Origin of the sequence: Pseudoduganella umbonata, assembly GCF_014192225.1 — a bacterium.
Lineage (GTDB): Bacteria > Pseudomonadota > Gammaproteobacteria > Burkholderiales > Burkholderiaceae_D > Rugamonas > Rugamonas umbonata.
In genome coordinates, this window is record NZ_JACHXS010000005.1 from 288,358 (window position 1) to 346,028 (window position 57,671).

General features: G+C 63.6%; 50 protein-coding genes (2 of these 50 only partly in view). 29 read left to right on the forward strand and 21 right to left on the reverse strand.

Going from position 1 to position 57,671, the window contains the following annotated elements:
- The 15 genes from yiaA to FHS02_RS15495 form a co-directional block, all read left to right on the forward strand.
- Positions 1 to 87 carry the 3' portion of an inner membrane protein YiaA gene (gene yiaA, locus FHS02_RS15425; protein WP_137315354.1) on the forward strand. Its footprint begins 339 nt before the window's first position, so the window shows 87 of its 426 coding nt (coding positions 340-426); its start codon lies off the left edge, out of view; it ends in the stop codon at positions 85 to 87.
- A gap of 125 nt (positions 88 to 212) precedes the next feature.
- On the forward strand, positions 213 to 689 hold the full coding sequence (locus tag FHS02_RS15430) for an SRPBCC domain-containing protein (protein WP_137315355.1): 477 nt from the start codon (positions 213 to 215) through the stop codon (positions 687 to 689).
- A gap of 39 nt (positions 690 to 728) precedes the next feature.
- A complete protein-coding gene (locus FHS02_RS15435; protein WP_229422287.1) occupies positions 729 to 1,091 on the forward strand; it encodes an ArsR/SmtB family transcription factor in 363 nt (120 codons plus the stop codon).
- Positions 1,092 to 1,180: 89 nt separating this feature from the next.
- A complete protein-coding gene (locus tag FHS02_RS15440) occupies positions 1,181 to 2,140 on the forward strand; it encodes an IS1595 family transposase (protein WP_137315356.1) in 960 nt (319 codons plus the stop codon).
- A 263-nt stretch (positions 2,141 to 2,403) separates the two neighbouring features.
- Positions 2,404 to 4,053, forward strand: coding sequence for a methyl-accepting chemotaxis protein (locus FHS02_RS15445; protein ID WP_137315357.1), 1,650 nt, complete (start codon positions 2,404 to 2,406; stop codon positions 4,051 to 4,053).
- Positions 4,054 to 4,069: 16 nt separating this feature from the next.
- Positions 4,070 to 5,506 (forward strand): oxygen-independent coproporphyrinogen III oxidase, encoded by a 1,437-nt coding sequence (hemN, locus tag FHS02_RS15450; RefSeq protein WP_137315358.1) that lies wholly within the window; start codon positions 4,070 to 4,072, stop codon positions 5,504 to 5,506.
- 17 nt (positions 5,507 to 5,523) lie between these two features.
- Positions 5,524 to 6,315, forward strand: coding sequence for a sulfite exporter TauE/SafE family protein (locus FHS02_RS15455; RefSeq protein WP_137315359.1), 792 nt, complete (start codon positions 5,524 to 5,526; stop codon positions 6,313 to 6,315).
- The gene (locus FHS02_RS15460) at positions 6,312 to 8,744 is read left to right on the forward strand and encodes a heavy metal translocating P-type ATPase (protein ID WP_137315360.1); all 2,433 of its coding nucleotides are present in this window, start codon (positions 6,312 to 6,314) and stop codon (positions 8,742 to 8,744) included. Before FHS02_RS15455 ends, FHS02_RS15460 begins: the two co-directional genes overlap by 4 nt.
- 10 nt (positions 8,745 to 8,754) lie before the next feature.
- On the forward strand, positions 8,755 to 8,901 hold the full coding sequence (gene ccoS, locus FHS02_RS15465; protein ID WP_137315361.1) for a cbb3-type cytochrome oxidase assembly protein CcoS: 147 nt from the start codon (positions 8,755 to 8,757) through the stop codon (positions 8,899 to 8,901).
- A 307-nt stretch (positions 8,902 to 9,208) separates the two neighbouring features.
- Positions 9,209 to 10,624, forward strand: coding sequence for a cytochrome-c oxidase, cbb3-type subunit I (gene ccoN, locus FHS02_RS15470; RefSeq protein WP_137315362.1), 1,416 nt, complete (start codon positions 9,209 to 9,211; stop codon positions 10,622 to 10,624).
- 10 nt (positions 10,625 to 10,634) lie between these two features.
- A complete protein-coding gene (gene ccoO, locus FHS02_RS15475) occupies positions 10,635 to 11,261 on the forward strand; it encodes a cytochrome-c oxidase, cbb3-type subunit II (protein ID WP_137315363.1) in 627 nt (208 codons plus the stop codon).
- Between the two features lie 4 nt (positions 11,262 to 11,265).
- A complete protein-coding gene (locus FHS02_RS15480; RefSeq protein WP_137315364.1) occupies positions 11,266 to 11,430 on the forward strand; it encodes a cbb3-type cytochrome oxidase subunit 3 in 165 nt (54 codons plus the stop codon).
- A complete protein-coding gene (gene ccoP, locus FHS02_RS15485; protein ID WP_137315365.1) occupies positions 11,423 to 12,346 on the forward strand; it encodes a cytochrome-c oxidase, cbb3-type subunit III in 924 nt (307 codons plus the stop codon). The genes FHS02_RS15480 and ccoP overlap by 8 nt, the downstream gene beginning before the upstream one ends.
- 3 nt (positions 12,347 to 12,349) lie before the next feature.
- On the forward strand, positions 12,350 to 13,723 hold the full coding sequence (gene ccoG / locus FHS02_RS15490) for a cytochrome c oxidase accessory protein CcoG (protein WP_137317581.1): 1,374 nt from the start codon (positions 12,350 to 12,352) through the stop codon (positions 13,721 to 13,723).
- A gap of 9 nt (positions 13,724 to 13,732) precedes the next feature.
- Positions 13,733 to 14,254, forward strand: coding sequence for a FixH family protein (locus FHS02_RS15495; protein WP_371861421.1), 522 nt, complete (start codon positions 13,733 to 13,735; stop codon positions 14,252 to 14,254).
- 145 nt (positions 14,255 to 14,399) lie between these two features.
- Here the strand turns inward: FHS02_RS15495 and fnr are convergent, their stop codons facing one another.
- Complete coding sequence (fnr, locus tag FHS02_RS15500) at positions 14,400 to 15,155, reverse strand: fumarate/nitrate reduction transcriptional regulator Fnr (RefSeq protein ID WP_137317583.1); 756 nt, start codon at positions 15,153 to 15,155, stop codon at positions 14,400 to 14,402.
- Positions 15,156 to 15,309: 154 nt separating this feature from the next.
- On the opposite strand from fnr, the gene FHS02_RS15505 reads away from it, so the two are divergent.
- Complete coding sequence (locus tag FHS02_RS15505) at positions 15,310 to 18,507, forward strand: response regulator (protein ID WP_137315366.1); 3,198 nt, start codon at positions 15,310 to 15,312, stop codon at positions 18,505 to 18,507.
- Here the strand turns inward: FHS02_RS15505 and FHS02_RS15510 are convergent, their stop codons facing one another.
- Positions 18,508 to 18,981: a hypothetical protein gene (locus FHS02_RS15510; RefSeq protein WP_137315367.1), complete on the reverse strand. Its 474-nt coding sequence runs from the start codon at positions 18,979 to 18,981 to the stop codon at positions 18,508 to 18,510.
- 76 nt (positions 18,982 to 19,057) lie between these two features.
- Between FHS02_RS15510 and FHS02_RS15515 the strand changes: the two genes are divergently transcribed.
- The 3 genes from FHS02_RS15515 (at position 19,058) to FHS02_RS15525 (ending at position 21,710) form a co-directional block, all read left to right on the forward strand.
- On the forward strand, positions 19,058 to 20,398 hold the full coding sequence (locus FHS02_RS15515) for an SDR family oxidoreductase (protein ID WP_137315368.1): 1,341 nt from the start codon (positions 19,058 to 19,060) through the stop codon (positions 20,396 to 20,398).
- A complete protein-coding gene (locus FHS02_RS15520) occupies positions 20,398 to 20,862 on the forward strand; it encodes a DUF2269 family protein (protein ID WP_137315369.1) in 465 nt (154 codons plus the stop codon). The genes FHS02_RS15515 and FHS02_RS15520 overlap by 1 nt, the downstream gene beginning before the upstream one ends.
- 194 nt (positions 20,863 to 21,056) lie before the next feature.
- Entirely contained in the window at positions 21,057 to 21,710 is a 654-nt protein-coding gene (locus tag FHS02_RS15525; RefSeq protein WP_137315370.1) for a hydrolase, read from the forward strand.
- A gap of 60 nt (positions 21,711 to 21,770) precedes the next feature.
- Here FHS02_RS15525 and FHS02_RS15530 read toward each other — a convergent pair whose 3' ends face one another.
- Entirely contained in the window at positions 21,771 to 22,229 is a 459-nt protein-coding gene (locus FHS02_RS15530; RefSeq protein ID WP_217496843.1) for an SRPBCC family protein, read from the reverse strand.
- Between the two features lie 78 nt (positions 22,230 to 22,307).
- On the opposite strand from FHS02_RS15530, the gene FHS02_RS15535 reads away from it, so the two are divergent.
- The 3 genes from FHS02_RS15535 (at position 22,308) to FHS02_RS31860 (ending at position 24,685) form a co-directional block, all read left to right on the forward strand.
- On the forward strand, positions 22,308 to 23,258 hold the full coding sequence (locus FHS02_RS15535) for a LysR substrate-binding domain-containing protein (protein ID WP_137315371.1): 951 nt from the start codon (positions 22,308 to 22,310) through the stop codon (positions 23,256 to 23,258).
- 96 nt (positions 23,259 to 23,354) lie between these two features.
- Entirely contained in the window at positions 23,355 to 24,554 is a 1,200-nt protein-coding gene (locus FHS02_RS15540; RefSeq protein ID WP_137315372.1) for an MFS transporter, read from the forward strand.
- The gene (locus FHS02_RS31860; RefSeq protein ID WP_259772475.1) at positions 24,554 to 24,685 is read left to right on the forward strand and encodes a hypothetical protein; all 132 of its coding nucleotides are present in this window, start codon (positions 24,554 to 24,556) and stop codon (positions 24,683 to 24,685) included. The genes FHS02_RS15540 and FHS02_RS31860 overlap by 1 nt, the downstream gene beginning before the upstream one ends.
- A gap of 6 nt (positions 24,686 to 24,691) precedes the next feature.
- On the opposite strand, the gene FHS02_RS15545 is transcribed toward FHS02_RS31860, so the two are convergent.
- The gene (locus tag FHS02_RS15545; protein WP_137315373.1) at positions 24,692 to 25,579 is read right to left on the reverse strand and encodes a LysR family transcriptional regulator; all 888 of its coding nucleotides are present in this window, start codon (positions 25,577 to 25,579) and stop codon (positions 24,692 to 24,694) included.
- A gap of 164 nt (positions 25,580 to 25,743) precedes the next feature.
- Between FHS02_RS15545 and FHS02_RS15550 the strand changes: the two genes are divergently transcribed.
- Together FHS02_RS15550 and FHS02_RS15555 are read left to right on the forward strand one after the other, a co-directional pair.
- Complete coding sequence (locus FHS02_RS15550) at positions 25,744 to 26,643, forward strand: DMT family transporter (protein WP_217496844.1); 900 nt, start codon at positions 25,744 to 25,746, stop codon at positions 26,641 to 26,643.
- 103 nt (positions 26,644 to 26,746) lie between these two features.
- Entirely contained in the window at positions 26,747 to 27,754 is a 1,008-nt protein-coding gene (locus FHS02_RS15555; RefSeq protein WP_137315375.1) for an SDR family NAD(P)-dependent oxidoreductase, read from the forward strand.
- Positions 27,755 to 27,757: 3 nt separating this feature from the next.
- On the opposite strand, the gene FHS02_RS15560 is transcribed toward FHS02_RS15555, so the two are convergent.
- The 8 genes from FHS02_RS15560 to FHS02_RS15595 form a co-directional block, all read right to left on the reverse strand.
- Positions 27,758 to 28,282 carry an SRPBCC family protein gene (locus FHS02_RS15560; protein WP_137315376.1) on the reverse strand — a complete coding sequence of 175 codons (525 nt, stop codon included), beginning with the start codon at positions 28,280 to 28,282 and terminating at the stop codon, positions 27,758 to 27,760.
- Positions 28,283 to 28,327: 45 nt separating this feature from the next.
- Positions 28,328 to 28,789 carry an energy transducer TonB gene (locus FHS02_RS15565; RefSeq protein WP_137315377.1) on the reverse strand — a complete coding sequence of 154 codons (462 nt, stop codon included), beginning with the start codon at positions 28,787 to 28,789 and terminating at the stop codon, positions 28,328 to 28,330.
- 185 nt (positions 28,790 to 28,974) lie between these two features.
- The gene (locus FHS02_RS15570; RefSeq protein WP_137315378.1) at positions 28,975 to 30,477 is read right to left on the reverse strand and encodes a tryptophan halogenase family protein; all 1,503 of its coding nucleotides are present in this window, start codon (positions 30,475 to 30,477) and stop codon (positions 28,975 to 28,977) included.
- 43 nt (positions 30,478 to 30,520) lie between these two features.
- A complete protein-coding gene (locus FHS02_RS15575) occupies positions 30,521 to 31,525 on the reverse strand; it encodes a cupin-like domain-containing protein (protein WP_137315379.1) in 1,005 nt (334 codons plus the stop codon).
- Positions 31,509 to 32,219 carry a SapC family protein gene (locus FHS02_RS15580; protein ID WP_137315380.1) on the reverse strand — a complete coding sequence of 237 codons (711 nt, stop codon included), beginning with the start codon at positions 32,217 to 32,219 and terminating at the stop codon, positions 31,509 to 31,511. The genes FHS02_RS15575 and FHS02_RS15580 overlap by 17 nt, the downstream gene beginning before the upstream one ends.
- Before the next feature lie 16 nt (positions 32,220 to 32,235).
- The gene (locus FHS02_RS15585; protein WP_229422288.1) at positions 32,236 to 33,759 is read right to left on the reverse strand and encodes a tryptophan halogenase family protein; all 1,524 of its coding nucleotides are present in this window, start codon (positions 33,757 to 33,759) and stop codon (positions 32,236 to 32,238) included.
- Between the two features lie 141 nt (positions 33,760 to 33,900).
- Positions 33,901 to 36,876, reverse strand: a complete 2,976-nt coding sequence (locus FHS02_RS15590; RefSeq protein ID WP_137315381.1) for a TonB-dependent receptor — start codon at positions 36,874 to 36,876, stop codon at positions 33,901 to 33,903.
- A 191-nt stretch (positions 36,877 to 37,067) separates the two neighbouring features.
- A complete protein-coding gene (locus FHS02_RS15595; RefSeq protein ID WP_137315382.1) occupies positions 37,068 to 37,901 on the reverse strand; it encodes a glycoside hydrolase family 16 protein in 834 nt (277 codons plus the stop codon).
- A gap of 142 nt (positions 37,902 to 38,043) precedes the next feature.
- On the opposite strand from FHS02_RS15595, the gene FHS02_RS15600 reads away from it, so the two are divergent.
- The 4 genes from FHS02_RS15600 to FHS02_RS15615 all read left to right on the forward strand — a co-directional run bounded on the left by FHS02_RS15600 (position 38,044) and on the right by FHS02_RS15615 (position 43,226).
- Positions 38,044 to 38,835: a polysaccharide deacetylase family protein gene (locus tag FHS02_RS15600; RefSeq protein ID WP_137315383.1), complete on the forward strand. Its 792-nt coding sequence runs from the start codon at positions 38,044 to 38,046 to the stop codon at positions 38,833 to 38,835.
- A 256-nt stretch (positions 38,836 to 39,091) separates the two neighbouring features.
- Complete coding sequence (locus FHS02_RS15605) at positions 39,092 to 40,108, forward strand: LacI family DNA-binding transcriptional regulator (protein WP_137315384.1); 1,017 nt, start codon at positions 39,092 to 39,094, stop codon at positions 40,106 to 40,108.
- Between the two features lie 409 nt (positions 40,109 to 40,517).
- On the forward strand, positions 40,518 to 42,551 hold the full coding sequence (locus FHS02_RS15610) for an acyltransferase family protein (RefSeq protein WP_137315385.1): 2,034 nt from the start codon (positions 40,518 to 40,520) through the stop codon (positions 42,549 to 42,551).
- 108 nt (positions 42,552 to 42,659) lie between these two features.
- A complete protein-coding gene (locus FHS02_RS15615) occupies positions 42,660 to 43,226 on the forward strand; it encodes a serine O-acetyltransferase (protein WP_137315386.1) in 567 nt (188 codons plus the stop codon).
- Between the two features lie 361 nt (positions 43,227 to 43,587).
- Here FHS02_RS15615 and FHS02_RS15620 read toward each other — a convergent pair whose 3' ends face one another.
- From FHS02_RS15620 to epsF, 8 genes are all read right to left on the reverse strand, one after another.
- Positions 43,588 to 44,853: an acyltransferase family protein gene (locus FHS02_RS15620; protein WP_137315387.1), complete on the reverse strand. Its 1,266-nt coding sequence runs from the start codon at positions 44,851 to 44,853 to the stop codon at positions 43,588 to 43,590.
- A gap of 153 nt (positions 44,854 to 45,006) precedes the next feature.
- Positions 45,007 to 47,160 (reverse strand): acyltransferase family protein, encoded by a 2,154-nt coding sequence (locus FHS02_RS15625; RefSeq protein ID WP_137315388.1) that lies wholly within the window; start codon positions 47,158 to 47,160, stop codon positions 45,007 to 45,009.
- 110 nt (positions 47,161 to 47,270) lie between these two features.
- On the reverse strand, positions 47,271 to 48,581 hold the full coding sequence (locus FHS02_RS31960) for an O-antigen ligase family protein (RefSeq protein WP_137315389.1): 1,311 nt from the start codon (positions 48,579 to 48,581) through the stop codon (positions 47,271 to 47,273).
- Complete coding sequence (locus FHS02_RS15635) at positions 48,578 to 49,525, reverse strand: glycosyltransferase family 2 protein (RefSeq protein ID WP_137315390.1); 948 nt, start codon at positions 49,523 to 49,525, stop codon at positions 48,578 to 48,580. The genes FHS02_RS31960 and FHS02_RS15635 overlap by 4 nt, the downstream gene beginning before the upstream one ends.
- 35 nt (positions 49,526 to 49,560) lie before the next feature.
- Positions 49,561 to 50,505 (reverse strand): glycosyltransferase family 2 protein, encoded by a 945-nt coding sequence (locus tag FHS02_RS15640; RefSeq protein ID WP_137315391.1) that lies wholly within the window; start codon positions 50,503 to 50,505, stop codon positions 49,561 to 49,563.
- Entirely contained in the window at positions 50,498 to 51,739 is a 1,242-nt protein-coding gene (locus FHS02_RS15645) for a hypothetical protein (RefSeq protein ID WP_137315392.1), read from the reverse strand. Before FHS02_RS15645 ends, FHS02_RS15640 begins: the two co-directional genes overlap by 8 nt.
- A gap of 107 nt (positions 51,740 to 51,846) precedes the next feature.
- Positions 51,847 to 52,722, reverse strand: coding sequence for a polysaccharide biosynthesis tyrosine autokinase (locus tag FHS02_RS15650; RefSeq protein WP_137315393.1), 876 nt, complete (start codon positions 52,720 to 52,722; stop codon positions 51,847 to 51,849).
- A gap of 11 nt (positions 52,723 to 52,733) precedes the next feature.
- Positions 52,734 to 54,170 carry a chain length determinant protein EpsF gene (gene epsF / locus FHS02_RS15655; protein ID WP_371870571.1) on the reverse strand — a complete coding sequence of 479 codons (1,437 nt, stop codon included), beginning with the start codon at positions 54,168 to 54,170 and terminating at the stop codon, positions 52,734 to 52,736.
- 1,200 nt (positions 54,171 to 55,370) lie between these two features.
- Here epsF and FHS02_RS15660 point away from each other — a divergent pair.
- A complete protein-coding gene (locus FHS02_RS15660; RefSeq protein ID WP_137315395.1) occupies positions 55,371 to 56,537 on the forward strand; it encodes a hypothetical protein in 1,167 nt (388 codons plus the stop codon).
- Between the two features lie 130 nt (positions 56,538 to 56,667).
- Here FHS02_RS15660 and FHS02_RS15665 read toward each other — a convergent pair whose 3' ends face one another.
- A protein-coding gene (locus tag FHS02_RS15665; protein ID WP_217496845.1) for a glycosyltransferase family 4 protein crosses the window boundary here: on the reverse strand, positions 56,668 to 57,671 show its 3' portion. Its footprint extends 169 nt past the window's final position; 1,004 of the gene's 1,173 nt are visible here — the last part of the coding sequence; its start codon lies beyond the right edge, outside the window; its stop codon occupies positions 56,668 to 56,670.

Here is a 57,671-nt window from a genome sequence, read left to right on the forward strand (position 1 = left end):
CTGTTTGCGGCGGTGGCCGTGCAGAAGAACGTGCGCGACAGCGCGGAGCCTGTCGACGCTCTCGACGACAAGTCCGCGAACGGCTGACAAGACCTTTTACACAGGGGTCCACCCCGCCCGCGCACTATTCCTGAACGCCTTATTAGTGAAGTCTTGACTTCAGTGTTTCGCCCTCCTACACTGAAGTCTCAACTTCACTATCGGAGGCAGCCATGGCTCACGCAGCGCAGTTCGATACCTTCACCCTGGAACGTATCTTCGCCGCCCCGCTGGCGCGCGTGTTCCGGGCGTTCAGCGATCCGCACGAGAAGAAGCGCTGGTTTGCCGAAGGCGCCCAGCACGAGATCGAACAGTACGACATGCGATTCGAAGTGGGCGGGCGCGAACTGGCGCGCTACCGCTTCAAGCCCGGTACGCCCTTCGCGGGCGTGGCGCTGGCATCGGACGGATACATCCTCGATATCGTGCCGGAACAACGCATCGTCGCCGCCGCGACGATGGCGATGGGCGAACGGCGTTTTTCCGCGTCGTTGCATACCTTTGAATTCTTCGGCGACGGATCCGGCGCCACGCGCCTGGTCTTCACCCACCAGGCGATGTTCGGCGACGGTGCGGACGGCCCGGAACTGCGGCGGGCCGGCTGGCAGCAGCTGCTGGACCAATTGCATGCCGCCCTGGCGGTCCACTAAAGGGGCCGCATGAAACAGGTAACGATAAATCAGCTACCGATGAATCACATAACGATGAACCACGCGACATCCATGCAGGCGGACGCGGCGGACCAGGTGTTCGCCGCGCTGGGAGACGCCACCCGCCGCGCGATCGTCAAGCTGGTCGCCCAGGGGCCGCAATCGGTCAGCGCCCTGGCCACTGCGCTGGGTGTGACGCTGACCGCCATCTCCCAGCATCTGCGCGTGCTGCAAACCTGCGGGCTGCTGCGGACACGCAAGGTCGGCCGCGTCCGGATGTGCGAGCTCGACGGCCAGGGCCTCGACGTCCTGGCACAGTGGGTGACGATCAACCGCCGGATGTGGGAACAGCGTTTCGATGCACTGGACGCAATGTTGCAGGAGAATCCTGAAGGGAAGTAAAGGCGCTGTTCGCTTTAACTGAGGGAACTTCTCCCCGGAACCGCTGTCTGATCTCCTGTTGAGATACTTCATGTATATCAGGAGGCCGTATGGGTGCAGCAGAGCTCGGCGCCGTCATCGCGGCGCTCGCGAAACTCCAGCTTTCCGAGAATGAGATCGCCTTGCTGCAAGGCGCGCTCGCCACGTTCGTACAACCGGGCCAGTGCCTGCGCCTGATCGAGGAAGCCGCCGGCAGACCTGCATGTCCGGTGTGCGGCAATCCACGGTGCCACCGCTGCGGCCATGCCAATGGTTTGCAACGTTATCGCTGCGTGGTGTGCCGGCGCAGCTTCAACGCCCTGACCGGCACGCCGCTGGCCCGCCTGCGGCTGCGCAACAAATGGCTGCCCTACCTGCAATGCCTGATCGACTCGACCACCGTGCGCGCCGCGGCGGAACGGGTCGCGGTCGCCAGGTCCACCAGCTTCCGGTGGCGCCACCGGTTCATTGCCGGCGTGCGCCGGGAACCGCGGCCGCAGTTATCCGGCGTCGTCGAAGCAGATGAGACTTATCATCTCGAATCGCAAAAGGGCTCGCGCCACATGGACCGCCCGCCCCGCAAGCGCGGCGGCAAAGCCAGCCGGCCCGGCATCAGCAAGCAGTTCGACTGCATCCTTGTCGCCCGCGACCGCAATCGGCAAACCTGCGACTTCGTCACCGGCCGCGGCCCGGTCAGTGCCAGCCAGCTGGCGCAGCACCTGCGACCGGTGCTGGCGCCGGACGTGTTACTCGTCACCGATGCCGCCAGGTCGTACCGGGCCTTCGCGCAGCGCGCCGGGATCACGCACGAAACCGTGAATGTGAAGGCGGGCATCCGGGCGCGCGGCGCGATCCATATCCAGAACGTGAACGGATGGCACAGTCGCTTCAAGACCTGGCTGCGGCGCTTCAATGGTGTCGCGAGCCGCTACCTGGCCAACTACGCAGGCTGGCAACGCGTGCTCGATGCGGCTGTATTAACAACGCCGAGGCAGTGGCTCGGCGTTGCTATAGAAAAATTTAGCGGATGAGTCCCGGCACTTTGAGACAACAGAACGGATAAAAGTTCCGTACCTACAGGAAATGTCGAGCCAACGCGTACAGCGCCGAAGTAAAACTAAAAAATTAAAACAATGGAACAGGCACCTGTTGCCGGGGCAATACCCGGAAACAGGTGCCTGTTCCATTTTTGATCTACATCAAGGTTTTCAAGTGTTGCCCTACCTAAACTGGAACCCATGGCGCAATTGCCATTGAGAAACATAAAAATATATCCAGGCCCAGGAGTAACCAGATGCGCAAGAACTTGCCCGTCACCGCCCGCGAAGTGGAGCTCGACGACGATCACGCGATCGTGTCGAAGACCGACCTCGACGGCAACATCGTTTACGTCAACCCGTATTTCATCCACATCAGCGGCTTCAGCGAGGAAGAACTGATCGGCGCGCCGCAGAACATCGTGCGCCACCCGGACATGCCGGCCGAAGCCTTCGCCGACCTGTGGGCATCGATCCGCGCCGGCATGCCATGGACCGGCATCGTCAAGAACCGCTGCAGGAACGGCGATCATTACTGGGTCAAGGCCAACGTCACGCCGATCCGCGATGGCGGCCGCGTGACCGGCTACATGTCCGTGCGCACCCGGGCCTCGCGCGAGCAGGTCGCCGAAGCGGCAGCGGCCTACGCCGCGCTGCGCGCCGGCAGCCGCGCACTCGCCATCCGCCATGGCCAGATCGTCCACCGCGGCTTGCCGCACCTGCTGGGGCGCCTGTCCCATGTCTCCCTCGCGATGCGCATCTGGCTGTCCACCAGCGTGGTCAACGTGCTGCTGCTGGCTGTCTGCCTGGCCAGCCTGTTCGCCGATGGAACGGGAGCCGGCGTTCGCTACGGCATCTTCGCGGCCACCTTCGCCGGGCTGCTGATCAACGTCTTCCTGTGGTACACGCTGCGTGCCGGCATGCTGCAGCCGCTGGCCCGCGCGCTCGACGGCGCCCGCGCCATCGCCGCCGGCGATCTTTCCGGCTCGTTCGACACGCGCAGCACCGACGAAGTGGGCCAGCTGATGCGCGCCCTGCAGCAAATGAACAGCAACCTGATCGCCACCATCCGCGACGTGCGCGTCAACGTGGAAACGATGGCGGTGGCCACGCGCCAGATCGCCGCCGGCAATGGCGACCTGGCCGGCCGCACCGAGGCGCAGGCGGCCAGCCTGGAACAAACGGCGGCGTCGGTCGACCAGTTCTCGTCCACGGTGAAAGCCAATGCCGACAATTCGCAGGAGGCCAGCAAACTGGCGGTGGCCGCCTCGCAGGTGGCCGAAGAAGGCGGTGCCATCGTCGCCGACGTGATCGCCACGATGGACGACATCAATGCGTCGTCGAAGCGCGTGGTCGACATCATCGGCCTGATCGAAGGCATCGCCTTCCAGACCAACATCCTGGCGCTGAACGCCGCCGTCGAAGCGGCCCGCGCCGGCGAGCAGGGCCGTGGCTTCGCGGTGGTGGCGGGCGAGGTGCGCAACCTGGCGCAGCGCTCGTCCATGGCGGCAAAGGATATCAAGGGGCTGATCCACGCCTCGGTCGGCAAGGTCGGCGCGGGCATGGAACGCGCACACCGCGCCGGCGCCACGATGGAACACGTGGTCGCCTCCGTCCGGCAGGTCACGTCGATCATGCAGGAAATCTCCACCGCGTCGCACGAGCAGAGCCTCGGCGTAGGCCAGGTCAACAAGGCCATCGGCCACATGGATGAGGTGACGCAGCAGAATGCCGCGCTGGTCGAGGAAGCCGCCGCCGCCGCCAGCAGCCTGGCCGACGAAGCACACGGCCTCGCGCAGGCGGTCAGCGTGTTCAATTTCGGCAAACGAACCAGCACACGCCTGGAGCGCCCCGGCCGCGCTCCCGCGCGCACTATCGAGCACACCCCACAACGCCTGGCCGCCTGACCTCACTGGAATCATCATGACCACCATGCCGTCCGTGCAGTTCGATGCAGACATCGTCAGCAAGCTGTCGATGTCCGGACCGCGCTACACCTCCTATCCGACCGCCGACCGTTTCACCACGGATTTCGGCTACGGCGACTACCTCGAAGCGCTGGCGGGACTGACGTACCGCGGCGGGCGCAGGCCGCTGTCGCTGTACCTGCACGTGCCGTTCTGCGACCGCCTGTGCTACTACTGCGCCTGCAACAAGATCATCACGAAGGACCGGTCGAAGGCCGCCACGTATCTCGGCTACCTGAAGCAGGAGACGGCCATGCAGGGCAAGCTGTTCGCCGGCATGAACCGCGTGGAGCAGTTGCATTTCGGCGGCGGCACGCCTACCTATTTCTCCGATGCGCAGATGGCCGGACTGATGGCGCACCTGCGCCGCCACTTCGACTTCGCGCCCGATGACGAGGGCGAATACTCGATCGAGATCGATCCGCGCACCGTCGACCCGCAACGCATCCATTCGCTGCGTGCGCAGGGTTTCAACCGCGTCAGCCTGGGCGTGCAGGATTTCGACGCGGACGTGCAGAAGGCCGTCAACCGCATCCAGCCCTACGAGGAGACGATGGCGGTGATGAACGCGGCGCGCGACGCGGCTTTCCGCTCGATCAGCGTGGACCTGATCTACGGCCTGCCGAAACAGACGATGCAGACGATGGAAGAGACGCTGTCGAAGATCATCGTCGCCAACCCCGACCGCATCGCACTGTACAACTACGCGCACATGCCGCACCTGTTCAAGCCGCAGCGCAGGATCAGCGAAAGCGATCTGCCGGCCGCCACGGCCAAGCTGGGCATGCTGGCGCTGTGCATCAGCCGCCTGACCGTTGCCGGCTACGTCTACATCGGCATGGACCATTTCGCCAGGCCGGAAGACGACCTCGCCGTGGCCCAGCGCCAGGGACGGCTGCACCGCAACTTCCAGGGATACTCCACGCATGCCGAGACGGACCTGGTGGCCTGCGGCGTCTCGGCCATCAGCGCCGTCAACGGCACCTACAGCCAGAACGAGAAAACCCTCGACGCGTATTACGCGAAACTGGATGCCGGCAAGCTGCCGATCGTGCGCGGCCATCGCCTCGACAACGACGACCTGCTGCGCCGCTTCGTGATCCAGCGGCTGATGTGCAATTTCGAGCTGTCCCTGGCATCGGTGGCGCAGGGCATGGCGGTGCCCTTCAAAGAGTATTTCGCGCCCGAACTGAAGGAGCTGGGCGCATTCGTGGCCGATGGCCTGGTCACGCTGGAGGATGACTGGCTGACCGTCACGCCGAAGGGGCGCCTGCTGATCCGCAACGTCTGCATGGTGTTCGACCGCCACCTGCGCCAGGCGCGCCTGCAGGCTGCGGCAATGCCGGCCGCCGCGGCGGCAACGCAGCCGCTGCGCTATTCGCGCACCATCTGAGCGGTGGGGAGGCCAGCATGGATGGGCTGAACCTGCTGCCCGCGTTTGCCGTCGGCATGGCCGGCAGCGTGCACTGCATCGGCATGTGCGGCGGCATCGTGGGCGCACTGAGCGGCGCGCTGGGTGGAACCGGCGCGCGCCGCACGATCCCGATCGCGCCGGCCAGTTCGGCCGGTTCGGCCACCTCAGCCACTTCGGCCACGGCTGCCCTCGACGGCGCCGTGCGCGTGCTGGCTTACAACGCCGGCCGCATCGCCAGCTACATGGTGGCCGGCGCCCTGGCTGGCGGGCTCGCCAACGGCGCCGGCACGCTGGTGCTGGCGGCGCGCTGGCAGGGCGTGGCCTACCTGCTGGCCAATACGATGCTGGTCGCCCTTGGCCTGTACCTGATGAATGCCTGGCATGGGCTGGCGCGCGTGGAAGCGGCCGGCAACGTGCTGTGGCGCCGGCTGCTGCCGGCGTTGCGCTACCTGCTGCCGGCCGATACGCTGCCGAAGTCCTTCGCACTGGGTGCGCTATGGGGCTGGGTACCCTGCGGCATGGTGTACAGCATGCTGCTGACGGCGCTGCTGGCCGGTTCCGCTGCCGGCGGTGCCGCGGTGATGCTGGCGTTCGGGGCCGGCACGCTGCCGATGCTGCTGGCACTCGGCGTGGCCGGTGCGCGGCTGCGGCAGGCGATGCAGCACCCTGCCGTGCGTGCCGCCTGCGGCATGCTGGTGCTGGGCTTCGGCGTGCTGGGCCTGGTCCGCTACGGCACCGGCGTGCCGCACGGCTGGCTCGACGCGCTGTGCCTGGGAGTGCCGGCATGAACGCGATGCTGAAGCCGCAATGCTTTCACTGCGGCCTGCCGGTACCCGCGGGTTCGGCATGGCGCGTGACGGTCGGCGGGGCGCCGCGCGACATGTGCTGCCCCGGTTGTGCCGCGGTGGCGCAGACGATCGTCGACATCGGCCACGAAAGCTATTACCGCGAACGCACCGGTTTTGCCGCCACCGCGGAAGATGCCGGGCCGGTGCCGCCGGAACTGCGGCTGTACGATGCCGATCCGCGCTTTGTTTCCCCCAACAGTACGGACGCTGCGGAAAACGAGGCGGTACTGCTGGTCGAGGGCATCCGCTGCGCCGCCTGCGTATGGCTGGTGGAAGGGCGCCTGCTGGCGCTGCCCGGCGTGACCGCCGCGGAACTGAACGTGGCCACCGAAAGGCTGTCCGTACGCTGGCACGGCGATCGCGTGGAACTGTCCGCCATCCTGCAGGCACTGCGCACGATCGGCTACGGCGCCTGGCCATACGATGCCGACCGCCACGAGGAACAGCTCGACAAGGCCGGCCGCACGCTGGGCCGGCAGCTGTTCGTGGCCGGCCTGTCGATGATGCAGGTGATGATGTACGTCGCTCCGTCCTACCTGGCCGGCGACGGCACGCTCGATGCCGACATGGCCGCGCTGATGCGCTGGGCCAGCCTGCTGCTGACGATTCCCGCCGTCGTCTATTCGGCGCAGCCTTTCTTCAGGGGCGCCTGGACCAGCCTGCGCGCGCGGGCACCCGGCATGGACGTGCCGGTGGCGCTGGGCATCGCCGCGGCCTTCGCCGGCAGCTGCGTGGCCACGGTGCGCGGCAGCGGCGACGTGTACTTCGACTCCGTCACGATGTTCGTGTTCCTGCTGCTGGCCAGCCGCTGGCTGGAGCTGCACGCGCGGCGCAAGGCGGCCAGTACGCTGCAGCGCATGCGGCATGGCCTGCCGTCGGCCGCCACGCGTTTCGCCGACTGGCCGGCATCGGGCACCACCGCCGTCGTCGCTGCCGCCGCACTGGTACCGGGCGACCACGTATTCGTCCGTACCGGCGAGGCATTCGCCGCGGACGGCCTGGTCGCCGAAGGACGCACCTGCGTCGACCTGTCGCTGCTGACCGGGGAATCGGCGCCGCAGCCGCGCGGGCCGGGCGAGGGCGTGCCGGGCGGCGCCGTCAATGCCGGCCCCGCCGTCGTGCTGCGCGTCACGCAGGCGGCCGGGCACAGCACCTTGTCCGGCCTGCTGAAACTGGTGGAGCAGGCCGGCAGTGCCAAGCCGCGCATTGCGCAGTGGGCCGATCGCGTCGCCTCGCGCTTCACGGTTGCGCTGCTGCTGCTGGCAGTGCTGGCGTTTGTCGCGTGGCAGTTCGTCGACCCGGCGCAGGCATGGCCGGTGGCGATCGCGGTGCTGGTGGTGTCGTGCCCTTGCGCGCTGTCGCTGGCCACGCCGTCGGCACTGGCCGCCGCCACCGGTGCGCTGCTGGGCAAGGGCGTGCTGGTGGTGCGCCCGCACGTGCTGGAGACACTGCACCGCGCCACGCACGTGGTGTTCGACAAGACCGGTACGCTGACCGCCGGCCGCCCCGCCGTGCAGTCCGTGCAGCTGCATGGCGACATGGACCGCAGCGCGTGCATCGCCATCGCCGCCGCGCTGGAGGAGGGCAGCCTGCATCCGATCGGACGGGCCATCGCGGCGCTCGACAGCGAACTGCCGCGCCTGCACGGCTGGCATGCCGGCGGCCTGTCGGAAACGCCGGGGCAGGGCCTGGAAGGCACGGTGCAGGGTCGGCGCTACCGGCTCGGCAACGGCGGCTTCGTCGCCGCGCTGGCGAACGGTACCCCGCCGCCCGCGCTGCCGGACAGCACGGCCGTCTATCTCGGTACCGACGGCCAATGGCTGGCCTGCTTCGCGATCACCGATCCGCTGCGGCCCGATGCGAAGGCCACGGTCGACCATTTCCGCGCGCAGCGCAAGCAGGTGATCCTGCTGTCCGGCGACCGGCAGGTGCTGGCCGACGCGGTGGCCGCGCAGCTGGGCATCGTCAAGGCGATCGGCGACTGCCTGCCGGCGCGCAAGCTCGATTACGTGCAGCGGCTGCAGCGGCTGGGCGCCGTCGTCGCGATGGTCGGCGACGGCATCAACGATGCGGCCGTGCTGTCCGCCGCCGACGTGTCGTTCGCGATGGGCACCGGCGCCGCGCTCGCGCAGGCCAGCGCGGACACCGTACTGCTGCATGGCCAGCTCGGCCTCGTGGCCGAGACCGCCGCCACCGCCAGCGCGACGATGCGCGTGATCCGGCAAAACCTGGCCTGGGCCACCGTCTACAACGCGGTCGCGATTCCCGCCGCCGCGATCGGGCTGCTGGGGCCGTGGCTGTCCGGCGCCGGCATGGCCGCCAGCTCCGCGCTGGTGATCCTCAACGCGCTGCGGCTGCGCAAGCGCTGACGAGGCCGCGATGGAATCCCTGTACCTGCTGGTCCCCCTGTCCATCGCGCTGGTCTTCGGCGCGCTGTGGATCTTCTTCCGCGCCTCCGACGACGGCCAGTTCGACGACCTCGAAGGCCCCGCCCTGCGCATCCTGCAAGACGACGACAACGGCTGAACTGGTCGCAAAACAACACCAGCAACACCAGGGACAGTCCCCGATTTTTAGCAACAATCTTGTGGTGTTTACATCGCACGCTGATAGCTGGCGAATACAAACAATGTGCGCGACTTATGGCGCGTCGGATTCCCCACAAATTCTTAGCCCGCCAGCAATCTGTTGCTAAAAATCGGGGACAGTCCCCGAATTTTGGCAACAGTTTTGGAGTCGAGGCGTGCACTTGGTCAGTTTTGATTTAGGTCAAAGTTTTTGAACAACCCGCTGCGTACTCTGTGACGCATATCAAGAACTCAGGGGTGTTCACGTGGAACAGAACTATAACTACAAGGTCGTGAAGCAGTTCGCGATCGCGACGGTGCTGTGGGGCGTCGTCGGCATGCTGGTCGGCGTCGTCATCGCCGCTCAGCTGGCGTGGCCCGCGCTCAATTTCGATGTGCCGTGGCTCACGTATGGCCGCCTGCGTCCGCTGCATACGAATGCCGTGATCTTCGCGTTCGGCATCTCGGGCCTGTTCGCCACGTCGTACTACGTGGTGCAGCGCACCTGCCAGGTGCGGCTGTTCTCGGACCGCCTGGCCGCCTTCACGTTCTGGGGCTGGCAGGCGGTGATCCTGTCCGCCGTGATCACGCTGCCGATGGGCTTCACGCGCGGCAAGGAATACGCGGAGCTGGAATGGCCCATCGCGATCCTCATCGCGGTAGTGTGGATCGCCTACGCGATCGTTTTTTTCGGCACCATCGTCAAGCGCAAGGTCCGGCACATCTACGTGGCCAACTGGTTCTTCTGCGGCTACATCCTGGCCGTCACGCTGCTGCACGTGGTGAACGGCATGGTCATGCCGGCCACGCTGACGAAATCGTATTCTATGTACACCGGCGTGCAGGACGCGATGATCCAGTGGTGGTACGGCCATAACGCGGTGGGCTTCATCCTCACCGCCGGCTACCTGGGCATGGTGTACTACTTCATCCCCAAGCAGGCCGGGCGCCCCGTCTACTCGTATCGCCTGTCGATCGTGCACTTCTGGGCACTGATCTTCACCTACATGTGGGCTGGCCCGCACCACCTGCACTACACGGCGCTGCCCGACTGGACACAGTCGCTGGGCATGGTGTTCTCGCTGATCCTGCTGGCGCCTTCGTGGGGCGGCATGATCAACGGCATCATGACCCTGTCGGGCGCATGGCACAAGCTGCGCACGGATCCGATCCTGAAGTTCATGATCGTCTCGCTGTCGTTCTACGGCATGGCCACGTTCGAGGGCCCGATGATGTCGATCAAGACCATCAACGCGCTGTCCCACTACACCGACTGGGGCATCGCCCACGTGCATGGCGGCGCGCTGGGCTGGGTGGGCTTCATCACGATGGGCTCGATCTACTACCTGCTGCCGCGCCTTGCCGGCCAGACGAAGATGTACAGCACCCGCCTGGTCGACCTGCACTTCTGGGTGGCCACCGTCGGCGTGGTGCTGTACATCGCCGCGATGTGGATCGCCGGCGTGATGCAGGGCCTGATGTGGCGCGCGGTCAACCCGGACGGCACGCTCACCTACACCTTCGTCGAGAGCGTCAAGGCAACCTACCCGTACTACGTGGTGCGCTTTGCCGGCGGCACGCTGTACCTGGCCGGCATGGCGATCATGGCCTGGAACACGTGGATGACGCTGCGCGGCCGCGAGGTGCCGGTCGCCGCCATCCCGCAACTCAAGGCAGCCTGAGGACAACGACATGAAATTTATCCGGAATTTTTCCCACGAGTGGATCGAAAAGAACCCCTGGCTGCTGATCGCCCTGGTGACGCTGGTGGTATCGGTCGGCGGTGCCGTCGAGATCGTGCCGCTGTTCTTCCAGAAGTCGACCACCGAACCGGTGGCGGGCCTGACCCATTACTCCCCGCTGCGCCTGGTGGGCCGCGACATCTACGTGCGCGAAGGCTGCTACGCCTGCCATTCGCAGATGGTGCGCCCGTTCCGCGCCGAGACGGAGCGCTATGGCCACTACTCGGTGGCCGGCGAATTCGTGTTCGACCGGCCTTTCCAGTGGGGCTCGAAACGCACCGGCCCGGACCTGGCCAGGGTCGGCGCCCGCTACAGCGACGAATGGCACCGCACCCACCTGCGCAACCCGCGCGACGTGGTGCCGGAATCGAACATGCCCGGCTACCCGTGGCTGGCTGAAACAAAGCTGGCGCCGCAGGACATCGTGCCGAAGCTGCGCGCGCTGCAGCGCCTGGGCGACGGCTATACCGATGCCGAAATCAAGGCCGCACCGGCGGAGCTGGTGGACAAGACGGAAGAAGACGCGCTCATCGCCTACCTGCAAGGCCTGGGCACGCTGATCAAATCGAGGAACTGACGCAATGAGCATCGAACACATTTTCGACAGCGCCAGCAGCGTGATGACGGTGGTCTCGTTCGTCACCTTCGCCGGCATCTGGGCCTGGGCCTGGTCGACCCGCAAGCAACAGGATTTCGCACAGGCGGCACAGCTTCCCTTCGCGGACGAGGAGAACGAGCATGTCTGATTTCACCAGCGATTTCTGGAACCTGTACATCGCCGTGCTGACGGTGCTGGGCATCGTCGGCTGCGGCGTGCTGCTGTACACGCAGTCGGTGCACAGGCTATCGGCCGCCGATGCGGCAGCGGGCAAGGCCGCCACCACGGGCCACGTCTGGGACGACGACCTGACGGAACTGAACACGCCGATGCCGCGCTGGTGGATGTGGCTGTTCTACCTGACGATCGTGTTCGGTGCCGCCTACCTGTTCCTGTATCCCGGCCTGGGCACGTATGCCGGCAAGCTGGGATGGCAATCGGCCGGCCAGTACAGGGAAGAACTGGCGAAGGCCGACGATGCCTACGGCCCGCTGTTCGACAAATACCGCCGGCAGGACCTGAAGGCGGTGGCTGCCGATCCGCAGGCGCGCGCGATGGGCGAGCGGCTGTTCCTCACCTATTGCGCGCAGTGCCACGGCTCCGATGCACGCGGCAACAAGGGCTTTCCGAACCTGGCGGACAAGGACTGGCTGCACGGCGGCGAGCCCGATACCATCAAGCAGACGATCATGAACGGCCGCCACGGCGTGATGCCGCCGATGGGCGCGGCAATCGGTTCCGACAAGGATGTCGAGAACGTCGCGCACTATGTGCTGAGCCTCTCCGGCAGCAGCGTGGCCGATCCGATCAAGAGCGTGTTCGGCAAGAGCAAGTTCACCGCCTGCCTGGCCTGCCATGGCGCCAGCGGCACCGGCAACCGGGCGCTCGGCGCGCCGAACCTGGCCGACAAGACCTGGCTGTACGGCGGCAGCGCCGAGACGATCATGGAAACCATCCGCAAGGGCCGCGACAACACGATGCCCGCGTTCGGCGACTTCCTCGGCGAAGGCAAGGTGCACGTGCTGTCCGCCTACGTGTGGGGCCTGTCCAATGACGTGAGGTAGATGATGAACGCCCCCGTGCCGGAACAGGTGATCCGGATGTACGAAAAGCGCCAGCCGATCCATCCGCGCGAAACGGATGGCCGCTATGCGCGCCTGCGCTGGCTGTGCCTGTGGCTGACGCAGCTGGCGTTCTACGGCACGCCATGGCTGATGTGGAACGGGCGCCAGGCCGTGCTGTTCGACCTGGGCACGCGCAAGTTCTACCTGTTCGGCCTGGTGCTGTGGCCGCAGGATTTCATCTACCTGGCCGCGCTGCTGATCATCTGCGCGTGGGGCCTGTTCCTGGTGACGGCGGTGGCGGGCCGCGTGTGGTGCGGCTTCGCCTGTCCGCAAACGGTGTACACCTCGCTCTTCCTGTGGATCGAACGCCGGATCGAAGGCTCGCGCGCGGCCCGCATCGCGCTCGACCGGCAAGGCCCTTCGGCGCGCAAGTTCGGCAAGCGCGCCGCCAAGCACGCGGCATGGGGCTCCGTCGCGCTATGGACGGGCTTTACCTTTGTCGGCTATTTCACGCCGGTGCGCGAACTGGGCACCGGCGTCGCCACGCTGGCGCTGGGGCCATGGGAATGGTTCTGGGTGCTGTTCTACGGCTTCGCCACCTACGGCAATGCCGGCTGGCTGCGCGAGCAGGTGTGCAAGTACATGTGCCCGTACGCCCGCTTCCAGAGCGCGATGTTCGACCGCGATACGCTGATCATCACCTACGACAGCGGGCGCGGCGAGCCGCGCGGCAAGAAAGCCACCGGCGGCGCCTGCATCGACTGCACGCTGTGCGTGCAGGTATGCCCGGCCGGCATCGACATCCGCAACGGCCTGCAATACGAATGCATCGGCTGCGCCGCCTGCGTGGATGCCTGCAACAACGTGATGGACAAGGTCGGCCAGCCGCGCGGCCTGATTCGCTACAGCACCGACCGGGCCATGGCGGCTAACCTGGCGCCGGCGCAGATCCGCCAGCGTGCACTGCGCCCCCGCGTGCTGGCCTACGGCGCCGCACTGCTGGCCGCGACGCTGTCGGTCGGCTTCGCGCTGGCCACCCGCACGCCGCTGAAGATGGACGTGATCCGCGACCGCGGCTCGATGGGCCGCGAAGTGGACGGCGGCGCGATCGAGAACGTGTACCGGCTGCAGATCATGAACACCACCGAGCAGCCGCACCGCTACCGGATCGCGGCTGCCGGCCTGCCCGGCCTTGCGCTGGCAACGGGCGACGTCGTCGCGCTGGCCGGCACCGAAACGCGCGCCGTGCCGGTGCGGTTACGCGCCCCGCACGGCATGGGCAGGACCGGCTCGAACGGCATCACCTTCACGCTGACGGCGCTGGACGATGCCGCCCTGGCCGTCGAAGAACCCGCGGTATTCATCGTACCGCGCTGAAAGGAGTCCATGATGCACACGATTTCCGCCACCCCCTGGTACCGCGAGCGCTGGCCCTGGCTGCTGATGGCCGGCCCGGCCGCCGTGCTGGCAGCCGGCTGCTATACCGGCTGGCTGGCCTTCGCGCAGCAGGATGCGCTGGTGGTGGGCGATTACTACAAGCGCGGCAAGGCGATCAACCAGGACCTGCGGCGCGACCGCACCGCCGCCGCGCTGGACGCCTCCATCGCGCTGCGCTACGACGCCGCGCACGGCGTGCTGCACGGCCGCCTCGCCACCCGCGAAACGGCGCAGGGCGGTGCACTGCAACTGCACCTGGCCCATGCCACGCAGCCGGAGAAGGATTTGCGGCTGCTGGTGCGCCCCGATGCGGCCGGCCGCTTCGCCGTGCCGCTGCCGCTGCTCGAGCGCAGCCGCTGGACCGTGCTGGTGGAAGACGAACGGCGCACCTGGCGGCTGGAAGGCCGGTGGCATTGGCCAGCGGAGCGGCAGATAACGCTTACCGCGCTGGAGGATCAGGCGCATTCTTAAAACCGGTGACAGACACCAGTTTTTCTGGAACAGGTGTTGCAAAAAAACCGGTGTCTGGGAGGAGCGATGGCCTGCAGGCCATCGCCGCTACGCAGGCGAGAAGCAGTGCTTCTCGAACTCCCCGCTTCGCCACCGGTTTTGGGGTTCAGGCGCAGGTCTCGGTACCGGCCGTGATCGCCTTCAAGCGCGGCAGGTCGAGCACTTCGATCTCGCGGTTCGACACTTTCAGCAGCCCCTGCTTCTTGAACTTGTTCAGCAGCCGGCTGATGCTTTCGATCGTCAGCCCCAGGTAGTTGCCGATGTCCTCGCGCGACATGCGCAGCTGGAACGCGGTGCTCGAATAGCCGCGCACCTCGTAGCGCGAAGCCAGGTTGACGAGGAACGCGGCGAAGCGCTGCGTGGCCTGCATGTTCCCCAGCAGGAGCATCACGCTCTGCTCGCGCGTGATTTCCTGGCTCATCATGCGGTGGAAGTGCCGCAGCAGCGTGGGCATGTCGACCAGCAGCCGCTCCAGGCTGGAGAACGGGATCTCGCACACTTCGCTGTCCTCCAGCGCCAGCGCGCTGCAGTAATGCTTGTCCGTGCTGATCGCGTCCATGCCCAGCAGTTCGCCGCCCATCTGGAAGCCCGTCACCTGTTCCTCGCCGTTGGCGTTGATCTGGTAAGTCTTGAAATGGCCGAGCCGGATCGCGTACAGGTTCGTGAACGGCTCGCCGATACGGAACAGGTTCTCGCCCTTCTGCACCCTGCGGCGGCGGCCGATGATCTTGTCCAGCCTGTCCATGTCGCCCATGTCCAGCCCCATCGGCAGGCACAGCTGGTGCATGCTGCAGGTCGAGCAGCGTGCCTTCAGGATCTCGATCGTGGCGCCGGGCAGGGTCAGGGAAGGAAGCTCATGCATCTTTGTCATGGTCGGTTTGCGGTTGACCTACAGTGTACTTGATCGCACCGGCCGCGGACGCCCGCGGCAACTTGCAGCATGCGTGCCCTCCCGCACAGTACGCCAGTGGCGATGCGGCGCATAGTGACCCGATAACAACGCGGCGGGGGAGACAATGCGACCGCTCGGTATCAAGGCGAAAGTCGCACTGGCGACGACGGTCACGTCCATCGTGATGATCGCGCTCGTGACCGTGCTGCAGGCCCAGCGCATGCAGAAGGATTTTTCGCGCGTGCTGTTTGCCCAGCAGGATGCGCTGGTCGCCCGTACCGCGATCGAGGTGGATGAAAAGATGGCGCTGCTGCGCGACATCGTCGCCGAATCGGCGCGCTGGCAGCCCAGTGGCATCTGCACCGACCCGCCGGCACTGCGCGCGCACTACGACTACAGCGCCGTCCTGCGCCTGTTCGACGACGTCCTCGTCGTCAGCCCGGCCGGCAACATCGTGGCCGACGTACCCGCGTTGCCGGGCCGCCCCGGCATCAGCGTGACGGACCGCGCCTACTTCCAGCGCGTCATGACGGAGAAATCGCCACTGATCGCCGAACCGGTGATCGGCAAGGGGAGCGGGCAACCGGTCGTGCAGATGGTCGCCCCGGTGCTCACCGAGGAAGGCGACGTGGCCTGCGTGGTGATCGGCGTGCTGCGGCTGTACAAGAGCAACCTGCTGGGACACCTGCGCACCGCCAAGGTGGGCCGCACCGGCCATTATTTCATCGTCACCGGCTACGAGCCGTCGGTGTACGTGGTGCATCCGGATCCGGCCCGGCTGCTGCAACCACGTAATCCGGAGGGCTACGCCGCCACCGTGCTGGCGATCCGGAAAGGCTTCGAAGGCACCACGATCAGCACCGATGGCCGCGGCGTGCGCGCGCTGCTCAGCTACAAGCGCCTGAGGACCGTACCATGGATCCTGGTTGCCAACCTGCCTGCCGAGGAAGCCTTCGAGCCGTTCGAGGACCTGCTGATGCGCCTGGCCCTGTGGGGCACGCTGGCCTCGCTCGTCACCGCGGCCGTCATCACGTCGATCATGCTGCGGCTGATGGCGCCGCTGATGCGGCTGCGCGATGCGATCGGCGCGCTGCGCGGCGGACCCCGGCACTTCGCACCGCTGCCGGTCACGTCGCGCGACGAGATCGGCGAGCTGACCGCCGCGTTCAACGACCTGATGCGCGAACGCGAAGCGGCCGACGCGCACGCCCGCGGCCTGATGGACGAGCTGGAAACCCGCGCCGCCGAGCTGGAGCGGGCGCGCGACCGGGCCGAGGCGGCCAACCGCGCAAAAAGCGATTTCGTCGCCAATATGAGCCATGAAATCCGCACGCCGATGAATGCCGTGCTGGGCATGGCCCAGCTGCTGCAGAACACCGACCTGGGGCCGCAGCAGCGCAAGTACCTGCACATGATCCGCACCGCCGGCGATTCGCTGCTGGGCATCCTGAACGACGTGCTGGATTTCTCCAAGATCGAGGCACAGCGGATGGAACTGTCGCCTGTCGAGTTCGACCTCGACGAATCGATGAGCACTCTGGGCACGACAATGACGATGAATGCCGGCGACAAGGAACTGGAGCTGGCCATCGTCGTCGACCCCGAGGTGCCCCGGCTGCTGCGCGGCGATGCGCTGCGCCTGCAGCAGGTGCTGGTCAACCTGGCCGGCAACGCGATCAAGTTTACGGCGCAGGGCGAGGTCGTGGTCGAAGTGAGCCTGGTGGAATACCGCGCGGGCGACACGGAGGCGGTACTGGGCTTCGAGGTGCGCGACACCGGCATGGGCATGAATCCGGAGCAGCTGTCGCACCTGTTCCGGGCCTTCACGCAGGCCGACGAAAGCATCACGCGCCGCTTCGGCGGCACCGGCCTGGGCCTGGCGATCACGCGCAGCCTGATCGAACTGATGGGCGGCGAGATCCGCGTGGAAAGCGAACCTGGCAAAGGCAGCCGCTTCTGGTTCGCGCTGCCGTTCGGCGTGCTGCCGCGGCTGGAGGCGCCGCGCAAGCCGGCCGCCGGCCATCTTGCCGTGCTGGTGGCGGACGACAACGCCACCAGCCGCAACCTGATCGGCCGGCTGATCCGCGCGTGGGGCTGGGAAGCGGACCTCGTCGATTCGGGCAGTGCGGCGCTGGCGATGTTCGCGTTCCGCATGCGCACCAGCCGCCCCTACGACGTGGTGCTGGCCGACTGGCATATGGCCGGCCCGGACGGGCATGCGCCGGCTGCCGCGATCCGGCGCGAGGCCGAGGGGCACCGGCAGCCGATCGTGGTGATGCTCAACGCCTTTGCGCGCGAACGCCTCGAACAGATTTCCAGGAACGCGGAAGCCGACGCGGTGCTGGTCAAGCCGATCACCGGTTCCACGCTGTTCGACGCCTTGCACCAGGCGCTGGCCGTGAAGGGCGCCGCCAGCGAGCTGCTGCCCGCCGCCGCCCCGGGCTATGCCGACCGCCTGCATGGCGTGCACTTCCTGGTGGTCGAGGACAATCCGCTGAACCAGGCGGTGGCGCGCGGCATCCTCGAACATGCCGGTGCCACGCTGGACGTGGCGGGCGACGGCCGGCAGGCCCTCGACGTGCTGCGCAACGATGCGCAGCGTTACGACATCGTGCTGATGGACATGCAGATGCCGGTGCTGGACGGCTTCTCGGCGACCGCCGCGATCCGGTCGGAACTGGCGCTGCGCCTGCCGGTGATCGCAATGACCGCCGGCGTGCTGTCGTCCGAACGGGAGCGCTGCATGGCTGCCGGCATCACGGACTTCATCGCCAAGCCCGTCGTCGTCGACGAGATGATGACGGTGATCGAGCGCTACCTGCCGGCCCGGCGCAGGACGGCCGAAGCGGGGCGGGAAGGGCAGCAGGCACAGCAAAAAGCGCCGCAGGTAGCGCAGCAGGAAGCACAGCAGGAAGCGCAGCAGGAAGCGCAGCCCCCGGAACCGCCGGCCGCGCAGGGCGGCGAACTCGTGTTCAGCATGGACAGCCTGGCGCGCGTGATGGGCCGCGATCCGAAAGGCCGGGCACTGATGCGCAAGATGGTGGAAGGCGCGCTGGAAGGCGGCATGGTGCCGGCGGACGATGCGGATCGCGCGCTGGCAGCCGGCGACGTACAGGCCGCCGCGCATACCTTCCACGCGCTGCGCGGCGCCATCGGCATGCTGGGCGCGAAGCGGCTGATCAGGGCCACGATGGATGCCGAGCTGGCGATCGCGGAATTGCCCGCCGCCCAGCTGGCGCCGCATTTCGCGGCCGTACGCCAGGAACTGGCGCTGGTGCTGGAGGCGGGCCGCGCGTGGCTCGACCAGGGCGAGGCGGGTTGACTACGAGCGGTCGCGGTGATTGAACAGCGCGCCGGCCGCCAGTCCGATGGCGAACGCGCCGTACACCATCGCCAGCGAACGTTTCGACAGGCGCACGTCGAAGCCCGGCTGCAGGCGCTGCGGCGTGAGCTTGTAGTCGACGAAGCAGGCCACCGCCGATGCCGCGGCCGCCGATGCCAGCTTGGATGCCACGCCGGGCTTGTCGAATACCTTGCCCGCGGCCTGCTCGAAAATGCTGGCCCAGAAATGCGAGCTGGCATGGTGGATCGCATAGCCCGTCAGCGTGTATTTCCAGGTAGGTTCGTCGTGCACGAACGCCCTGTCGCCCCACAGCACGTGGCTGATGGCATTCGCTCCCGCATACGGGCTGCCGGTTTCCTGCTTCGAGCGCAGCGCCAGCGCGCCCGTCGAAGCCAGGCTCGCCAGTGCGCCGGGCATCATGCCCTTGATGATGACCTGCTTCCAGTTGTCCATGCGTGTTCTCCGATCTTTTGTGATTTTTGCGTGATTCTTCCTATACTGGGCCCTCCATGACGACGAGGGCCCCGCGATGCTGATCCTGCTCACCGGTTCGACCGGCTTTCTCGGCTCACGGCTGCTGCCGTTGCTGCGCGCCAGGGGCCACCGCGTGGTGTGCGCGGGGCGCCGCGCCCAGCCCGGCTGCGACTTCGTCGCCGCCGATTTTGCCCACGATAGCGAAAAATCGGTCTGGATGGCGCGCCTGTCGGGCGTGGACGCGGTGATCAACTCCGTGGGCATCATTCGCGAGTCAGGGGCGCAGACGTTTGCGCGGCTCCATGCGGAAACGCCGCGCGCGCTGTTTGCCGCCTGCGCCGAGGCCCGCGTGCGCCTCGTGATCCAGGTGTCGGCACTGGGCGCGGACGACGCTGCCGCCACGCCTTATCACCTGAGCAAGAAGGCGGCGGACGATTTCCTGGCCACGCTGCCGCTGCGATCGCGCATCGTGCAGCCTTCGCTGATCTACGGTCCGGAAGGCGCCAGCGCCCGCCTGTTCCGCATGCTGGCAACGATGCCGTTCGCGGTGCGGTTCGGCAGCGCGCCCCAGCCGGTGCAGCCGGTGCACGTGGAAGACGTATGCCAGGCGATCCTCGCGCTGCTCGACGAGAAGGGCGGGCCGCGCAGCGCCCGGGTGCCCCTGGTCGGTCCGGCGCCGCTGCCGTTCATCGGCTACCTGGGAACGCTGCGGCGCGCGCTGGGCCTGGGCCGGCTGCGCGTGCTGCGGCTGCCGGAGGCCGTGGCGCGCGGCGCCGCATGGCTGGGCGGCTTCGTGCCGGGCAGCCCGCTGACACCGGACACGCTGCGCATGCTCGCGCGCGGCAATACAGCCGATCCGGCGATCACGTCGCAACTGCTGGGCCGCCCGCCACGCGCTGTGGACAAGTTCATCACTCATCCACAGGCGGAACGCCGCGCGGCGCAACTGGACTGGCTGCTGCCGCTGCTGCGGACCAGCCTCGCGGCCGTCTGGATCTGGACAGCCTGGGTTTCCGCGTTTGCATGGCCGGTGGAAGACAGCTACCGGCTGCTCGAGCGCAGCGGCATTCCCGCCGTGCTGGCGCCGCTGATGCTGTATGGCGCCAGCGCGCTCGATCTCGCGTTCGGCATCGGCACGCTGGCCTTGCCGCCGCGCCGGCGCCGCCCGCTGTGGCTGGCGCAGATCGCGCTGATCGGCTTCTATACGCTGCTGATCGCCGTGCGGTTGCCGGAATTCGTGTGGCATCCGTACGGGCCGCTCAGCAAGAACCTGCCGATGCTGGCGGCAATCTGGCTGCTGTACGAACTTGAGAAGGAAGGCGGGCGCGATGACAGACCGGAACACAGGCCGGAACACGGATCGAAACACAGGCCGGAACACAAGGAGCGCGGGTGATGGAATACCTTGTCGTGAAATGGCTGCACATCCTCAGTGCCACGTTCCTGTTCGGTACCGGCATCGGTTCGGCGTGGTACCTGTTGCTGACCATCATGAGCCGCAACGTGGCCGCCATCGCCGTGGTGTCGCGTATCGTCGTCGTGGCGGACTGGATCTTCACGGCCACGACCATGGTGGCCCAGCCGCTGACGGGCTTCTACCTGATCCACATCGCCGGCTATCCGCTGCACAGCAAGTGGATCGTTTGGTCGGTCATCCTGTTCGTCATCGCGGCGCTGTGCTGGTTCCCCGTGGTGTGGCTGCAGATGCGCCTGCGCGACCTGGCGGCGGCCGCCGTGGCGGAGAACGCGCCGCTGCCGCCGCGCTTCTGGCGCTATTTCAAGGCGTGGGTCGCGCTGGGCATTCCGGCGTTCTTTGCCTTCCTGGCGGTGTACTGGCTGATGGTGGCGAAGCCGGTGTAGGCCACCCCGCCAGCCGCCCTGCAGATGTTCGAAAATTTCGATAATAGGAACGCAATCTTTCCGTTTTTGTTTTCTTCCTGACTTGTTCATACTTCATTCCATCGACGCAGCAAACAGGGAACAGCCGGCTAAACGGCGCAGCGTCAGACTTTCGAAGATATCGACAATTCACTTAATACTCAGGAGAAAACATCATGCCAATCGCCAAAGCCCAAGCCGGTACAACCCTGTTGAACGGTAACGACCACACGCTGATCATGATCGACCACCAGTCGCAGATGTCGTTCGCGACGAAATCGATCGATGCCACCGTGCTGCGCAATAACGCCGCGCTGGTATCGAAGGCGGCGGCCGGGTTCAAGGTGCCGACCATCCTGACCACGGTGGCCGCCGAATCGTTCTCCGGCCCGATCTACGACGAGATCCAGTCGGTATTCCCGGACCAGAAGCCGATCGACCGCACCACGATGAACACGTGGGAAGACCAGCGCATCGCCGACCGCGTCAATGAAATCGGCAAGGGCCGCATCGTGCTGGCCGGGCTGTGGACATCGGTCTGCATCGTCGGCCCCGCACTGTCCGCGCTGGACCAGGGCTTCGAGGTGTACGTGATCACCGACGCGTCCGGCGACATCACCGAGGAAGCGCACGAGCGCGCCGTGCAGCGGATGGTGCAGGCCGGCGCCCGCCCGATCACGTCGCTGCAATACCTGCTCGAACTGCAGCGTGACTGGGCCCGTGGCGAAACCTACGACCAGACGGTGAAGACCTCGGTGCAGCACGGCGGCGCCTATGGCCTGGGCCTGGTCTACGCGAAGTCGATGTTCAACGCCTCGGAAGGGCATTGATGGCGAGCGCGCCCGAAGCGTGAGGGTCTCCGGGCGCCGCTTTCCATTGCACGAGGCAAGCTAGCCCCTGGCCAGCAGCGCGGCCAGGCGGTCCAGGTTCTGCTCGTTGGCACCGGCCACGAAGCGCGCCACCTTGGCGCATTCGGCCGGGTCGCCGAAATGCATCGTCCAGAGCAGCCGCGTCTGGTCGCCCGCATCGCTGAACTCGAATGTGGCGCGGAATGTGTGGCTCGACACGTGGTCGAACACGATCCGCTCTTCCGGCACGATCTCGACGAAGTGCGATTCGTTCGGATAGGTGGTCCCGTCCGGCCCGTGCATCACGAACGTCCACGCGCCGCCCGGCGCGAAATCGAACCCCTGGAAAGTGCTCGTGAATCCCTCCGGGCCCCACCATTGCGCCAGCTGTTCCGGATCGCTGAAGGCGGCAAATACCCGTGCGCGGGGCGCCGCCAGCATGCGGGTGCTCACGATGCGGCAATTTTCATTGCTTCTTTCGTCCATGCTGCGTTCGTCCATGATCTCTCCATTGGATGCCAGGTCACTCGGTCGGGCTATTCTAATGCGATATGATCGGCGTTCCACCCAGGAGGACGCATGGCCCACCCGCTGCTGAACCTGCCGCCGCTGGATGCGCTGCGCGGCTTCGTCGCCGCCGCCCGCCGCCTGTCGATCACCGCCGCGGCACAGGATCTGTGCCTGACGCAGTCGGCCGTCAGCCGGCAGGTGCAGGCGCTGGAAGAACGCCTCGGCACGCCGCTGTTCGTGCGCGGCAACCGCGCGATCGCATTGACGGACGCCGGCCGGCAGCTGTTCGACCTGGCCTCGCCATGGCTGGACCGGCTGGCTGAACTTTCCGATGCACTGCAACACACCACGGCCCGGCCGGTGACCGTCTCGGCCAGCATCGGCGTCGCCGCGCTGTGGATCCTGCCCCGGCTGGGCGCGTTCCAGGCGGAGCACCCGGACCTCGACCTGCGCATGGCCACCAGCAACCGGCTGATGGACCTGCGCCAGGACGGCGTGGACCTGGCGATCCGCTATGCGCCGCCATCGGCCGTCCCCGCCGACGCGGTGCGCCTGTTCGACGAGGACGTGGTGCCTGTCGCCAGCCCGGCGATCGCCGCTGCCGCCTTCGCGACGCCGGAAGCCCTGGCACGCCAGGTGCTGCTGGAGCTGGACGACGCCAGCCGTCCCTTCCTGCACTGGGCGCCGTGGCTGCAGCGGCATGGCCTGCCGCACCATCCGCAAGCCACGCTGCGCTTCAACCAGTACGACCAGGTCATCCAGGCCGCGATCGAAGGCAATGGCGTGGCGCTGGGGCGCCTGGCCCTGCTGCTGCCATTGCTGAGGGATGGCCGGCTGGTGGCGCAGATGGGCCGGCGCACGCGGATCGAACACGCGTACTGGCTGCTGCAGGCCACGCCGCAACCGCGCCGCGAAGTCGCCCTGGTGCACGCATGGCTGCAGCGGCAGGTGGCGATCACGTCGCAGGAGCTGGCCCGGCTGACCGGCGAAGACGGCAGGGACACGGCGCAGGCAGCCTGACGGGCCGCATGCGCGGCGCGCATGGATCGCATGCCGATTCATCGCTCGTCCACCCGGCATGCCCGGCGCTATGCTGGGGCATCGCAGGGAGGCGACATGAACAAGGTATTGCATTCACCATTGGCCGCCGTGCTGTGCGGCGGCACCATCGTCGGCCTGGCGCTGGGCATGCGGCATGTGCAGGGCCTGTTCATGCTGCCGATGATCGGCACGCACGGATGGGGCCGCGAAGCGTTCGCGCTGGCGATCGCGCTGCAGAACCTCGCCTGGGGCCTGGCGCAACCCTTCACCGGCATGATCGCCGACCGCTGGGGCGCGCGCCGGGTGCTCGCCGGCGGCTGCCTGCTGTACGCGGCCGGACTGTACCTGATGGCGCATGCCGCCACGAGCATGCAGCTGGCGCTGTCGGCCGGACTGCTGGTCGGCGTGGCGCTGTCCGGCACCACGTTCGGCGTGGTGTACGGTGCCATCAGCCGCATCGTGCCGCCGCAGCGGCGCAGCTGGGCCTTGGGCATGGCCGGCGCGGTCGGCGGCGTCGGCCAGTTCGCCATGGTGCCGGCCACGCAACAGCTGATCGGCGCTCTCGGATGGGCAGCGGCGCTGACGGCGTTTGCCCTGCTGCTGGCACTCGCGCTGCCGCTCGTGTGGCCGCTGGACGACCGGCAGGCGCCGGTGCCGGACCGGCATTCGCAGCCGATGGGCAGCGCGATCCGCGAAGCCTTGTCGCACCGCGGTTTCTGGCTGCTGAACCTGGGTTTTCTCGCGTGTGGCTTCCAGCTCGCCTTCATCGCCGGCCACTTCCCCGCCTTCCTGCTGGACCGGGGCCTGCCGGCGCAAACCGGCGTGGCCGCGCTGGCCATCATCGCGCTGGCCAATGTGGCCGGCACGTACGCATGCGGCCAGCTCGGCGGCCTGTACCGCCGCAAGTACCTGCTGGCCGGCCTGTACCTGGTGCGCTCCGGCGCGATGCTGGCCTTTGCGCTGCTGCCCGTCAGCACGGCCAGCGTCTACGCGTTTTCATTCGTGATGGGGCTGACCTGGCTCGGCACCGTGCCGCTGACCAACGGCCTGGTGTCGCAGGTGTTCGGCGTGCAGTACCTGGCGACACTGTTCGGCTTCGTGTTCGTCGGCCACCAGCTGGGCGGCTTCCTCGGCATGTGGCTGGGCGGCGCCGTCTTCGATGCGACGCGTTCCTATGACGTGATGTGGCTGCTGTCGGTGCTGGTCGGCCTGGCCGCCGCGGCGCTGCACTGGCCGATCGACGACCGCGCCGTGGCGCGGCTGCAGGCAGCGTGATGAAGCGCGGCGCTTCCACCGGCTTCGTCGTCGCGGTATTCGTGCTGTGCGCCGTCTGTGCGTGGGCCACGGATGCGCTGCTGGAACCGGGCAGTGTGCTTGCCGTCGCCGCCCTGTTCACGCTGTGCTGACAAAGGTCAGCGCATTGCCTTCGCCGCCGTCCGCGCAATCTCGGCGAACGCCTGCACGGCGGGCGCGGCGCGCGACAGGTTGCGCAGGATCAGTCCCACGCGCCGACGCACCATCGGCCGCAGCGGCCGGGCGACGATGCGCGGGTGCGTTTCGGCCATCGCCTGCGGCAGCGCCAGCTCGGGCATCACGGTGATGCCGTCGCCATTGTCGACCAGGCCCAGCACCGTGACCATCTGCGACATCCGGTAGCGCACGTGCGGCGCCAGCCCGGCGCCGGCGAACAGCGGCTCGACCAGCGCCGAGCACCCCTGCTCCGGCATGATGAAGGGCACGCCGATCAGCTCCTCCAGCATGACCGAACGCTTCGCCGCCAGTGGATGATCGCGCTGCAGCAGCGCCACCAGCTGGTCTTCGACCAGCGGTATCGTGTCGAAACGGTCGTCCGGCAGCACGGCGAAGCCGATATCGACGCGGCGGTCCGCCACCCACTGGATGACGGCGGCGTCCGGCCCCTCGTCGATCTGCACCTCGATGCCGGGATAGCGGGCGCGGAACGCCTTCAGGATCGCCGGCAGCAGCTTCAGCGACGACGTCGGCCCGAAGGAGCCGATGCGGATCAGGCCCTGGTTCAGGCCGCGCGCGACGGCCGCATCCTGCCGCATCGCTTCCTGCAGGCCGAGGATCTCGCGGGCACGCAGCAGCAGGCGGCGGCCCAGCTCCGTCACTTCGACGGCCGCCTGCTGGCGCTCGACCAGTTGCACGTCCAGCTCCTGTTCGAGCGAGCGGATCGCGTGGGAGACGGCGGACTGGCTGATGCCGAGCCGCAGCGCCGCCGAGGTGAAGCCGCGCATGTCGGCCACCATCACGAAGATTTCCAGCTGGGTGAAGGTCATGGTCGTTCCGGCGATGAATGGGGAAATGCATCGAAAAATGCATCGGCGGATGCATCCTCGAATGCATTGGCCGAACAATCATTCCATGAGCTTTTGCTCATTTGCTTATGAGTTTGCATAAGCAATACTGTATGGCTTCCCCAACCCTGGATGCAAGCGGAAAAATGCACAGCCCTCTCGTGAAAAACAACCTGGTGTACGTGAAACTCGTACTGGTCACCCTGTTCTGGGGCGGCACGTTCATTGCCGGGCGCATCGTCGCGCACGCGCTGCCGGCGATGACGGCCGCCGCGCTGCGCTTTGCCGTGGCGTCGGCCCTGCTGCTGCTGGTTGCCTGGATGAAGGAGGGCGGCCTGCCGCGCCTGACCGGCAAACAGATGGCGGCCACCGCGGCACTGGGCCTGACCGGCATCTTCCTGTACAACCTGTGCTTCTTCGGCGCGCTGGGGTCGATGCCCGCCGGGCGCGCCGCGCTGTTCATCGCGCTGAACCCGATCGTGACCGCGCTGGCCGCCGCGGTGCTGCTGCGCGAGCGCCTGCATGCGGTGAAGTGGGCCGGCATCGCGCTGGCGTTCTGCGGCGCGGCGATCGTCATCACGCGTGGCGATCCGGTCGCCGCACTGCACGACATCGGCCAGTCGCTGGGCAAGGGCGAACTGCTGATGCTGTGCGCGATCAGCAGCTGGGCAGCCTACACGCTGGTGGGCCGCGCCGCGCTGAAGGGCCTGACGCCGGTGGCCGCCACCACCTATGCGGCGCTGTGGGGCCTGCTGTTCCTGCTGGTGGGCGCGGGCCGCGACCTGCTCACGCTGCAATGGAGCGCCATCGGCTGGCAGGTGTGGGGCAGCCTGTGCTACCTGGGCGCCTTCGGCACGGTGCTGGGCTTCGTCTGGTATTACGAGGGCGTGAAGGCGATCGGCGCATCGCGCACCGCCGTGTTCAACAACCTGGTGCCGGTGTTCGGCATCGGCCTGGCGGCGCTGCTGCTGGGCGAGCAGGTGCTGGCGTCGATGGTGGCCGGCGGCGTGCTGGTGGCGGCGGGCGTGACGCTGACGAACCGCTGAGCCGCCTGGGGCCGTGCCGGGCCTTGCCGTCTCGTGCCGACAGGTATCGTGCGATGGCCGCGCGGCCGATTCCCTATCATGACGCGATCTGAAGGGAGAGACCATGCGGTACCTGATCCTGTTGCTGTGCGTGGCACAGCTGGCCGGCTGCGCCACCAGGCTGTCGGCCGATGAACGCACCGCCGTGGCGGGCAAGACCTATGTCATTACCGGCGCCTCCAGCGGTTTCGGCAAGGGCGTCGCGCTGGAACTGGCGGCCATGCGGGCCAACGTGGTGCTGGCTGCGCGCCGCACCGATGCGCTGCAGGCGGTGGCGGCGGAAGCAACGGCCAGGGGCGGCAGCGCGCTCGCGGTGACGACGGACGTCAGCCGTCCGGACGAGGTGCAGCGCCTGCTCGACGCGGCCGTGGCGCGCTTCGGCCGCGTCGATGTGTGGATCAACAACGCGGCCGTCGGCGCCATCGGCGTGTTCGATACCGTCGCTGTCGAAGACCATGCGCGCATCGTCGACGTCAACCTGAAAGGACTCATCTACGGCAGCCACGTGGCGCTGCGGCAGTTCCGCAGGCAGGGCGCCGGCACCCTGGTCAATATCGGCTCCGTCGAAAGCGTGATACCGCAGGCGTATCACGCGAGCTATTCGGCCACCAAGGCGGCCACGCTGTCGCTGGGCCGCTCGCTGAACGAGGAACTGCGGCTGACCGGCGCCGGCAATATCGCGGTGGCCACAGTACTGCCGTGGGCAACGGACACGCCCTTTTTCAATCATGCTGCCAACTACAGCGGCGGCACGCCGCGCATGCCGTTGATGGACGAACCGCAAAAGGTCGTCGATGCGATCGTGTGGATATCGGTGAACCCGCAGGAAGAGCTGGCGGTCGGGTGGAAGGCGAAGACCGCCTACGCCGGCGCGCGGCTGGCGCCCGACCTGGCCGAACGCGCGGCGGCCAGCGCGGCGCATCGTTACCAGTTCGAGACCGCGCCACCGGCGCCCGTCACCTCCGGGGCGCTGCACCAGCCGATGGCGGGCACCACCGGCGTGGATGGCGGCCACCGCGAACGCATCGAACGCGAGAACGAGCGGAATGCCGCGCAGCGCCGCGGGGAGTGACGGCTACGGCGTGCTGGCGCCGAGCGTCTCCAGGTACTCCTCGTAGACGTCGTACATGCCGTCGAATCCGCCCTGCATCGACGCATGGCTGGCGAAGAAGATGGCATATTCCGCCTCGCTCGCATTCACCGGCACCGAGTGCAGCGTGAAGACCGTCTTGCCGTCGTCTTCCTCCAGCGTGACGGTATTGAGCACTTCCAGCGGCCACATGGGCAGCAGAGGGTAGCGGATGCGGTTGCCCTGCTCGTCCGCGAAGCCGTTGACGAAGGCGAAGCGGTTCGGCGCCTCGATGTCGCGGAAGTCGAAGCGGCCCCACACGTCCATCGGCGCCATGCTGTCGCGCGCATGCATGCAATAGTGGAAGATGCCGCCCGGCCGCACGTCGGCCTGCACCACCGTGATCGTGCATTCCTTCGGGCCCCACCAGCGCTGCAGGTGGTCCGGGTCGGTCATCGTCGTGAAGACCTGTTCGCGCGGCGCGTCGAATACGCGGCGGATGGTGAGTCCAACTTCGTCAGCGGTTGCCATGCTCGTTCTCCTAGGTTTGCAGTCCGGCCGGTACCGCTGCCGGGATCAGTGCCTCAACGTAAAGTTCATTCGGAACGGGAATTCCTGCGTGCAGGGTGTACCGCGGCACAGCGCCGGTTTGTACTTCTCCAGCACCAGCACACTGGCGATGACCGTCGTCAGTTGCGGATCGGACGAGCCATATACCTTGACCTCGCTTGCGCGACCATCCGGGCCGACGATCACGCCCATGTCCACGGTTCCCTCGACCTGCAGCTGTTCCTGCACGGTCGACATCGCGCGCATCAGGGGCCGGTAGCCGCGGGCGGGAAACGGCGGCTCGTCATCGGCAGCCATGTGCTCGTACAGGCTGCGCAGGCGCGCCTTGTCCGCCTCGGGCAGCTCGGCGTAGGTCTTGTCGGGCGGTACGTGGAGGCGTCCACTCTCGCGCCTGAGCAGCGAGCCGGTCGGCGCCTCGTCCGCCTTCATCCGGTAGTCCTGTGCCTGGACAACACAGGGGAGCAGCATCAGGACAGCGGCGAGGGCAGAACCGATAGAGGCAATTCGCAAGATGAGCTCCGCAGTGGCAATTCCCTTTTATAACGCATCGCTACCTGTCGAAAACTCACTCTTTATCACAATACAACTAATTTCCCAAAACCGGGGTCTGACCCCGGTTTTGGGAAATACGCGTTCACGAACTTGTTGCTTATTTACCACCCCGTGCCGGAGCAGTACTGTTCGACGTATTTCTGGTGCGACGGCAGCTGGGCGACGGTGCGGTCGATGGCGCCGCTGATATTGCCGAGGAAGTGGGCGAGTTCTTCGTCGCCCATCAGGTCGGCGGTCTGGTGGTGCGATGCGGGCATGATGCCCTGGCCCAGCATCACCTGGATCCACGAGTTTTCGGCGAACAGTTCGTTCGGTACGCGGAACACGCGGCCGGTGTCGCGGAACAGGTCGATGCGGTGCTGCAGCGACGGCGGCAGCTTCATCGTGGCGGCGTCGCGCCAGTACGGCGTGTCGCGGCGGTTCGTCACGTTGTAGTGCAGGATGATGAAATCGCGGATGTGCTGGATCTCGTAGTCGGCCTGCTGGTTGTATTCGTCGATGTCGGCCTGGCTGATGCCATCCTGCGGGAACATCTGCATCAGCCGGATGATGCCGCGCTGGATCAGGTGGATGCTGGTCGATTCGATCGGCTCCAGGAAGCCGCTGGCCAGGCCGATGGCGACGCAGTTGCCTTTCCACGTCTGCTTGCGCTGGCCCGGCGTGAAGCGGATCACGCGCGGCGTCATCAACGGTTCGCCGTCCACGGCCGCCTGCAGCGTGCGCAGCGCCGTTTCGTCGTCCGTGTAGCGGGTCGAGTACACCAGGCCATTGCCGACGCGGTGCTGCAGCGGGATCTGCCACTGCCAGCCGGCGTCGCGCGCGATCGAGCGGGTATACGGCACCGCGTCGCGCACCGACTTCGTCTGCAGCGCCACGGCGCTGTCGTTGAACAGCCAGTGCGACCAGTCCTCGTAGTCCACGCCCATGGTCTGCCCGATCAGCAGGCCGCGGAAGCCGGTGCAGTCGATGAACAGGTCGCCCTCGAGTTCCGCGCCGGAGTCCAGGCGCAGCGCGGTGATGTCGCCGCTGAGCAGGTTCTTGCGCACCTCGACGATCTTGCCTTCCACGCGCTGCACGCCATAGCGCTCCGAGAAGCGGCGCAGGAACTTCGCATAGCGCCCGGCATCCATGTGGTAGGCGTAGTTCATGCCGTTGTGCGGCAGGTGCGCGAACTTGTCCTTCAGCCCCGCCTTCAGCTCCAGGCAGTAGTCGCCATAGTCGCCGGCGATGCCGCGCTCGCGGCCCTTGTGCCAGAAGTGCTGGAAGCCGGCCGTCCAGTGGTCCGTGCCGGTGGTGCCGAACGAGTGGATGTAGTCCTCGTTTACGTTGCGCCAGTTTTCAAAACTGATGCCCAGCTTGAAGGTGGCCATGGTCTCGGCCATGAACTCCTGCTCGTTGATTTCCATCAGGTGGTGGAAATTCATCAGCGTGGGAATGGTGGCCTCGCCGACGCCGACGGTGCCAATCTCCTCGGACTCGATCAGCTTGATGTCGAGCAGCTTGCCCAGCGATTTCGACAGCCCGGCCGCGACCATCCAGCCGGCCGTGCCGCCGCCGGCGATCACCACGCGGCGCACCGGCTTTTTCTGGCGTTGTTGTTCCATGTTCGTCTCCTTCTTGCCTTCCTGCTTTTGTGATGTGATGCGCTCAGCGGTTGATCCGCTTCAGCAGCTGGGCGCGCAGCGCGCGCGACATGTCCTCGGTCATCGGCGCCAGCATGCGCTGCGCAGCCGGCGGGATGTGGGCAGCCGTCTCGCCATCCTGCTCGAACACGTAGTGCCGGAACAATCCCTCCCATGCCTTGCGCTGCGCGGGCGGCAGGTCGCGGATCGTCATGATCGCGTGCATCAGCGCGCTGGTCCCCGTATCGATGTAGTCCGGCGACTGGCGCCACCAGTAATTCACCAGCACGTTGAAGGCTTCGAGCGCCTCGACGTGGTGCCACCACATGCTGGGAATGAACAGCGCATCGCCCGGCTCCATCTCGGCCACCTGCGCATGTTCCAGCGCCTCGGCAAAGCGCGGGAAGCGCTCGAAGTCGGGTGCGTGCAGGTCGACCAGGCTGATCGCCTGCCCGGCCGGCGTGAAGTCCAGCGGCCCCACGTACAGGTTCGGCAGCTGCTCGGGCGGGAACAGCGTGAAGCGGCGCCGGCCCGCGGTCACGCAGGCCAGGTTGTCCGGCGCGTCGTAGTGCGCGGCGATGCGCGTGCGGTTGCCGATCCAGACCGATGCCAGCGCGTCGCGGCCGGCGCCCAGGTCGACGTCGTTCTCGGCGCGAAAGCCCGGCAGGAAGGTATCGATCGTGGTGGAGCCCACGTAGATCGCCGGCGGGCGTTCCTCGTTGCGGTGCGCTTCCAGCTCGGCCAGCACACCGTCCAGCGGCGCGTGCACGGGCCGGAAGTTGAAGCCGGTGAGGTCGTCGTTGTAGAAGAAGCGGCCGCCGATGTCGGGCAGGCCGAGCATCGCCACCACCGGCGCGCCCGAATAAAAGCGTTTCAGGTAGCTGGACGCCGCTTCCTGCGAAGCCAGCGCCGCCTGCACCATCGGCCAGTGCGCCACCAGGCCGCGCAGCAGCAGCGGCTGCGTGGACGTCAGGATGCGATCGTTCAGGTCGCGCGGCGTCAGGCCGCGCAGTTCAGCGACCGGCAGCATGCTTCCGGTTCTTCCGGTCGATCAGCGCACGGAATTGCGACAGCGATGCCAGCACCATGTGGATCGGCTGCAGGTAGCCGGCCTTGTGCAGCGCGCCGATGGCTTCCGTGCTCAGCGCATGCAGGCGCTCCTCATGGATGGTGTAGAAGCCGGCCAGGCGGTTCTGCGAGCCGTCGTCCAGCTCGATGTCGAAGACGAACGATTCCAGCAGCTCGTACTTGAGCAGCGCGTCGACGAAGCCCACGTTGCCCTGCAGGCCTTCGTGGATCGTAAACAGGATCGAGTTGATGCGTTCCAGGTATTCGGTGATGCCGCCGTGCGGCAGGAACGCCGGTTCGCCTTCGGTACGGGAGACGCGCGGGCTGTCGAGGTCCACGTGCACCAGCATCTCGTCGCCGTTGCGGCCGATCAGGAACGGCTGGCGCTCGACCATCAGCGGAATCTCCGGCGCATCCCAGCCATCGGCCTTCAGGAACAGGTTTTCACCGGCCTGGAAACCGAACAGCACGATCGGCTCGAACGTGCGGCCGTCTTCGGCCTTGCGGAACACGATCGGGTAGTGCGCCTGCAGCGTGCGGAATTCGGCGGGGAAGGTGGCAACGTACATCAGCTCGTCGCCGAAGCCGTGGCCGTGGCGGGTGATGACCTTCAGGTCCTTGTGCTGGACGTTGTTCAGTAATACGTGGTTCGTCATGCTGGTCTCGTCTGTTCTAGATTTTTTGCAGCCCGTGAAGGCGGATGTGGTCGATCATTTCGCGGTTCGACGGCAGCGCGCGCAGCATCCTGCGCGTGAGCTCGGCGGCTTCGCGGAAGTAGCCGTCGGCGCCAGTCGTGGAATCGCGCCGCGTGATGCGTTCGCGGTCGGGCCGGAAGTCCATCCCGTACAGCACATACTGCCAGCTGGCGGACGGGAAGACTTCCTCGATACGGTTGAAGTCCAGCCGCGACGGCGGCCGGTGGCGCCACAGCACCAGCAGCTCGCGCAGGCGCGCCGGAATCGTTTCGGAGCGGCGATTGTCGTGCCAGTAGTCGGAGTCGGTCCGGCCGCTGAGCACATAGTGCAGCTTCAGGAATTCGATGACGCGCTCCCAGCGATACGTGAACGCGTCGTTGAAGCGGCGCGCCACGATGTCCATCGCGTCGCGCGTGGCCGGCAGGTCGTCGCTGACCATCGCCGCGGACATCTCCACCAGCGCCAGCGCCGACGCTTCCAGCGGCTCGATGAAGCCGGCGGACAGGCCGATGGCGACCACGTTGCGGTGCCAGAACTGCTCCCGGTAGCCCGGCTGGAACGTCAGCTTGCGGGGCGTGGGCATGTCCACGCCGACATAGGCGCGCAGGTCCGCCTCGGCCTGTTCGTCGGTGGTGTGCGAACTCGCATACACGTGGCCGATGCCGCGCCGCGTCGGCAGGCCGATATCCCAGATCCAGCCGGCGCGCTGCGCGGTGGACGTGGTCTGCGAGGCGATCGGGCTGTCCGCACTCGCGTACGGCACCTGCACGGCCAGCGCGCTGTCGTTGAACAGCACATCCTTGCGGTGCAGCAGCGGCACGCCGTAGTGGCGGCCCAGCAGCAGCGACTGCATGCCGGTGCAGTCGATGAACAGGTCGCCTTCGAGCGCGCCGTGTTCCTTCGTCTGCAGCGAGGCGATGTCGCCGTTCTCGCGGCTGTTGACGGCCGTGACATGGTCCGGCACATAGCGCACGCCCAGCTTTTCCAGGCAGTGCTTGCGCAGGAAGACGCCGAACTTGCCGGCATCGAGGTGATAGCCATAATTGGCCACCGCCGCGAATTCGGGCGTGGCCGGCTGCTTCGGCGCGCGGCCCTGCACGCACAAATGCGGCTGGAAGCTCACCAGGTCGGCGAACGGCACGTTCGGGAGATCGCGCTGCCAGCACCCCACCAGGTCCGCTTCGCCGAAGCCCTGCGGCAGCACGAACGGGTGGAAATAGTAATCCTCGGCGCCGCCGCCATGGCGCCAGCCGTTGAAGCGCGAGCCCTGCTTGAACGCGGCATCGCACTCGCGGAAGAACGCCGCTTCGGATACGCCGATGCGGTGCAGCGTATCGCGCATCGACGGCCAGGTTCCCTCGCCGACGCCGATCGGCGCCACGTCCGGCGATTCGATCAGCGTGACGGTGAGCGAGGGATGGTCGGCCGCGATGACGCCCGCGGTCAGCCAGCCGGCGGAACCGCCGCCGACGATGACCACGTGATTGACCATGCTGGACATGAAGGATCCAAAAAGACGTAACAGCCAGGGAAACAACAAAGGTGGCAATTAGTCTAACCGAAAAACTAACCGTGAAAATAAAAATCGGAGCGGCTCCGCCACCTGCGGCGCCGCTCCTCTCCCATAGTATGAAAACGATGGTCAGAACTTGTAGCGCAGACCCAACATATAGCGCGCGCCGGCTTGCGTGGCATTGACCAGCATCCGCTCGTTACGGCCGTGCTGGCGCGTCGTCTCGTTCGTCAGGTTGATGCCCTCGAACTGCATCGACAGCTGCGGCGTGATCGCATAGCCCACCGACAGGTCGAACTGGCCATAGGCTTCCGTGTAGACCGGGTTCGGTCCGGCGCCATCGAACGTCGAGGCCAGGAACTTGTCGCGCCAGTTGAAGGCGGCGCGCACGTTCCACTTGTCGTTTTCGTAGATACCGACCAGGTTGGCCGAATCGGACAGGCCGACCAGCGCGAACTGCTCGCCGGCGCTGGCGTTGTCGAAGCCCAGGCCGGAATCGACATAGGTGTAGTTGGCCGACACACCGAAGCCGCTGTCGCCGAACATGTGCTGCACGTTGACCTCGAAACCTTTCAGGCTGGCCTTCTTCTGGTTCGAGAACGACGTGATGCGGAAGTTCGCGACCGGGTCGCCCGGCTGGCCGACGATGGTGCCGGTGGCGTTGCCCGAGGCATCGTCATTGCCGCGCGTGACGCCCGGCGCCGTCGGATGGTTGCGGAAGATGTAGTTGCGGATGCACGTGGTATCGGCGGTGGCGCAGCCATTGGCCAGCGCCAGGTTCCACAATGCCCCGCCCACCGGGGTGTGCAGGTTGAACGGCGTGGCATTGACCTGCGATACGCCGGCGTAGTTGTCCAGGTTCTTCTTGAAGAAGCCGAGCGCGAAGAAGTTCTGCCTGCCGTAATACCACTCGTAGGACAGGTCCAGGTTTTTCGACTCGACCGGCTTCAGGCCCGGGTTGCCCGACGTGCCGGTACCGCCATCCACGCGCGCCAGGGCCGTCAGCACCGTGCCGCCCTGGATCTGGTCATAGCGCGGGCGGCCGATGGTTTCGCCATACGACAGGCGCAGTTTCATGTCCTCGCGCAGTTCGATATCGGTATCGATGCTGGGCAGCAGGTTGTTGTACTTGCCGGTCAGCGTGGTGAAATCCGGAGCGCCGAACTGCACCGGGAATTCGTTCTGCGATACCCATGAGATGCCGGTGGCGGTCTGCACCAGCGCCGAGGAGACTACCTCCGTCTTCTCGTAGCGCAGGCCGATGGCCGTGTGGATCGGCAGCGCCGTATCCCAGTCGGTATTGAACTGGAGGTACAGCGCCTTGGATTTTTCCTCGGTCCGCTGGTCGGTGTCCCAGCGGTCCTTGATCGAATACAGGTCGGGCCGGCCGGACGCCTTGATCGCCAGGTCGCGCACCTGGCCGAAATCGAACGTGTAGAAGTTGTTGAACAGGTTCGGGTTGCCGGAGCCGTCGATCTTGTCGAAATAACCGCGCACGGTCGCAGGGTGCCACACGCTGCTCGGGTAGTCGGCCGGGCTGCTGGCGCCGCCCCAGGTGTCGCGCTGCATCGTCGAGAACGCGGAACGGTTGTCGACCTTGGTGGCGGACAGGCCGAAGTTCAGCTGCGACGATTCCATCACCTTCAGGCGGCCCTTGAACTGGGCCTGGCTGATCTCGCCTTTCATGTAGCCGTTGCGGAACGCCGACCCGGTGACCTGCTGCGGTGCGCGGCCGAAATCGGCACCGGCGATCGACAGCACGGGGAAATCCTGGCTGAAGTCGGCCGTGGTGTCGCCGCGGCTGAACGACGCGGTGCCGATCACGTTGTCCGAACCCCACGGGCTGTCGGCCTGCGATTCGGCGGTGGAGCGGTGGACGTCCAGTTCCAGGCGCAATGCGGAATTGACCTTCCACAGCGTATTGAAGCCGACCGACTTGTTTTCGCTGACGGTGGCAAAGTCGGCGCCGCCCATCGCGATGTCGCCGGTTCCGGCAGGGAGAAACTCGGTGTACACCAGCGGGCCGGCGGCCGGGCCATCGGTCCAGCTGGACGCGGAAGGGCCGAAGTTGAACCATGCCGACAGGTCCTGGCGGCGCGTATGGATCTTGTTTTGCGAGTAGGTGTAGTCGAGTGTGGTGGTCAGGTCCTTGCGCGGCGCGAACTGGAACGTCAGCTGGCCATTGGTGCGCTCGCGCTGCACGCCGTTGAACGCATAGTTCAGGTTTTGCGGCAGCGAATACACGTCGCTGGCGCCGGGCCGGTTGGTAATGTTTTCCGAGCCGGGCGCGCCGGGCTGGGGAATCGTGCCGCCCCCGGTGGCGCTGCCCAGGTACGGACCTTTCCAGCCATTGCCCACGGATGCCGTGCTGTAGCCCAGGTTGCGTTCCTGGTAGCTGGCGCTGACGGACACGCCGAACATGTTGTCGTTCCAGGTGGTGCTGTAGATGCCGGAGATTTCCGGCGTCACCCGCTTGCCGTCCTTGACGTCGCCCGGCAGGTTCGATGCCGACTTGTCGTAGACGCCTTTCACACCGATCGAGGCCAGCGTGCCTGGGCGGTCGAGCGGGCGCGCCGTCATCACGTTCAGCGTGGCGCCGATGCCCCCGGCCGGCGTTTCGGCACGGCTGGTTTTATACACCTGGATCTGCGACACGGCTTCCGAGGCGAGGTTGGCGAAGTCGAACGCGCGGCCATTCAGGTCGCCCAGGTTCGAGGTCGGCATCTGGCGGCCGTTCAGCAGCACCATGTTGAAGTCGGGGCCGACGCCGCGCACGGTGACCTTCGAGCCTTCGCCGATCGAGCGGTCGATCGACACGCCGGAGATGCGCTGCAGCGATTCGGCCAGGTTCGTATCGGGGAACTTGCCGATGTCCTCGGCAACGATGCCGTCGACGATGCCGTCGGAATTGCGCTTCAGGTTCAGCGACGACTGCATCGAGGCGCGGATGCCGGTCACCACCACCGACTGCACCGGCTGCGACGACGACAGGTCGGCGCCCTGTGCCTGTGCCACGTCCTGTGCCCATGCAGGCAGGGCGGTGGCGGCGCAGGTGCTGGCCACGGCGAGCGCGATCAGTTTCTGTTTGCTCCTTGGATATTGCATATGGTCTCCTGTGTTCTTATGGTTCTCTACCGATGTGTACTGCCTGGCCTTCGGACACGCGTTCGGCTTCACGTGTTCTACCCTCGCGCCGTAATGGAAACGTTTCCATATCAGGTTGGTCAATGGTAGGTTGGCGATTCTTCGTTGTCAATCGGAACAGATTTGTTGTTGACCGCTACTGTTGTAAAAACTCATCTGGCAGGCTGGAAGACGCGCACGTACTCGACTTCCATGCGCCATGGCAGGCTGTCGTCGCGTACGGCGCCACCCAGGTCGCCACCCACTGCGAGGTTCAGCAGCAGGTACTGCGGCCGGTCGAACGGCCATTTGTCGTAGTCGCCGTCCTTCGGGTTCACGAGTTCGGCGTAGTCGCGGCCATCGACGCCCACGAGAATGCGGTCGCGCGTCCACGTGAGCTGGTAATCGTGGAAGGCTTCGCATGCGTCGGGCACCATCGTCCTGCTGGTCTTGCCGGTGCCGCGCGGCCAGTTCTGCGCATTCGTGTAGATGCTGCCGAGGATCTCGCCGGGCTTGTGGCCCACGTGCTCCATGATGTCGATCTCGCCGTCGGCCGGCCACTTGCCGCCCGTGCCCAGCATCCAGATCGCCGGCCAGCTGCCAGGGCCGCACGGCAGCTTCGCGCGCACTTCGACGAAGCCCTGCGTCCAGCTGGCCTTGCCCCGGGTGACCAGCCGTGCCGACGTGTAGGCCTGGCCGCCGTAGTCCGGCATCGACGCCAGCGCTTCCTTGCGTGCGGTGATGACCAGGCGGCCGTTCTTCACTTCGGCGTTTTCGCGGCGCGCGCTCGTGTAGTACTGCAGTTCCCGGTTGTACCAGCCGGTGCGGTTGGCCGCCGTGTCGTAGGCCCACTTCGCCGGATCGGGCAGGCCGTCCACGTCGAATTCATCGGCCCAGGCGAGCTGCCAGCCGGCCGGCGCTCCCATCGCCGGTGCAGGACCGGGGATGGCCAGCAGCACCGGGAGCAGGGCGGCAGCGATGGTCGAACGTCGATGGAAGACAGCCATGGTTCCCCTGATTGACGGCGCGGCAGGCGCATGCAAAGATGAATGTCACAGCAATGGTAACGTTTCCATTTTATCAGTGCAATCCGCGCCGCAATCGGCATGGCCGTATGCGTTGCTTTCCTGTCACATACCTGGATACACGATGACGAAAACCTTCTGGACCCTGCTGGCGCTGGCCGGCATGACGACTGGCGCCGGTGCCGCCGAAACGTTCCAATGGCCGAACGGCGCCAGGGCCGCCGTCAGCCTCGCCTACGACGATGCCGCCGATTCGCAGCTCGATCATGCGATCCCCACGCTGAACAAGTACGGTGTGAAGGGCACGTTCTACCTGACGCTTTCCAGCCCGGCGATCGACAAGCGCCTGCCCGAATGGCGCGCCGCCGCGCAACAGGGCCACGAGCTGGCCAACCACTCGCTGTTCCACCAATGCCGCCGCTCGCTGCCGGACCGCGGCTGGGTCGAACCGCACCGCGACCTGGATACGACGAGCGTGGCGCAGATGAAGGACCAGGTGGCGCTTGCCAACACGATGCTGTACGCGATCGACGGCCGCCGCGAGCGCACCTTCACCGCACCGTGCGGCGACCTGCAGGCCGGCGGGCAGGATTACCTGCCGGCGGTGCAGTCCGGATTCGTCGCCATCAAGGCCAGCATCGGCCAGGGCGCGGTGCCGTCGATGGCCGCGCTCGATCCTTACCGGGTACCCGTCGTGGCCCCCGTCGGCCTCACCGGCCAGCAGCTGATCGCCATGGTGAAGGAGGCAGCCGACAAGGGCACGATGGTCGCGTTCACGTTCCACGGCATCGGCGGCGACCACCTCGCCAACTCCAGCGCCGCGCACGAGGAACTGGTGAAGTACCTGGCCGACAACCGCAAGGTGTACTGGACCGGCACGTTCCTCGAGATCATGAAGTACGTGAAGTCGCGCTGAGTCCGTGTCCCGGTGCCAGGCAGTGTGAGCACTGCTCGCACAACACGGCCTCAAGCACGAGGATACGTGTCCCGGTGCCAGGCACGGTGACACGGGCTCAGGCACAAGGATACGTGTCCCGGTGCCAGGCACGGTGACACGGGCTCAGGCACGAGGACATGAGCCCGACGGGACCTGCGCGGCTTTCGCGGCGGTTGGCGCGCGATAGTCAGTTCCAGTATGCTCGTCGTGTTTTTTCAGCGGAACAGGAATTTCAGTGGCAACCATCAAAGATGTCGCCCGCCTGGCGGGCGTGGGCCTGGGTACCGCGTCGCGTGCGATCAACGGCAGCGGGCCGGTATCACCTGCCACGCTGGAGCGAGTGCAGAAGGCGATCGAGGAACTGGGCTTCCGGCCATCGCACGCGGCGCGGGCGCTGCTGTCCGGTTCATCGAAGATGATCGGCGTGTACATCCCGGCGCTGTCCGGCACCTTCTTCACGCCGATCCTGCAGATCATCGATACCGAGCTGCGTGCCGCCGGCCTGCACATGGTGGTCGCATTCGGCGTGGGCCTCGGCGACGCGCGGCGCCAGGCGATCGAAGGCATCGAATTCCTCGTCGAACGCGGCTGCGACGGCCTGATCGTGATGACCAGCGCGCTGAACGAAGACGATCTCGCCGTGGCCGGCAGCCGGCTGTCGCGGCTGGTGGCACTGAACCATGGCTTCGCAACGATCCCCGACCAGTGCTTCACCGTCGACCACATGCTGGGCGGCCGCCTGGCCGCGCGCACGCTGCTGGAGAACGGCCACCGCGACATCGCGCTGCTGACCGGCCCGATGGTACTGGAGGACAGTATTGCCCGTATCGACGGCTTCATCGCGGAGCTTGCCGCCGCCGGTATCGACACGGCCGCGATGTGGCGCCGCGAAGGCGACTTTTCGCCGGCCGGCGGCTGGACCGCCGCGCGCGAACTGGTGGCCTCCGGCCGCAAGCCCACCGCGTTGTTTTGTGCCAACGACGAAATGGCGGTGGGCGCGCTGTCGTACTTCCAGGAAGCCGGCATCCGCGTGCCGCAGGACCTGTCAGTGCTTGCTTATGACGATACGCCGAGCGCCGAATACGCCGCACCGCGCCTGACGTCGGTGCGCATGCCGTGGCAGCAGATGACGCTGAACGGGATCAATGCGCTGCTCAACCTGTGCTACGACCTGAAGCGGCCGGTCGAGCGGGAATTTCCCGTGACGGTGACGGTCAGGGCGTCCGTGGCGGATATCTCGAAGCAAGCCTGACACCTGGCTGCGGCGCAGCACCTCGTGCCCGGTCGCTGCCAAATTTCCCAAGCACGTCAATATGTTATGCACGTTGCGATGCAACAAAATACATGCTGGAATTCATCAAAAAATGCTCAGATAGCTAGACGTTTCTGTAGTAATTTGCTATCGTTGAGCCACCGTAAGTAGCAACAATTAATAGCATCATCACAATCTTTCTTCAGCTGCATTTCTGACCTGAACGAATCCTGGAATCGACGTTCTGGCGAGTTTGCCTGCCACAGTTTTGGTTCCCATTGTTGCTGCGGTAACTAAGCCCCTATGCCATATGGATTGCTCACGCGAACCGTTCCTCCAACGGTTGCGATGGCAGTACACGCATGGGACTTGACGCAGTCAACAACAATTTTCTCTGATCGGATAGACCTTGAGCTCCAGTTCCCATAATCACTCGCTCGCATACCGCGCCGAAGTTGACGGGTTAAGAGCCCTGGCCGTTGTTCCAGTGGTGCTGTTCCATGCAGGTATCGCGGGATTTGCCGGAGGGTTCGTCGGAGTCGATGTTTTCTTCGTGATTTCCGGGTATCTGATCACGGCGATCCTGGCCAAGGAAATCGCCGCCGGCCAATTTTCGACATTACGCTTTTACGAGCGCCGCATACGCCGGCTGTTCCCGGCGCTGATTGTCATGTTTGCGGTTTGCTGGGCGGTGGCGATGTTCCTGCTGATGCCGCAAGACTTCCGCTCATTCGGGCGCAGCATGGTGGCAAGTGGATTGTTCTCTTCGAATATCCTGTTCTGGGCGGAGGGCGGTTATTTCGACACCAGTGCCGAACTGAAGCCATTGCTGCATACGTGGTCGCTTTCTGTCGAAGAACAGTTCTATATCGTGTTCCCGGCGTTGCTGCTGGTCTTGCTGACGAAAGTACGGCAATGGAAAGCCGTACTGACTGTGCTGTTGCTGGCTTCCTTCGCCGCTTGCGTGTACTACACGCCAACGGATCCGGACACTGCTTTCTATCTGCCGATGTTCAGGGTGTGGGAATTGCTGGCCGGCTCTTTTGTTGCGTTGTCGATCGGCTTCTTCAAGATCCGGAATGACGCGCTGCGCTCCGCCGCGGCGATGCTGGGCGTTGCCCTGGTGCTGTGGGCAACCTTCACTTTCGACGCAAGCACCTCATTCCCTGGCGTGAACGCGCTATTCCCATGTATCGGCGCGGCCCTGATTATCGCTTACTCGCAGCAAACCGTTGTCGCAACAGTACTGGGATCGAAGCCGCTGGTATGGATCGGCAAGCTCTCCTATTCGCTTTATCTGTGGCATTGGCCGATTATCGTTTTTGCCAAGTACTACCTGATGCGCGAACTGGAAATCAGCGAGCAGTATTTTGTGGTTGCCTTGTCGCTGGCGGCAGCGTACCTGTCGATGCGCTTCGTTGAAATTCCATTCCGCGACCGGAAATTCGCTGCCGATACACGTTCGCTGTTCAAGATGGCGGCTGTGCCGATGGTCTGCTTTTTCATGGCCGGGTTGGGTACCTATTTTGCCAATGGTTTCCCGGAGCGTTTTGCCGATCCTGTCCAGGCAATGGCCATGGGTGCGCGCGACACGAATCCGCAACGGCGTGACTGTGATGGCCGGGATGTCGAAGACATTGCTGCTGGCAATGTATGTCTCGTCGGCGCCCCCGGCGACAAGCCGACATTCGCGGTGCTCGGTGACAGCTTCGGCGATGCAATGATGCCTGGCATCGCGGCGGCGGCATCGTCCGCGGGCCGGCAGGGCATGGTCCTGACGAGCTCGGGCTGTTATCCGCTGGAAGGTGTCGTCGACCTGAACAAGCATGGCGATGTCAGCTGCCGCGAGTTTGTGTCGGCCAGTCTCGCACTGATCCAGAAAACACCGTCCATCACGGATGTGATCCTGGTGGGCCGCTGGACAACCGCCGCGCTCGGAGTCCGGTTCGGCGTTTCAGCCAAGACTGGCTGGTACATCAACGATACACAGTCCGTCGAAAGCAGCTACGCGGAAAACAAGCGCGTGTTCGACAGGGCGCTGACGCGGACGGTAACGATGCTCGACGGTAAACGCGTGCATATCGTGTCGTATGTGCCGGAACAGCGTATCGATCCGCCACGTACGCTGGCGCTGTGCGCGTATCTGTCGCGTGACTGCCCGACAGGAGTATCGTTCGCCGAGTTTGAACAACGTCACGCATTCATTCGCGAAACGATCAACCGCATTACCCTGGAAAAAAATGCGCGGGTGATCGATGTCGGTTCGAAGCTTTGCACGGACAAGGAATGTGCAATGGTTGCAAACGGTACGATGCTTTATAGCGATGACAATCATCTGAGCAGTACGGGCGCCCTGTACATCCGTGACCTGTTCAAGCCGGCCTTCAGCTCGAAAGAATACCGAGCTTCCAGCAATGTGGTTGCGGACAAAACCCGGCATTGACCCGACGGTACGACTGCCTGCATGTTCAGGGCGAATTCCCGGCCCTGGCATCATTCAGAATAATTTTAAACAAGCACTACTTTCGCTAAACCCACAGCAGTCACCGATATGATTCAAAGCTACCAGGATTACCTCGACTATCTCGATGCCGACAGGCGTGCACTGCATAAGCGCGGCTCATTGAAAGAGTGGCTGTTCGATGACGTCTGGCGGTTCCAGCGCCGGCTCCGAAAAGCCGAATACTTGAACAACTGCCGCAAGAACGTGATCCGCCGGCTGGTTTCTCAATACCGGCTTCGATCGCTGGGCACGAAGCTGGGATTTTCCATTCCGATGAATGCCTTTGGTCCCGGGCTGGCGATCGCCCACACGGGAACCATCGTTGTCAATAAAGGCGCACGGATTGGCGCGAATTGCCGGATTCACGTTTGCGTTAACATCGGCACCGCGGCTGGCAAAAGCTTCGATGCTCCGACTCTCGGCGATAACGTCTACATCGGCCCTGGGGCCAAGCTGTTCGGCCTTATCCACATTGGCGATCGCACCGTCATCGGCGCAAATGCCGTCGTCAACAAGAGTTTCGAAGGCGGGGTAACGATTGGCGGAATTCCTGCCAAAGTCATCTCGACCAAGGATTCGACCGGTTTGCTGCCGCAAGATACGCCGATGGCGTGAAAGAAGGATGGGCGATAGCCGCCCACCTTGGTCTAACACCCGTCATTCCCGGCTGCGCGGCCGTGGCAGGTCGAAAGCGCTCGCGATCGACATGACGGGTGCCTTCGAAGGCAGAGCTGAATCGTTCGCTGTTACTCTACGGCTGCTACGCTTCCCGGAACGCTTCGTCGCCGATTGTCATGAGGCAAACCCTGCTGGCCAATACTGCAAACTCTACCGGCCATCAACACGTGCTTCGTGTATGAGGTGAAATGCGACCTCGCTGGCAGGCACGTCGATTCTTCATCACTTGCCGCCAGTTCCCGGAAACATGACGTGGCTTGCCAGGACCACGCTCAAGGAAGCACGCTTGGCTTGGAAATTATGCCGACTTTTTTACGGCAGCATTCTTCTCGGCAAAGTCACGTTGCGCTGAGCTGGTGCCGAATGATTTCCGAATGATCTTTTGCAGCGGTACGACGAAACGCTCTTGTAGTACGACACAAATTACCAGGAGTATCGCAAGATAAACCGGGTAAAACGCCATCGTCGGTTCCACGTTCCGTCCGGCTTCGATAATAGCGTGCAGGTTCCAGCTCGATACGGACCCGAGGCCAACGACGAATTTCTCGACTTTTACAAAGATGGCATGCAGCGGTGCATGCAGCAAGAACAGGGGCAGGGAGGCGGCACCCAGGCGATCGCCCCAGTGTTGAACAACAGGCCCGGCTTGCTTGGCATACACACACCACCACACGATCGCAATACTCGCCGGCAAGTACAAGCCATTTTGCACCACATGGAACTTCCGCTCGGCAAACTGAGCTGACACACCAATCACGAACGTTATCAGGAAGACTGCCATCAGAGCAGCCCGAAGTTTCGCGGAGTCGAGGCTTTCTCGCGCCAGCATCACACAAAGCACCATGCCGGCCAGGAAGAGCGGCAATCGTATGATCGGATTCCTGTGCAAAAGACCTTCGGTGAGCAGGTCTTTCCGCTCCATCAGATCCGCAATGATTCCAGGGATGGTGAACAGAAGTCCCAGTACCAGCAGCGCGACGATCGGCGACTTAAGCTTATATATGTGACGGGCCGCAGCAGGGAACAGCAGGTAATAGAACGCCAGTGCCGAGAGGGACCAGGAGGCGAAGTTGAACGATAAATAGTAGGGATTCCAGGCGTTCATCAGGAACAGGTTCGTGCCCAGCGCAACCAGAAGCTCAAGCTTTCCCAGCATTCTTTCCGCAGTGCCGAATGCGTCGATCGGCACCTTGACTCCACCGTTGCTATAGACCGCAGCGCACACTGGAATCGCCGCAACCAGCAAGCCGACGAGATGCAGCGGGTAAAGCGTCGCAAACCGGGAGATAAAGAAATTTCGCTTGTCGACGGGCGCACCATTCTTTCGGGTTACATAGGCATGGGTCAGCAAAAATCCTGACAGCACGAAAAACACGCTTGTCGCCATGTTCCCCAACCCCAGGAACGCTTCGATCCAGCTGCCTGTAATCTCGGAATAGTTGTTGCGGAACGTATGAAAAAATACCAGATAGAGAGCGAGAAGGAAGCGTAACCAATTAAGCGCCCAAAACTTCTTTTCATTGAGGCTGCGGCCAGCAGTGGGGATAGGGCTCGTTTGGGACATCTTTATCCAGTAAATTCAAAATCAGCCGTTGACTTGCACGGCAGTTGGCAAGTCTCCGCAATCAATTGCGCATACTTTCAACATACGTGTATTGCCGCCCGTGGACAACGGGCGGCAGCGGGAATCATTTATGCGATCGCTTTGTACCAGGGATTACTGCCCTGGCTGCGAAATAATTGTTTCATCGATAAACGTCGCTTTGTCGCGAACATAAAACGGCCGCATGTGCTCGTTATCCATGTAGTAGGGTTCGCCGGTCTGCGACACGGCAGGACAGACGTTTCCGTTGCATAACGCCTTGATCGGATCGATCACTTTCACACCATGACGCTGGCTGATCGCCATCAGCCGCTCCTGAATCACTGCCTGGCGCCCCACGTAATCACTGATGTCGATGTCCGGCGTCTGTTGACGCCGATGCAGAACTGTCCAGCGCGAGCCATCGAGCATGCTCTTCGGCGAGAACTTGAAACTTTTCGGCGCATTCAAAATAATGTAGACCTGCTTCTCGCGGGAAAGCACTTTGATCTGCTCTTCCAGCGCAGCGAAAGCTGCATCGATAGCGCCAGGCTGGCCATAGACCAGCGACTGGGTTTGGCTCTTGTACATGAAAGAGCTGTTTTTTTCATTGAGGTAGTTGTTCCAGTTACCACCGATAACAACCCTCTTGACATCTTTCCTGTGCGCCAGCTCGTAGGCTGCGGATGCCGTCCCCGGACATGCGGGATTCTTGTGCATGGCGACGTGAACCACGTTCAGCATCGGAGGACAACCGGGTCCGGTAGCGAAAATGACGGAATACCGCGGCCGCTCATCGTTCGACAGGACGTGATTTACGCGTGGCGCATACTGTTCCACAATCGAGTCGCCGATGAAGAGCACATATCCGGGTTCAGTACCGGCACGCGTGTAGAAGTTGGGGCCGGTAGTAGACAGCTTCGCGAACTCGCGCGACGGGAATTCCCAGTCGTACTGCGCTTTCAAGAGTTCATCGACGTCGGTCGTATTACTGCGCGCCGTGATCGAACCGGCATATGCGGCGAGGCCAGCTGCACAGAAGATCCCCATGAATACATACAGCAGTGTCAGGCGCGTATTGTTCTGGACAGTAGTCAGATCGGGATCGGGACGGCGCAGTTTCTTCTCGACGATGTGATAAGTCGCCCATGCGAGCATGACAGCAGCAACGATCAAGCCAAATCGCATCTCCTTCGACATATTCCCGTTCAGGATGCGGCCAAACACGAGCAGCGGCCAGTGCCAAAGGTAGAGCGGGTAGCTGATGAGCCCCAGTCCCACCATCAATCGATTGCCGAGAATGAACCTGTTAATAAAGGCGGCTGGCCCTGCTGCGATGACGAGGACTGCGCCAAGCACCGGGATGACGGCCCACCATCCAGGAAAGGCGCGCGACTTATCCAGGACGAGAATAGAGACAATCAGAAGCAAGAAGCCAAGCAAGGAGACGAGATTTGCAGCGACCGCAGCACCGAGCTTTGCGGGGAAAAGGCTGCCGACATCCTTGTATTTCAGGACCACCACCGCATAAGCCACGCCTGCGCCGGCAAGAAGCTCCCAAAAGCGTGTGACAGGCAAATAGAAGACCGCACTGGCATGGCTTTCAATGGCAAAAATATTGGCCGCAAACGATGCAGCCGCCAGTACACTGCCGACGATGAAGAAGTTCCATTTTTTCTTGCTCGCAGCCCACAGCAGCAGCGGCCAGATAATGTAGAACTGCTCTTCGACACCCAGCGACCACAGATGCAAGAGCGGCTTTACTTCGGCGGAAGTATCAAAATATCCCGCTTCCATCCATAAAGAAATGTTAGCAACAAATCCTGCGCCGGCTGCGATCTGCTTGCCAAGAGCCGAAAACTCATCTGGCGTGAGCACATACCACCCCAAGAAGGCGACCGGCAAAAATACCACGATCAGAGCGGGAAATATCCGCCGGGCGCGTCTGGAATAGAAATCCAGGAAGCTGAACGTGCCTTTTTGAAAGCTTGCAAACAGGATCGACGAGATCAGGAATCCGGATATCACAAAGAAGATATCGACACCGGCAAACCCGCCGCCAAGCCAGCGCGGGAAAGCATGGAAAATAATGACCGACAAGACGGCAACGGCACGCAAGCCATCGATATCCGGCCGATAGTGCATATGCGAAGGCTGTGCCTCGACCTTCGGGCCGGCTGTGCCACCCGATGTGTTGATTGATCCGCCGTGATCCGCGGATAGGGCATCCGTACCTGGATGCTCTTGTAGCCGGGCACTTGCATCTTTTATCGCTGACAAATTCTTCATTTCCAACCTATTCACACCTAGCAAACATCGTGTTATGTAATTAACCCGCCACGGACAGCGTCGGCTTCACCGGAAGAACATAGCAAGTGCTGATTCTTCCACCATGGCTGTCACTGCAGCAGCGGACTGCCCTTCGAATACACTCTGGATTGACGAGCAATCGCCGCAGTACGAATGAAGCTGGCCAGAAACACGACATTCGTGAACGTCGTCGTACGCAGGAATGTGCTTTCTCCCAGGTTCAGGAAGATGCACATGAACAGGATGGCGAGGTGCAGTTTCGCTTCGGGGTGCCCGATAACGGCCAAACGCCTGGCTTGATAGAGACCTGCGAGCAAAACGACGATCATCAGGGACAGACCCAGGATACCGAGGTCATTATAGATATCGACATAGCCGTTATGCGCCTGGCCCGGGTAGAGATTACTGCCAAGGATGACGTATCCCGATATCCCGTCGCGGCCGCTCCAGAAGGCGCCATAGCCTCCACCGAGCCATGGATTATGGAAACGCGATTCGCCCAGAACGAGCTCCCAGATTTCGGTCCGGCCGGTAAATGTGTCCGATTTTCCGAGTGCGGCCAGGAATTTCAGATAGATCGAGTGGACAGACGGCAAAAGGTCCAACTGGAAACCAAAGAAGAGCAAGCAGCTGGAAATCAGAATGATCGCGATGATCGCCAATTGCCAGGTCCCGAGACGCCGAAAGGACGAACGTATCGTGATCAGTTCTGTCAGGCCAACGCCAATCATCAGCCCCAGTAACGCGGTGGTACTTTTTGCCATGATCAGGCAGGTGAACGTGACCAGCACCAGACCGAACCGCATCCGCCCGGTCAACTTCTCATGACAGACCCCGTACAGGAACAATATCGTCGAGATAGCCATCATCTGGCCCGCCTCGTTCTTGTGGCTTGCTATTCCGCGCCATCCAAGTTCGGTAAAAGCCCTGCCTGGAGTAATGATCGTTACCAGTAACGATATTCCGACCAGGCATAGCAAAGGACTGGCGAGCAGTTTCGACCACGTGTCCTTGTTCCAGTCATCGCGCCATGCTCCAGCGCTGACGCAGCATACGGAAACAAGTAACAGCAGCAGGACGGAGCGTTTGATGGTTGCGCTCTGGTCCACCGACCAGGCAGCCGATACGCAGACGTATGCCAGGATCAGGACCAATGGCCAGCCACCGAACGAAAACCGCCTTTTATTCTCGAGCAGCTTTGAAATCACCATGTAGATGATCGCGGTCGTACCCAGCAATCCCCACAGCAGCTGACGGCTACGATTGCCGTCCTCCCCGGAGCCGTTACCCAAGCCTAGCAGTCCCATGAATACTGCTACTTGCAGCATCATGCCCATCAGGACTAATGAAACGTCCGGCTTATAAACATCCAGTTTCGGTAATACCGTATATGATTTCACGGCTGAATTTCCTTTCGCGGGCTGGCGGCGCGATATTCAAGGTAAGGTCCGGCACACAGACCGTAGAAATAGCCAACGCCATAGACGGCACGGCGCAGGGCCAGGGCAGAATGCGTAAGCGATACTGGCGCCCAGCAAACCGACAGCACAGTCCCTTGGATGACGAAAATCGCGGATTCGAGCGCTTTCAAGGTCGCCTGGCGGAAATGACTGAAGCGTCGCTTGTTATACGCCTCGACGGAGCCGGCGCGGAAAGCCCGCTTCAACACCCAGTTCATGGTGGTGCGCGCCGGCGGAGTCCATTCGCGCACGCAGGCCTCATCGCACCACACCATGCGGTATCCCGCTTTGCCCAGACGGGCAAAGAATTCGGAGTCCTCGCCGCCTGAAAGTCCGAGTTCCCGATCGAAGCGAAATTGATCTTGCTGCAGGCGGGCGCCACGTAGAAGTACATTGCCGGTACGCGTTTCCTTCAAGGGCACCACGGTGCCGGTCGAGAATCGCTTACGCTGGAAAATGGTGCCCTTGGTGGCCCAATCCGGAGCATTGCTGGCAAACTCCGCAATGACGGGCGCGAAGACGGCGTCCGCGTCATACTGCTGTGCTGTCGATATCAGCGACTTCAGCCAGTTCTCTTCCGGTACTTCATCGTCATCGATGAGGGCGATCCAGGGCGCATTCGCATGGTCCAGCCCCATATTGCGTGTCAGCGCAATGTTCTGCTGCGGTTGTACGAGGTATGTGACCACGACTGGCGCAGTGGCGGCCCATTGCAGCGTTACCTCGCGGGCGCTCTGTGCAGCGTCGTTGTCAACCACAATTACACGAACTTTGCCCAAACCCACCGCGCAACGCCCAATGCCGGCCAGGGTCTTGATGAGCAGTTCCGGCCTGCGATATGTGCAGATGATTACATCAATGGCTGCCGTAGTAGCTTCAGTCATTCTGATACCTGTTCAACAAAAAATACATTACAGCCTCAGCGACGACTGACATCGCTGGTGACAGTTCGATATGCCAGATAAGGCCCGGCAAAGATGCCGTAGAACACACCTGCGCCGAACGCGACCTGCCACATCGCGAAAACGGCACGGGGTGGCGAAACGGGTGCCCAGCACAGCGCCAGGACCGTACCTCTGATCATGAAAATGGCGGCTTTGATCATTTCCAGGCTTGCCCTGCCAAACCGCTGAAACCGGCGCTGGTTATAGGCCTCGACCGAACCAATTCGAAACGCCCGTTTCAAGACCCAGGTCTTTGTCGTGCGAGACAGGGGCGTCCACTCCCTTACGCAGGCTTCATCACACCAGACCATCCGGTACCCGGCCTCGTCCAGGCGAGCGAAAAATTCCGAATCTTCACCACCTGATAGGCCGAGTTCGGGATCGAACCGGAAGGCGTCGCGGCTCAGGCGCTCGCCACGCATCAGGACGTTGCTGGTCCTGTTCTCTTTCAACGGAATGACTGTTCCGGTCGGGAACCGCTTGCGCTGGAAAAGCGTGCCCTGCCTTGCCCACTCCGGCGCGCCGTTGTCGAATTCGGCAATGACCGGTGCAAAGACGACATCGGCCTCATAACGCGCTGCCGTTTCCAGCAATGACGACAGCCAATTCTCGTCAGGTACCTCGTCGTCATCGATCAGTGCGATCCACTGTGCTGTTGCGTTGTCCAATGCCACATTGCGCGTCAGTGAGATATTTTGCAGCGGTTGCGTCAGGTAGGTTACCGCCAGCGATCCGCTGGACGCCCACAGCCGGGCCGGCTCCCTGGCACTTTGCTGCGCGTCGTTATCCACGACAACGACACGCACCTTGCCCACCTTGGCAGCAGCACGCTCGATGCCGTCGAGTGCCTTGACCAGCAGTTCCGGCCGCCGATAGGTACACATCAGTACATCGATGAAGGCAGTAGTAGTGTCAGTCATTCAGACGCCTGTTCAACAGGTAGATCATCAATAACTCCGCAACGATGAGGGTCGCGAGAGACAAGGGCGGAGCAACGTTGCCGAGGCTGGCAGCAAACAGGACGTAGAACACGGCGCAGACCGCCACGTTGGCGAAAAAGACGGTCCGGAAGCCGGCGGCCTTTGCCTGCAACAGAGTCGAGATGCCGCTGCGGAACCAGAACACTGCGAAATACACGCCCCACACGAAGACATAGTCGACGACGCCCGGTACCCGCATCGACTTCGGCAGGTATTGCGGGAAAAACTCGAGCAGCACGTAACCCACGGCTGTCACCAGCCCGACGCCGATCGCGCCCAAGGCGCTGTGCCGCATGACCCTGGACCGCAGGTCGGCGATACGACCGTCGTGCGCCATCGATACGGATAGCGGCCGTAACTGCATGAGCCAGCCCTGGATCAGCAGGCCGACCGGTGCGAACAGCAAGCGCGCCGCGCCCATGTTCGCCACGGTCGCCGTGTCCTGCGTACGTTCCAGGATGAACCAGTAGCCATTGCTGAACAGCCAGGTGACAACGACGCCAGGCACGGACCACTTCACCACTTGCCGGACTTCATCGCGGAAGGTCGGATCGAACGCCTTGACGGCTTTCTCCGGGACCACCTGCCGGGCTGCCGGCCATTGCGGACGCGACAGCCGGGACAGGAAGGCGGGCAACGCAAATGCCACCACGGCCAGCACGAATGACAACTGGTGCAGCCACACCGCGGCGACGGTCAACACCATGGCCATCGCGAAGTAGATCGCGTCGTACTTCACCAGCACGGTCAAGTCGGAACGCACCAGGCACGCATTGCGGGCGATTTCACGCTGCAGCAGCAGGATGGTGCCGACAAACGTTGCGCCAACGACGCCCAGGGCCGTGGCATCGTAATGCGGCGGCTCCGTCAGGAACACGGCAATGAAGGGCAGCCCGGCCAGCGCCACGAGCATGGCCAGGCGATAGGCGAGCTTCTCCGCGCGGGCTACGTCGATGGGCTCCATGCGCGGCACCAGCACGCCGACCGGAGAGATGAACAGCGCGTTCTGCAGCCCGGTCAGCAACTGAACGATATTCAGGAACAGCAGGAACGCCACGTAGTGCCTGGCGTCCGCAAAGTAAAGCAAGGCCAGGCACAGCAGGAAATTACAGGCAGACACCAGGCCCTGGCTGGTGACGGAATACACCGCCCGGGGGAACCGCAGCTTCGACACTTACAGCTCCCGCGGCAGGGCAATGGGGGATACGGCGAGCGGGCGGGCGAGCCAGCCTGCCTGGCGGCCCTGAACGAGCGAACTGCCGCCAGGCAGGACTGCACACATCAGAAATCTACCAGTACGGAACCGACGATTTCGACACCACGGCGCAGCAGTTGCGAGCGGATTTCGCGAATGTCGGCCTGGCGCGCGACGCTGCGGCGGATGACCAGCAGTACGCCGCCGGCGCGGGCAGCAACGGCATAGGCATCGGCGGCCGACGTCAGGGACGGCGCGTCATACAGCACGACGTCGAAATCGCGCGAAAAACCTTCGCTCAGGGCGGCGAAACTCGGCATGCCCAGCAGTTCCTGCGGATTGGGCGGCTGCGCGCCGGCGCACAGCAGCGACAGCTTGTCGAACGGCTTGACGCCGAGCAGCGTTGCGCTTTGCGTGCGCCCGGCCAGTGCGGTCGACAGGCCGCTCTTGCCCTGCACTCCGAACACTTCATGCTGGCGCGGCGTGCGCAGGTTGGCGTCGACCAGCAGCGTGCGCTGGCCCTGCTGGGCAAACACGATGGCCAGGTTGGCCGTCACCAGGTGCGACGAAGCCTTGTCGTCGACGGCTACCACTGCCAGCGACTTCGTTTTGCCGGAAAGCCAGCCGGTCAACTGGCTGCGCAGTGCACGCAGCGATTCCGCCTCGGCACCGAACGGATCGAATGCGGCCACCAGGCCGGGATCGAGTTCGGACTGCTCCGATTGCACGTACTGATAGTTGAACTGGCTGGCCAGCACCATTTGCACTTCCGCTTCGGTTACCAGGCCCAGCTGCTGGGCAGCTTCGCCGAAGCGCAGGCCCTTTTCAGCCTGGAGCGCGAGCACGCGGCCGGCGTCGGCCGGCGTGATCTTGCCCATGTCGAGCAACATGCGACCCATCGTGGAGTCATTGCGCGTCACGTTTTCGCCGCCATTCAATGCAGGAACATTCTCGATTTTCATGATTTATCCTTTCAGGCAGTACGCGCATGGGGGAGTTGGCGGGCCTTGAACAGGCCGGTACGCGGCGCGATGCGCTTGGACCAGTTCATCTCGGTCAGCACTGGAATCTCCAGATCGACCACGTCATGCACGGAATGCGCGCGGCGGCTGATCATTTCCATCACGATCGCCAGGCCGATACCGAAGGCGGTACCGAAGACGATCGACAGCGCCAGATTCACCAGCTTGCGTGGCGAAGCAGGCCGCATCGGCGGTTGCGCCGGGCTCAGCACTGCAACGTCGGCGAGGTTCGAACCGCCTTCGATGCTGGTCTGGGAGAAACGGGAAATGGCAGCGTCATAGGTGCGCTGCGCGCCATCCACGTCGCGAACCAGGCTCGAGAGCTCATCGCGCTCGCGGTTCAGCTCCAGGATGCGGGCTTTCTGTGCCGCGACTGCGGCCTTCAGCTCGGCTGCACGATACTGCGCAATGCGCGACGAGCCGCCCAGGCTACCCGAGGTCGCGCTCATCTGCGCAGCCAGTTCACTGCGCAGCTTGGTCACTTCCGCCTTGGCAGACAGGTATTGCGGGTGATTGACGTCCAGGCGCGAGGCCATTTCGGAAAACTTGCCTTCTGCCGCCGCCAGGGAGGCCTTGAGGCTCTGCACCAGCGAGTTGTTGAGCACGTCCGGGCTCTGGTTGACGGTACCTTCGGCAGTGTTCTGGCGCGAGCTTGCATCGGCCACTTGCGCCTGTGCCATCACCAGCTGGGAAGACAGGTCGTTCAGGCGGGCGGATTCGACGTCGAGCCGGTTATCCACGCTGACCACACCCTTTTCCTGCTGATACTTGGACAGCCGCGCCTGCGCCTGTTCGAGTTTGTCGCGCAGCGACCTGGACTGCTCGCTGAAATAGATCGACGCCTGCTTCAGCGGCTCGACCTTCAGGCGCACGGCCGCCTTCTGGTATTCGTCGGCGAACGCGTTGGCCACCGCTGCGGCGAATTGCGGATCGGCACCGGCGAACGTAATCGTGATGACGCCGCTCTCGCGCGCCGGAATGACGGCCAGGCCCCGCAACAGCAGGTCGGCCAGCCAGTCGCGAATATCGCCTTGCCCTTCCGTGGCGCTGTTGAAGGCTTCCCTGGTCGATGGCGACTCAGTCAGTTTCATTGCATCCACGACGCCTCGCGCAACCGCCTTGCTCTGGATGATCTCGACCTGCGTGGCCATGTAACCGGCCATCAGCGCGGTGGGCATGACCATGCCCGATACCGGATCCATGCCCTTGTAGTTGACGATCAGGGTCGTCGACGCCTCGTAGGTCTTCGGGAGCATCAGGTTGATGGCAACACTGGCGGCGACGATGACGAAAAGCGAGATCAGGATCGTACGCAGGCGCGCGCGCAAGATATATAGGACTTGCTGGAGCTTCATTTGGTTTCTCTGAAAGGTAAAAACGACACACACTAGCGTCGTGATCGAACTAGTCCATGAAGATGGAGCGTGAAAGGGCCTCCCGCGGCCTGCGCCTTGGCTTCGGGCGAAGAGGATGTTCTTGACGAACGGAACTGCCTGCACACTCCTGCCGCGGCGCGGCGGTTAAAAGACGTTACCTCTACTGCAACTACTCTTCCGCGCGTCCGACAACCGCGTGCACCCATCGCGCCGCCGTGCTATCCCGATGGGGATTTACAACACAAACGACACGAAATCATGTCTTTCCGCTGCACGCTGGCGACCTGCGGACTTTGCATGCTTGCAAGCCTCGCCTGAGCGAAACGTTGACGGAAGACAAGTTCACTTTGATTAATTCTTGACAAGTCTATGGAGAAACTTAGTTATTGTCAACCATTACATATGGACTTGTGGCAATACTTGGACACTGGCGGACCATTCCTTACCTCCCCACCACCACCATCATTCCGAAACCAGAAGTTTTCATAAGCTTTTGAAGCAGCACATTTTACCAACATTACCTTAAAAAAAGATTTATTTTCAGAAAAATACACTTGGGAATCCCTCCGAGGACACCCCCCCAAGCTGCTCGAAGGCCCGCCGTATGTAGCTCTGCGGCCCCTGTTTCCGTCGGCAAATCGCCATACGGTATCGGCCCGGATACGATCGCCACGAGCATTTTCGCTTACGACCTATAGATCATTCCATACATAGTTAATCTACTACTGTAGAAATTCTCACGGGATGATTTAAAGCGGCACTTTCAAACTTTTATTACAGGACAATTAAAATCGGGCAAAGGACATGATGATCGGAAACCAATAATACGCTGGAAAGCTGAACCGTTTATTAATTTTTGATGACAAGATCGTTTCTTTTCAGCTATTAAAAAAGAAGCATGAAATATCGCTATATTAATAAATTATAATATTTTTTTCATTGCTTTTATTACCATTCATATCCGCTCCTTCTGCTAATTACGATTGCCAAGCGCCTCGAAAAAAAGGTAGTATGTTTTGACGAAAGAGTGCCAAGTGATATTCAGCTTATCGTTCAGATAAGTCTTGAATCGATATGGCAGCGCCAAAGACTGCCCAGATCGGGGATGAGTAATAAATACATAATCAATTGCTCTAAATGCAATTGATTGTTTTTCTCACAATTAATTAACTGTACGCGGTGCCGTGCACCGTACACGCAAGGTGCAAATTTATGAATCTCAATCGTGTGTCGATCAAGAAGCAATGCCTCGCACCAGGCGTTGTTAACTATGGCCTTGTACTGGCGCTGGCAGCCTGCGGCGTCCATTCGCAAGCGTTTGGCCAGACTACTACTATCATTACCACCACCACTGCTACTACTACAGTCAAGGCCGCAAGCTGCTTGTTTCCGGCAGTGCAAGCCGCTGTGAGTGTGGCAAAGGCTGGGCAGACTGTCGTTGTTCCTGCCGGCGACTGCGACTGGGGAGCCAACCAGCTCACGGTACCTACTGGCATCTCGATGCAGGGTGCCGGCCGTAATCTGACGACAATCCGGCGTACTGCAGCGGTGCCTGCCAATACCTACCTCATTGCTGCGACGTGCACGACGTCCAAACCCGTCAAATTCTCCGACATGACCCTGGTTGGCGCAAACCTGCCCAGGAGCCAGGACCGCGGTCTTGGACTGTTGTACGGCTGCGTTGATTTTGTCGTCTCCAACATGAAATTCACAAAGTTCGTGTTTGCGGGTATTGAAGTAAGAGGCCCGGTACGCCAGCGGGGCGTCATTCACGATAGTGAGTTTATTGACAACTACAATACGACGAACGGCAGCTTGGGCTATGGTATCGTCGTCTTCGGCGATGGCACGTGGCCTGCATTGGAGCTGGGTTCGCAAAACGCGGTATTCGTCGAGGACAACTACATGTCCGGCAATCGGCATCATATTGCTGCCAATAATGGTGCCCGTTATGTATTCCGTTACAACTATGCGCAGGCAACCCAGGCAACCAAGGACTTTTCGCAAGTCGATGCCCATGGGTTTTCCAGTTCGCCACGGGGCACCCGCAGCTATGAGGTGTATTACAACAAGTTCTATGCAAACATCACCAGCGGCCGTAATCTGACAGCCGTCGGAATCCGGGGCGGCGATGGTGTAGTTTATAACAATACCTACGGCCCCAATATTGCTTATCCTGTCTTACTTCTTTTGGAAGCGGCCACTTGCGGCACCTATCCAGTGCAGGATCAGGTCCGTAAAGCAGTGATTGCCGAAGCGGTGCCCAACCCCGTGATGAGTCAGTGCGAAAAGTCGATTGCCCTCAATCGCGACTATTTCGTGCAGGCCAAGGCCGGCTACAAGCCGTACTTCTATCCACATCCGCTGCGCACTTATTGAGCAGATGACGGCGCGTCACCTGATGGCGATGGGAGTCGTCTGCGGGTGACAACCAACCAAAAAGCAAAACGCCAGGCATTGCCTGGCGTTTTGCTTTTGGGCGTATCGCTACGCCGGCGCCCGCAACTACCTAGTCCGGCACAGTATTGCGGGCAGCAAGCGTCGCCGTCTCCGGCTGTGCGACCGGGCTGACCGCTTGCCGGTACACGGCACGTGTCTCGGTTGCAATGGCACTCCAGCGATAACGCTCGCCGATTTGCTGCTTGACGGCTTCGGCATGATTGGCATCGCGCTTTGCTTCGGCGTGCTGGCGCAATTGCTGCGCCAAGGCATCGATATTGCCCAGTGGATAGAACTCGATACCCGGGCTGCTGACTTCCATGTTTGCTGGAATATCGCTGGCGACCACAGGCAGGCCGTAGCTCAGCGCTTCCAGCAGCGCGATCGGCAGGCCTTCGTGCGACGACGGCAACACGAACGTGCCCGCGTGCGCATACAGCTCGCGTAACGCCAGGCCGGACTGGAAACCGGTGCAGACGACATTCGGCGTGCGGGCAGCGGCGGCCAGCACGGAACGGGTGTAGTCGTCCGGATGGTCGGACGCGCCCACCAGGGCCAGCTTCCAGCCGTCGAGGCCGGCGCGGTCGAATGCGCTGATCAGGTCCAGGTGACGCTTCTCCGGTACCAGCCGGCTGACCAGCAGCACGTACTTGCCTGGGGTCAGTTCGAATTGCGCCAGCGCGCCGGTCGACACGGGAATGTCGGGTGGCGTCACGCCGTTGGGAATCAGCACACTGTCCCGCGAGTACTTTTCCTGCACGAGATTGCGGATGACGTTGGAGATGACGATGCGCTTGCTGGCGAAAGTCATGCCGAAACGTTCGCCGAAGCGCAATGCGGCCTTGGCCGCGCGGCCCCATTTCTGGCGATCGTAGTCGGGACCATGGTGCGTCACCACGACCTTCAGCCCGAACAGGCGTGCCAGCGGCGTGACGAGTGCAGGGCCGATTGCGTGGATGTGCAGCACATCCGGACGGCGGACGGCTGCATACAGCACGCCGATCACGCTGTGCACGATCGCTTCCAGGCTTTTCTTGCGTGGCGCCCAAAGCCGCTTGAAGCGGATGTCTTTCC

Excerpts from the sequence above, each read along its gene's own strand:
- FHS02_RS15650 (WP_137315393.1), bottom strand. The coding sequence starts at position 52,722 with ATGAAAATCGAGAATGTTCCTGCATTGAATGGCGGCGAAAACGTGACG.
- FHS02_RS15580 (WP_137315380.1), bottom strand. The coding sequence starts at position 32,219 with ATGACGAACCACGTATTACTGAACAACGTCCAGCACAAGGACCTGAAG.
- FHS02_RS15660 (WP_137315395.1), top strand. The coding sequence starts at position 55,371 with ATGAATCTCAATCGTGTGTCGATCAAGAAGCAATGCCTCGCACCAGGC.
- fnr (WP_137317583.1), bottom strand. The coding sequence starts at position 15,155 with ATGCATGAGCTTCCTTCCCTGACCCTGCCCGGCGCCACGATCGAGATC.
- FHS02_RS15535 (WP_137315371.1), top strand. The coding sequence starts at position 22,308 with ATGGCCCACCCGCTGCTGAACCTGCCGCCGCTGGATGCGCTGCGCGGC.
- FHS02_RS15430 (WP_137315355.1), top strand. The coding sequence starts at position 213 with ATGGCTCACGCAGCGCAGTTCGATACCTTCACCCTGGAACGTATCTTC.
- FHS02_RS15625 (WP_137315388.1), bottom strand. The coding sequence starts at position 47,160 with ATGAAGAATTTGTCAGCGATAAAAGATGCAAGTGCCCGGCTACAAGAG.
- ccoP (WP_137315365.1), top strand. The coding sequence starts at position 11,423 with ATGTCTGATTTCACCAGCGATTTCTGGAACCTGTACATCGCCGTGCTG.
- FHS02_RS15585 (WP_229422288.1), bottom strand. The coding sequence starts at position 33,759 with ATGTCCAGCATGGTCAATCACGTGGTCATCGTCGGCGGCGGTTCCGCC.
- FHS02_RS15435 (WP_229422287.1), top strand. The coding sequence starts at position 729 with ATGAATCACATAACGATGAACCACGCGACATCCATGCAGGCGGACGCG.
- ccoG (WP_137317581.1), top strand. The coding sequence starts at position 12,350 with ATGAACGCCCCCGTGCCGGAACAGGTGATCCGGATGTACGAAAAGCGC.
- ccoO (WP_137315363.1), top strand. The coding sequence starts at position 10,635 with ATGAAATTTATCCGGAATTTTTCCCACGAGTGGATCGAAAAGAACCCC.
- FHS02_RS15570 (WP_137315378.1), bottom strand. The coding sequence starts at position 30,477 with ATGGAACAACAACGCCAGAAAAAGCCGGTGCGCCGCGTGGTGATCGCC.
- FHS02_RS31860 (WP_259772475.1), top strand. The coding sequence starts at position 24,554 with ATGAAGCGCGGCGCTTCCACCGGCTTCGTCGTCGCGGTATTCGTGCTG.
- FHS02_RS15615 (WP_137315386.1), top strand. The coding sequence starts at position 42,660 with ATGATTCAAAGCTACCAGGATTACCTCGACTATCTCGATGCCGACAGG.
- FHS02_RS15520 (WP_137315369.1), top strand. The coding sequence starts at position 20,398 with ATGGAATACCTTGTCGTGAAATGGCTGCACATCCTCAGTGCCACGTTC.
- FHS02_RS15595 (WP_137315382.1), bottom strand. The coding sequence starts at position 37,901 with ATGGCTGTCTTCCATCGACGTTCGACCATCGCTGCCGCCCTGCTCCCG.
- FHS02_RS15545 (WP_137315373.1), bottom strand. The coding sequence starts at position 25,579 with ATGACCTTCACCCAGCTGGAAATCTTCGTGATGGTGGCCGACATGCGC.
- FHS02_RS15480 (WP_137315364.1), top strand. The coding sequence starts at position 11,266 with ATGAGCATCGAACACATTTTCGACAGCGCCAGCAGCGTGATGACGGTG.
- FHS02_RS15635 (WP_137315390.1), bottom strand. The coding sequence starts at position 49,525 with ATGACTGAAGCTACTACGGCAGCCATTGATGTAATCATCTGCACATAT.
- FHS02_RS15525 (WP_137315370.1), top strand. The coding sequence starts at position 21,057 with ATGCCAATCGCCAAAGCCCAAGCCGGTACAACCCTGTTGAACGGTAAC.
- FHS02_RS15515 (WP_137315368.1), top strand. The coding sequence starts at position 19,058 with ATGCTGATCCTGCTCACCGGTTCGACCGGCTTTCTCGGCTCACGGCTG.
- FHS02_RS15600 (WP_137315383.1), top strand. The coding sequence starts at position 38,044 with ATGACGAAAACCTTCTGGACCCTGCTGGCGCTGGCCGGCATGACGACT.
- FHS02_RS15550 (WP_217496844.1), top strand. The coding sequence starts at position 25,744 with ATGCACAGCCCTCTCGTGAAAAACAACCTGGTGTACGTGAAACTCGTA.
- FHS02_RS15460 (WP_137315360.1), top strand. The coding sequence starts at position 6,312 with ATGAACGCGATGCTGAAGCCGCAATGCTTTCACTGCGGCCTGCCGGTA.
- FHS02_RS15510 (WP_137315367.1), bottom strand. The coding sequence starts at position 18,981 with ATGGACAACTGGAAGCAGGTCATCATCAAGGGCATGATGCCCGGCGCA.
- FHS02_RS15620 (WP_137315387.1), bottom strand. The coding sequence starts at position 44,853 with ATGTCCCAAACGAGCCCTATCCCCACTGCTGGCCGCAGCCTCAATGAA.
- FHS02_RS15565 (WP_137315377.1), bottom strand. The coding sequence starts at position 28,789 with ATGCTGCTCCCCTGTGTTGTCCAGGCACAGGACTACCGGATGAAGGCG.
- hemN (WP_137315358.1), top strand. The coding sequence starts at position 4,070 with ATGACCACCATGCCGTCCGTGCAGTTCGATGCAGACATCGTCAGCAAG.
- FHS02_RS15560 (WP_137315376.1), bottom strand. The coding sequence starts at position 28,282 with ATGGCAACCGCTGACGAAGTTGGACTCACCATCCGCCGCGTATTCGAC.
- FHS02_RS15640 (WP_137315391.1), bottom strand. The coding sequence starts at position 50,505 with ATGACTGACACTACTACTGCCTTCATCGATGTACTGATGTGTACCTAT.
- FHS02_RS15445 (WP_137315357.1), top strand. The coding sequence starts at position 2,404 with ATGCGCAAGAACTTGCCCGTCACCGCCCGCGAAGTGGAGCTCGACGAC.
- FHS02_RS15575 (WP_137315379.1), bottom strand. The coding sequence starts at position 31,525 with ATGCTGCCGGTCGCTGAACTGCGCGGCCTGACGCCGCGCGACCTGAAC.
- FHS02_RS15540 (WP_137315372.1), top strand. The coding sequence starts at position 23,355 with ATGAACAAGGTATTGCATTCACCATTGGCCGCCGTGCTGTGCGGCGGC.
- FHS02_RS15555 (WP_137315375.1), top strand. The coding sequence starts at position 26,747 with ATGCGGTACCTGATCCTGTTGCTGTGCGTGGCACAGCTGGCCGGCTGC.
- FHS02_RS15440 (WP_137315356.1), top strand. The coding sequence starts at position 1,181 with ATGGGTGCAGCAGAGCTCGGCGCCGTCATCGCGGCGCTCGCGAAACTC.
- FHS02_RS15530 (WP_217496843.1), bottom strand. The coding sequence starts at position 22,229 with ATGGACGAACGCAGCATGGACGAAAGAAGCAATGAAAATTGCCGCATC.
- FHS02_RS15495 (WP_371861421.1), top strand. The coding sequence starts at position 13,733 with ATGATGCACACGATTTCCGCCACCCCCTGGTACCGCGAGCGCTGGCCC.
- FHS02_RS15455 (WP_137315359.1), top strand. The coding sequence starts at position 5,524 with ATGGATGGGCTGAACCTGCTGCCCGCGTTTGCCGTCGGCATGGCCGGC.
- FHS02_RS15505 (WP_137315366.1), top strand. The coding sequence starts at position 15,310 with ATGCGACCGCTCGGTATCAAGGCGAAAGTCGCACTGGCGACGACGGTC.
- FHS02_RS15590 (WP_137315381.1), bottom strand. The coding sequence starts at position 36,876 with ATGCAATATCCAAGGAGCAAACAGAAACTGATCGCGCTCGCCGTGGCC.
- ccoS (WP_137315361.1), top strand. The coding sequence starts at position 8,755 with ATGGAATCCCTGTACCTGCTGGTCCCCCTGTCCATCGCGCTGGTCTTC.